Source organism: Citricoccus sp. NPDC079358 (assembly GCF_040702545.1).
In the GTDB taxonomy this organism is placed as follows: Bacteria; Actinomycetota; Actinomycetes; order Actinomycetales; family Micrococcaceae; genus Citricoccus.
Window position 1 is genome coordinate 1 of the sequence record NZ_JBFBLI010000005.1, and the last position, 55758, is coordinate 55758.

Sequence of the window (55758 nt, forward strand, 5' to 3'; positions counted from 1 at the left end):
GCCTGGCTGTCCATCATCGGCTACGCCTGCATCGTCTTCAACTTCACCATCGTCAACACGTACTTCCCCGGCCTGCACTCCTACGCCGGCCTCCCTTCATAGGAGCACAGAAGTACACCGGCAACACTGAGCCACCGGCCCGTCTTCCCACCGAACGACTCGATGAGGTCACACCGATGCTGGGTTCCACCCGGGTCCAGCTGCGGACCCGGCTCGGGCCATGTGGCCATGCGTTGCAGCACGGAACAGTCCACGGTTGAGACGGACCTTGATTGGTGCCGCAGTACCCGACCAATGGTCTCCCGGATGGGGCATCCGGGAGACAATGGAGTCATGTACGCCCCGATCGACCTCCAGACTTCCTACGTCACCCAATGGATCGGCACACTCCTGGCGATCGCGGGACTGGCGGTCCTCGCCCACGGGCTATGGCGCCGCAAACGCTACCAAACCCACTTGGACGAAGAGGATGCCCGCTACGCCGGACCTGGACGGTTGAAAGATGCCGTCCGCGAGGGGTTCGCCGGGGCAGGAATCCTCGTCATCGGCCTGACTGCTCTCGCCTACGCGGTCTACGGAGATATCACCACCCAGACCAACATCCAGGAGAACGTCGTCAAAAAATACGGCGTTGAATCGGTGGAGGATAAGGGTTGGCGCGGCAATGCACTCCGCGCCGACATCACCATGCCGGACGGCACCGTCCACCAGGACGTCCTCGTCACCTTCAAGGACTCCGGCGAACCGCAGATCAGCCGCGACCTGAGCGACGACGCCGACGGTACCGAGTAGGCCGCATCGAACATCCACGTTTTCTACCGCACACAGCGTAGTCAATCCACAGATTTACCCCTCCACGTACTTTTGTGTAATTCACGGCAGACTTCATTCTGGGCGATATCCTGGTCGGCCCTCCCTACCAGGGGGGACCTGGGCTTCGATTGACCTACCTATCTCCGATGATCGGTACGGGAGAGGTGCCCACCCACGGCCGTGTTCCAACTGGCCCGAAGGCCAAATCCTTCTTCGGACACGACCGCCCCGATTCGGCCACCAGGTCTCCAAGGGTGTCGGGCCATCACGTACCGTCCGCACACGCGGACATTCGGCCGGACCTGCGCGGTTCCCGTCAGCACACCGGCATCGTCGGTGGGAGGCGTCCCACGGCGGTCGGTCCTCACGTGCACCATCGGGGCGGCGACGGGAGGGGCTGTTCGTCGCGGGCGACGCCCCACCACACGAAGGACTTGCTCCCGTTCTTCGGCCTCGCGGTGGCACCGATGCGGGCGACACCGGCGGCAAGCACGCGCGTGTCGAGTAAGCGGGGCTTGTATCCGGCGCGGCCATAGCGCTGGAGCATTATGTCGAAGACCGCGAGGGCCGAGTCCGGTGCTTGGGGCGGCCGGGCCGGCCTTCGTCCTGCCCGGAACCGGGCGCCTGAAGGATCCGGGACTGGAGATGACATGCCTAGACTGTGCCTGACCCGGCGAGTCACCCCGGCCTCGGCAAGGGACAGTGCTTCGGCCCTCTCAACCATGGGAACATCATTCAGTTGCGCGCGGCCCCTTGCCTGCGGGCCAGGTGGACCGTGAACTCTGATCCTCGGCCGGGGCCGTGGCTGGTAGCCGTCAGGGTTCCGCCCTGGGCCTGGACCAGGGCCTTGCTGATGGCCAGGCCCAGTCCCGATCCCCCGGGTTTCGCTTCGCGTCCCTCGCCGACCCGGTAGAAGCGCATGAAGATGCGGTTCAGATCCTCGGCTGGTATGCCGTCCCCGGTGTCCGTCACCGTATAGATCACCTGTTTCTCCCTTTCGGCCAAGCCCACGGTGACCTGGCCTCCGGCCGGTGTGTGGTGCAGGGCGTTGTCCACCAGGTTGCTCAGGACCTGGTCCATCCGGGCCCGGTCCATCAGGACCGGCGCCAAGGGGGTCCGCGGCATGGAGGCCGTGATCTCCACCTGCCGCGACTTCGCCAGCTGCTCCGCTCCGGCGACCACGTCCACCACGAGGTCGGCGGGGTCCTGCCTGCTGGGGCGCAGGTGGACCATTCCCTCCTCGGCCTGGGTCAGTGACCTCATGTCCTGGGCCAGATGCTCCAGGCGGCTGATCTGACCGGCCAGAATCCCCGAGGTCCGATCATCCAGGGTGACGATCCCGTCCTCAATTCCCTCCAGGTGGCCTTTCAGGTTGGCGAGTGGCGTCCTCATCTCGTGGGCCAGGTCGGCCAGCATCTGGCGTCTGGTCTGGTCGACCGCGTGGAGCTTTGCCGCCATGTCATTGAAGGACCCGGTCAGGTCGTTGAACTCCGATCCCAGCTCGGTGGGTTCGAGGCGGACGCCGTATTCGCCGGAGGCCACCCGGGTGGCCGCACGCCCCACCTCGGAGATTGAGTGGCGGATCCGGCGCGTGATGAGGAAGCTCACGAAGGAGGCAATGACCATGGCCGTCAACCCGCCGATCGTCACGGACAGCAGGCTCACATTCCGGAAGACGTCATCCAGATGGAGGATGGCCCCCACGGCCCGGCCATGCCCCTGCCGGAAGAGTTCATTGATGTACATCTGCGGCCCGAGGAGCAGGGTCGTCACGGCGACGATCACCAGGGCGACTACCAGGACGATGGCCTGGACCACGAGCAGCCGGACCGTCAGCGATGAGCCCTTCGGTTCCGTCTCGCCGGAATCGCCGTCCTCGGGTTCGAGGTCCCACCTGTCCGCGCCCCGGGGTTCCCTTTCACCCTCGTCGGCACCGGCGGACGTTCCCCTCAAGACCGTCCCCCCATCCGGTACCCGATGCCGCGTACCGTGTGGATGTACCTCGGGTTGGCGGCCCCCTCGCCCAACTTCCGCCGCACCCGGGCCAGGTGGACGTCCACGAGGTGCTCGTCGCTCATCCACCCGCCACCCCACACCATCTCGAGCAGCTGGCGTCGACTGAGGGCCTGGTTCGGGTACGCCGCCAGACTGGCCAGCAGGTCGAACTCGGTCTTCGTGAGCATGACCGGTGCCCCGGCAAGACGGACCTCCCGCGCGGCCTCGTCCACGACGAGCTCGCCCACCTCGTGCACACCGCTGCCGGGTTCATCGACGGGTTGCCCTCCCGCCGTCGGAGAGGACCGTGCGCGTCTCATCATCGACTGCACCCGGGCCACCAGTTCACGCGGGCTGAACGGCTTGGTCACGTAGTCATCCGCGCCCAGGGACAGGCCCACGATCTTGTCAACCTCATCGTCCCGGGCAGTGAGCATGAGAACGTGGCACCCGGAGAAGCTCCGGATCTGCCGCAGCACCTCGAAACCGTCGATGCTCGGCAGGCCAATGTCCAGCACCAGGACATCCGGCGAGTACTCCCGGACAACCCCCACGGCTTCGAGGCCGTCGGAGACGACCTCGACGCCGAAGTTGGCGTTCCGCAGGTAGTCGCTCACCAGGCGTGCGAGATCCGGTTCGTCCTCGACGACGAGAACCTGCCCTGCCGTGGATTCAGCCATGGTCACCCTTCGGTTCGGACCCTCGGAATACAGGATACGGCCGTCGGGCAAGGACCCGTCCGCAGGAGCCACCAATGGCCGTTTAGCGGGTGGTTGTGTCCGGGTCGATGGCAGGTTGGTCCGTGTCCCCGGCATGGTCTTCGCCATCGGTGTACATGATGGTGCCCCTGCTGGTCCTGACCGGGGCGCCGAGGTGAGGGTTAATGGGCGACTTCGTGCTGTTGGGTGCGCCGGTGACGAGGCGCCGGGTGCCCTTGGCCGCCAGGGAGACGATCTTCTCCAACGGGCCCTGGCCGATCCAGCGGTTCCAGGCCCAGGCGAACGCGACCGCTGCTGCCAGGTGCGCCAGGAACCACAGGAAGGGTTCGTAATAGTGGAGCTCGACGCTCAGGGCGACCAGATGCGCGGAGTAGAGGGTGAGGGTCATGGCACCCATGGCCGCCAGAGGGATCAGCCACCGTCCGGCCTGGCCGGCGATGAGCAGGAACAGGCCCGCCGCAAGTAGTGCCATGCCCAGGCTGCCGGCGATGGCCAGGGGCATGTTGGTGTGGGGGGTGGCAATGGCCAGCCACCAGCCGGAGGTGTCTGGAACGAGCTCCGGTCCGTAGACGAGGGCTTCGTCCAGGCTGTCCTCGGTCATCCCCGTGGCCAGTAGCGCCTGGTAGCCTCCGGCGGCGTAGAGCAGGATATAAGAGGCCGTGTTGGCCAGGATGGCCAGGGCCGCACCGATCCCGGCAATGGCAGCCTGCACCCGGGTACTGCGCAGATCCAGCCGGCCCAGACCGAGACCGACGAGGATATAGGTCATGTAGGGCAGGGCCGGGTAGGTGCCGGTCAGCAGTAGCTGGGAGGCCACGGAGGCGGGATCGGCCAGGATGTGCTCAAGGGTCGGGTTGTAGGAGGCCCAGTCGGGCAGCACCGGGGGCAACTGCTGGAGCAGGATGGGTGAGACGATGCCGAAGACCGCGGCGCAGATGAACAGGGCCTTGGGCCCGAGGTGCAGGAACGGGATGGCCAGCAGGAAGAACGCCGCGTAGTACATCAGGATGCTGTACGCGGGAGGCTCGCCATTCTGTGGCATGAGCGAGGCGATGACCAGTGCCACCCCGGCGATCAGCGCGGCCCGGACGACCAGGCTCACCCGGTCCCCGGTCATCTGCCGGCCCCGGTGCGGGGTGCGCCCACCGGAGGACAGGGCCAGGCCGACACCGGCCAGCAGCGCGAACAGGGCCGCCGAATCCCCCGAGAACAGCCGCCAGACTAGGGTGGGCTCCCCAGTCTCCTCGTCGTAATTCGGCAGGATGTGAATGGCCATCAACCCGATCAGCGCCAGGCCCCGCGCAGCGTCAATGCCGATCAGCCGTTTCCGGGACCGTTTCTTGATCGCAGCGGGAGGGTCCACAACGGCCCCTTGCATGACCTCATCCGAACTCATCACTGTTCCCTGACTCTCTGTTGACGTCCCGCCGCGATGCATCGTGCACCACCGCCCCCGCCCGCGGCGCACACCCGGGAACCGGTGTGATTCCAGACTCGGGGCCGAACATTGAGGGATCCGAACGAAAGTCTCAAGATTCGATGAAGATTCCTGCGGGGACGACAGAAGGTGCACGGCGTGCGCCCCGTTACCTTCTTCGTAGAGTATGTGGGTGTGTTGGCCGGAAGTAGTGCCCCATAGAGTGGTGTAACGCACAGGTGGTCAGCACGTCGTAACCGGCATCGGCGACCACCAGGATCGCCGGATCTTCCGGCCGGTGGAGCCCGGCCCGGGCCAGGTTCTCGATGACGTCGCGCAACTGGCCGGCGGTGACAGCGGTGGCATCGTCATCGGGGTGCAGGCGCACCACGTCCAGCAGCGCCGTCCACGAGGTCGCTCCGGATCCCAGGGCGGCCACGACCCAATAGGGCCAGCCCGGGATCATCTGCGCCTGGCCGCGACCGCGGGGATAGGTGTGGCAGAACGCCCTCTCGGCGCTGGTGCCCGCATCGGGTCGCAGCCAGTTCGACACGTCCACGGCCAGCACGATCCGCTCCGCCCCGTCCGGGCCGGCGATCCTGGGCAGCGGGCCGGCAGTGAGCACGTCCCGTTACCGGCCAGCATCAACCGCCCCGGCGTTCAGCGCGTCGTAGAGCGTCATGGCCGCGCCGGTGCTCGACCTGAAGGGACAAATGTGCCAGATCTGTCACCGGGCCCTGAGAACACAGGACCGCGTCGGTGAGTTCGAACAACTCGTCCCCGCGGCCGGTCAGGCACGAGTGCAAGCCGGTCCGGAACCGGTCAAGGCACCTCACCCCATCGCCCGGTAGCGGTGAGGGTGTGACGTCCTCAATAATCATGGAGCGGCCGCCGTTTCTGGTGCTTCCCCTTGCCTGATAACAAGAAGCATCGGAACGGCGGCCGTGTTCACTGCCGCGACACGCCGGACAGGCCCAGACCGATCACGGCCCAGAACTCAAACAGGTTAACCAACAAGTTTAGGCGTCCCGCTCGATCCAACACGAGTTGACGCCGCCGTTCACACCGAGCGAATCGGTGCGCAGGTTGACGTCGTAGTACCGAGAATTGTCCGAGGGAAGGGGGTCGCCTGCGGTGTCCCCGACCTTTGCGGGACCGATGGTGACCGTACGCCAGCCCACGATCGCGTAGTTTTCGGAGAGCACTTGAATGGCACAGGCCACGGTGTCCTCGAAATCCTGGGTGACTTCGAACGTCACCGAGGCCCGCGTTGGGGCGTCAATGGTGTATCCAACGTCCTTCCAGGACAGCGAGTCCTAAGAGGACGGGAACGCCAACCAGGCGGTGGCGGCCACCGCTACCACTAGGGCGGCGGCAGCGATCCAACGGCACCGTCGGGCCAGGAATGACGGCCGATCATGCGGGGGCCGCCATTACGCGGCCCGTGGTCTGCCGGGGCGGGCGTCCGGGAGAGAATGGAACCATGTACGCACCGATCGACCTCCAGACACCCCTCGTCACGCAATGGATCGGCACGCTCCTGGCCATCGCGGGACTGGCGGTCCTCGCCCACGGGATATGGCGACGGAAGCGTTACCTTGCCCACTTGGACGACGAGGACGCCCGCTACGCCGGACCGGACCGGATCAAAGACGCTTTCCGCGAGGTGTTCGCCGGCGCAGGCATCCTCGTGCTCGGTCTGGCGACTCTTGCCTATTCGATCTACGGACACATCGCCTCGCAGACCAACATCCAGGAGAACGTCGCCAACAAGTACGGGGTCGAATCGGTGGAAGACAAGGGTTGGCGGGGCAATGCGCTCATGGCCGACCTGACCATGCCGGATGGCACCGTCCACCAGGATGTCCTCGTCACCTTCGAGGACTCCGGTGAACCGAACATCAGTCGCGACCTGAGCGGCTCGTAGGCTCGGTCAACGCCGGACCCTGGCACAACGATCGGCGAAGCCGGACAACGACGCCTAGCCCTCGGCGATCTCGCCGGCCTCGAGCCAGGCCATCTCGGCCTCGTCCTTGCGCTCGTGCAGGTCCTGCAGCTGGGCGTTGGCCTCGGCCAGGGCACCGAAGTCGCCGGACGCGGACAGGGTGGCCATCCGCTCGTGCAGCGCGGCTTCCTCCTGGGTCATCCGGGCCAGCTGCTTCTCCAGCTTGGCGGCCTCCTTGCGGGCGGCCCGCTTCTCGGCCTCGCTGACGCCGCCCGGCCCGGCGGCTCCCCCACCGGACGTCCCGACGCCGGCCCCGGAGCCGGCGGCCCCCGCACCGTGCGCCCCGGAGCCGGTCCCGCCGAAACCGGTGCCGCCGGCCTCCTGCGCCGCGCGCAGCTGCAGGTACTGCTCCACACCCCCGGGCAGATCCCGGATCTGGCCGTCGCCGAGCAGGGCCAGCTGGTGGTCGGTGACCCGTTCGAGCAGGTAGCGGTCGTGGGACACCACGACCAGGGTGCCGGGCCAGCCGTCCAGCATGTCCTCCACCGCGGCCAGGGTGTCCGTGTCCAGGTCGTTGGTCGGCTCACCCAGCAGCTAGATGGCAGATGCAGTAGGAGCACCTGTCTGTCATGGAGACTCAACTACCCACCCGACCACCGGCTTCCGAGATCAAGGCTCTCATATACACGCGAGCCTCGATGGATCGTCACTACCTCATGCGCTCGACCGACGATCAGGAGACGGACTGCCGCGCCTGGTGCGCGCAGCAGGCGTGGAATGTCGGCAGGGTCATCACCGACGCCAACCGTTCTGCGTCGAAGTGGCGCACCCGCGAGCGTGAGGGATTCGAGGAGGCGCTCCACCTGATCGCCTCGAAGAAGTATGACGCGTTCGTGACGTGGGAGCCCTCCCGCGCCGGACGCGAGCTACTGGCGTACGTGCAACTGCGTGCGGCCTGCCAGGAGGCTGGCGTCCTGTACCTAACGAAGGGCCGGGTCTACGACTTCTCCCGCCACGACGACAGCTTCATGATGGGGCTGGAGTTCCTCACTGCGGAGAAGGACGCCGCAGTGATCCGTGACCGGCAGCTGCGCACCGTGCGGCTCAACGCGCAGAAGGGTCGCCCACACGGCCGGCTCCCCTACGGGTACCGCAGGGTGTACGACGAGCAGACGCGAGCGCTGGTTCGTCAGGAGATCGACCCAGAGAAGGCCTCGATCATCATCACGGCCGTCGACGAGATTCTGGACGGAGTCTCGATCAACAACATCGTGACTCGCCTGAATCGCGCGGGGGTGCCGACCCCGATGAAACCGACGTCAGACCAGTCGCGAGGGTGGATGAGCTCAACCCTGCGCCAACTCGTCAAGAGTCCAACGATCGCGGGCCTGCGCATGTACCAGGGCGAGGTCATCGGTGAAGCGGACTGGCCGGCGATCATCCCGGTCGAAAAGTGGGAGAAGGTCAACCAGATCCTTGCGGACCGGGCTCGCCGCACCCGGTACGTGGAAGAAGGAAACCATAGCCACCCCAGGTGGCTGCTGTCCTTCATTGCCAGATGCGGCTTCTGCTCGCACCCCTTGGTTCGCATACATGGTGCCGTGGATCGCAAGCGGACTGGACTGCCTCGCGACAACTACATCTGCGGCAAAGTGGGGTGCCGGAAGGTCAGTATCGACATTCCCTACACGGATGCTTACGTCACCGGCGCACTACTTGGTTGGCTGTCCAAGCCCGAGAGCCTAGCGGTCATTCTTGGCCCGGACGACAACTGGAACGAGCGGGTCCGCGAAGCCCAGGATCATGTCGCCGCACTGCGCAGGCGCCTCGCCGACGCAGCGGGCGAGTATGCAGAGGGCCGGATCAGCATGACGATGCTGGCCGATGTCGAGGAACGCCTCAAGCCCGAGATCGAACGTGCCGCGAAAGCCGCCGTTCCCCCGGTCGCCGACAGGCAACTCCTCGCACTGATCCAGACGAAGGATCTGGATGCCGCGTGGGAAGCTCTCGACCTGGTCGAGAAGCGCCGCATGCTCAAGATGCTGCTCGACATCCGGATCGAGAAGGCCAAGACCATGGGAGGCCGCTTTGATCCGGCGCGGATCAAGATCACTCCTCGGTTCTCGGTTCCCGAGACATATCAATGGAGGCGACCAGAATCGTCCTGACCGCTGCGCCCTGACAGTCAGTCGGCGGTAGGAACGACGCGCCGAGCTCTCGCCCCAGTTCCTGGAGCCGGGAGAGCTCGGCGCTCGTCTGCTGGGCTGCGGTGCTCATCGCAGTTCCCCGGTGCGCGGGTCGGCGCCGGCGAAGAAGGCGTCCTCGGCGGCGCGGCGTTCGGCGACTAGTGCGGCGACGTATTCGACGAAATCGGCGTCGCGGTCGGCGACGAACACGTCCTCGACGGGGTCGGCGGGGTCCTCGCCGGGCCAGGTCGTCTGCCGGGTGGGTCGGTCGCGGTCCAGGCGGGTGCCGGAGGCGGCGACCCATTCGCGCAGCCTGGCGCGGGCGTCGGCGAAGTCGCGATGCCACCCGAACGGGGCGCTGCCGTTCTGTTCTGGGTGGTAGGCGCACAGCCAGTGCAGATGCAGTGCGGAGAGTTCCCAGACGAGTTCGTCGTGGCGGTGCCAGAACGGTGGGAGGACGCTGGCGGGAAGCCCGTAGGTGCGGCGTGTCGTCTCGACCCACCGGTTCAGTGCGTACCACTCCTTTTCGAGCTCGTCGGCGCGCAGCAGGTACCAGTTCACCGGGTGCGGCGGGCCGGGGTCCTCCTCGTCCTCGTCTCGGAGCATCTCCTCGTCGTCGAGGTCGAGTTCGTTCTCGGGCAGCTCGTCCACGGCAGGTTCACCGGGGGTCTCGTGGTCGCGGTCGTCATCGGTCATGATCGGGGCTCCTCGGTGCTCACAGGCCCATGGCCGGCGACTGCCGGTCGGGCCGGTACTCGGGCGGGGCGAACGCGGCCGGCGTCTGTTGCTCGGCCACCTGCCGTTCCGGCTGCTCGGCTGCCGGCTGCTGCCTGGCGTGCTGTTGCTCGGGGACACCGGAGCCTGCGGACTGGTGCGCGGCGTCGCGTTCGGCGGCGGGTCGCTGGGCCTGTTCGCGGCGCGGGGTGCGGTCGACCTCGTAGGTGGTGCGGGCCATGTCGTGACCGAGCGCGGTCGCGACGAACCGCTGCTTCGTCTCGCCGGTGGTTTTGGACTGGTAGTCCTCCATGCGCCCCTCGGCGATGAAGAAGTCGTTCTTGGCGAGTTGCTTGTAGGCGCGCACGGCGACGCCCTTGTAGGCGACGAGGTCGTGGTAGGTGTTCGGCAGACGGGTGTAGGTGCCGTCGGCCTCGTAATCCCAATGGCGCTGCTCGACCTTCGCGTAGAACGCCGCCTTGCCCTTCTGGGTGGTGCCCAGCGTCGGCTCGGACTTGATGCTTCCCTTGAAGGACTCGCGGACATCCGCGCCCTGTTCGGGCTGGGTCTCGGGGCCGGTTCCTGGGGTCTCGTGCTCGGCCATGATGCTGCTCCTGTCTCCCTGATGCGGCCACTCGTCGTGGTGGCCGTCGTGACAGGCAGGTGCACACGAGCTGTCCCGGAACTACCGGGGCGGGTCGAGGCGGCGCAGCAGCGCCTCGATCTCGGCCCGGTCGGTCTTGAGTTGGTCGGCGTCGGCGCGGGCGGGCCAGGCGCGCAGATCGGTGACGATCGGCGGGGCTGCGCGCAGCAGGGTCACCGCGGTGCCGAACGGGAGGGTGCGCAGCCGGTCGGGTGGGAAGATCGCGACCCTGCGCACGGAGCGCTGGTTCTGGCGAGTGCCGTGATCACCGAGAGTGATCGAGTCGGTGTACTCATCGCGTTCACCGATCAACGTGGACAGGTCTTGGAGGTCTTTGCTGTTCGAAGCCCCGCCGAGGAGGATCTTCACAATGGAGGCATCCCAGATCGCGCCGGCCTGGTTCTCCGACCACTTGTCGCGCGCCTGCGCGAGGGACTGGAGCACGGGCAGACACGTGATTCCGGTGCCGCCGCCCTCGGCCATCAGCGTCGGCAACGACGGCAGCGGGGCGAGGTTGCCGATCTCATCCAATGCCAAGAGCAGTGGCGGGTCGAGGCGGGCTCCGGGTGAGCGGGCCGCGATCCGCCGGGCGGTCTCCACGAGATCCTCGACCAACGCGGCGACCAGTGCTGCGGAGGCGCCGGCTCCGGCACCGGTTGCGAGGAGGAACAGGGTGCCGCGATCGCGGATGAATGCCTCGGGGTCGAACTCCTCGCTGGGGCCGGGGCTGACGGCATCGAGCACCCGCGGGTCGGCGAGAGCACCGAGGGCGAGAGAGACGCCCTGCCAGATCGAATCGCGGGTCCTGGGGTCGGCGTCGATCATGGATTCCAGCGAGTCCGCCCACCCCGTGGCCGCGTCCGGGCTGTTGGTGAGGATCGCGACAGCCTCCGCCGCAGCGGAGGGGTCCAGGGTCCAGCGAAACAGCTCCGCCGGTGACCTGTGATCCAGCGCAGCCGCGTGCAGGAGAGCCTGCAGCGCGGTGCGGGTCTTGCCTTCCCAGAATCCGCCGGACTCCACCCCGCCGGCCGACAGTCCCGTGGCCGAGGCGAGGCCGGTGGCGCGGATCATCGCGGTGAGGGGGTCGGCGCAGCCGCGCACGGGCGACCACCGCATCCCCGCCGGCACGCCCTCGGCGAGGTGCTGGGGGTCGAACACGGCGACCGGGCCGTGTTTCTCCCTCGCGCGCAGGGTCGCGGTGAGGTTGTCCGGGCGGGTGCTGGTGGCGATCACCGCCCCCGGTGCGTCGAGGATCGCGGGGATCACCACGTGCAGGCCCTTGCCTGAGCGGGGTGGGCCGATGAGCAGGATCGAGTCCTCGACGCTGGCCCACACCTCCCGGCCCCGGCACGTCCCGAGCCGGTAGCCGACATCCGCCGGGGTCGGCTTGGCGAGTGAGGGTCGCAGGTTCCCGGCGCGGGTGAGCAGCGCCGCAGGTGAGGCGACCGTGGCCACCTCGTGGCGGGTCGCGACCCCGGCGGTGGTGTGCGGGTCGACTTCGGTCTTGCGGGCGTGCCGGCGCAGCCGCGTCCACACCCAGCAGCCTCCGGCGACCAGCCCGGCCAGCAGCACGACGGTCACGGCCCAGTATGCGACCGCGCTCATCCCTGGCGCGTCGAGCGCGGCGGCGGGATCGCCGGGCTGGAACAGGACCGAGATACCGGAGGCGGGGCCGGCGGCTGGCTGGTCGGTGCCGGTGAGGAACGCGGCCACCGATCCGGCGCCGCGCAGGATCAGGGCGAGGCCGAACAGCCCTACCAGTCCGATCATCGCCGCGTTGGTCAGCTCGTCGCCGAAGCTGCCGCTCTGGCGGCCCTGCGGGACGCTCATCGCAGCCTGCGCGCCACGACCGTGCCGGAGACGCGCCCGACCAGCAGCACCTCGGCGGCATCCCCGACCTGGCGCGGATCGAGCAGCACCCGCGCCGTGCCGTCGCCGGCCGCGTCGGTGTGGGAGACGAGCACGGTGCAGGCAATGTCCTCCCCGGCGACGAACCCCTCCCCGGTGACCTCGATCAGCGCCGGCACCATCTTCTTCGGCCGTCTCGTCTTCGGGGCCGGCTCGGGTGCGGTCTCGCGGTCGCGTGGCCTTGCGGCGACGAGCTCGGTGAAGCTCGTGCCGTCGGCCTCGTGCACCTCCACCCGCACCGGCACCGCACGCTCCTGGCTGGCGTGGTCGATGATCTGCGGGAACGCGGCCCGCGACCACGGCCGCTGGGTATCGTCGGGCAGATACGCGGTGCCGTCGATCATCACGGTCATCGACCCGTCGGCGTGGATATCGAGGATCACGGTGCGCATCGATACCGGCACCGGCTCAGGGAGATTCGCATGTCGTCTCATGCCGGCCAGGTGCACAATCCCGCTCCCGGGAAGGTCGTCCTGGCCGCTGCTGGCGCAGCCGCCGGGCCTCGTCCAGGGAGAAGATGATCACCCCGTGGGGTCTCGATGCGTCCGTGCAGTCCATCACCGATCCCCACCCGGCAAGGTTGGTGATGAACACCCGTTGCTCGATCTGCGCAGCACACGCAGCACATGACGTCCGCCCCAGTGACTGTCGGCGGCCGCGCAGCGGCAGGACGATCGTGCACACCGCCACGCGGTGTTGATGATCCCCGGCGCTCCGGTCCAGAACGCGCCGGTCAAGAAGGCGTAGAGGCCCCAGACCAGCGCGTTGGCGATCACGCAGACCTGACCGGTCACACTGATCCCCCGTAGACGCTCCGGGCGGCGCTGGTTCGTCCAGGCGTGCCGGGCTTGGGGCAGGAACAGCACGAACGCCAGGACGGTGCCGGCCATCCCCACCCAGGAGACCAGTTCCACGACTACGGCGCCCCTGGACCGTCACCGCTCGCGTCAGGATTCGAGAACGTGCGGGGAAGTGTCTCTATTACTTCGAGTTCATCTCCGCATCTCATAGGTGGAAGGTGCGCCCCGGCCGCCGGGCTACTAGGTTCGTCGCGCATCGAAGAACGACTGACGAGTCTTCGGGATTCTCGAAGGAGAGCACCGCGCCCAGACTGCTTGCTCCCGGCCACACGTTCCCCTGGAAGAAAGCCGGCCTGAACCCTCGGTCGCTGCGCAGCGACCGCATCCTGCAAGAGATCTACGCCACCGGCGGCGACGTGCGCCGCATCTGCGATCTCTTCGGCCTCACTATCGGAGGCGCATCCCGCTACGCCGCGACCCTCGGACACCCCTCGTTCCACGAGGAGATAGCAGGCCCGCACTACGACCTCGCCGACTAGGGCTAGGCAGGAACCCAGACAAGAACCACACCGCTCTCGACTCACAAGTGTTATTATCTGCGTATGGATGCAGACAATAAGGTATATGGGATGGACCCGGCATCGGAGTTCGTGGACCTCGCGGCCGAGGTGCTGGGACTGCTGTCCGATCCGACGAGGATCAGGATCGTGCTCGCCCTGCGTCAGACGGAGGAGCTGCCGGTGAATGCGCTGGCGGAGCTGGTCGGGAAGAAGCCCTCGGGGGTGTCGCAGCATCTGGCGCGGTTGCGGATGGCGCGGATGGTCACGACCCGGCAGGAGGGCACGAGCGTGCTCTACCGTCTCACCGACGAGCACGCGGTCGCCCTGGTGGTCGAGGCGATCAAGCAGGCCGAGCACGCCGTCGCGAACGGGCACATCCCGCCCCACCACCACGCGCCCCGCGTATAGCGCTTTCGCGTCCGCAATACCCGTTCTCGACTCGTTAGGCCTCATCTCATGCTCGCCGTGTTACGCAATCCCACCTACGCGAAGCTGTTCAGTGCGCAGATCATCGCGCTGCTGGGCACGGGCCTGCTCACCGTCGCGCTCGGGCTGCTTGCTTTCGACATCGCCGGAGGCGACGCCGGGATCGTGATGGGGGTGGCGATGACGATCAAGATGGTCGCCTACGTCGCCGTCTCACCCGTCACCACCGCGCTCACTGCCCGCCTGCCACGCAAGCCCCTCCTGATCGGGGCCGACCTCATCCGCGCAGGCGTCGCGGTCTCGCTGCCGTTCGTGACCGAGGCGTGGCAGATCTACCTCCTGATCTTCCTCCTGCAATCCGCGTCGGCAACGTTCACCCCTGCGTTCCAGGCCGTCATCCCCTCCGTCCTCCCGGACGAGGGCGAATACACCCGCGCCCTGTCGCTGTCGCGCCTGGCCTATGACCTGGAATCGCTGGTGAGTCCGATGCTCGCCGCCGCGCTGCTGACCGTCATCAGCTTCCACGACCTCTTCGCCGGCACCGTGATCGGGTTCCTCGCCTCCACAGCCCTCGTGATCGCGACTCGGTTCCCGCACATCGAGGCCCCTCCGCCGACACCGTTCTTTGACCGTCTCACCAGAGGCGTGCGCGGTTTCTGGGCCAGCCGGGAGTTGCGCGGTCTGATGGGGCTGAACCTCGTGGTCGCGACGGCTACGGCGATGGTGATCGTGAATACCGTCGTCCTCGTCCAGGGCGACCTCGGCCGCCCGCAGACCGATGTCGCGCTTATGCTCGCCGCCTACGGGGGCGGCTCCATGCTTGTCGCGCTCGGCATGCCCAAACTCCTCGACACCCTGCCCGACCGGAACGTCATGCTCACCGGCGGCATCGCCATCCCCGTCCTGCTGCTCGCCGCGACCGGGGTCATCGCATGGGCGGAGGGCACCGGGCAATGGGGCGCGCTCCTGGTCTTGTGGGCGCTGATCGGGGCGGCGACCTCCACAATCCTCACCCCCTCCGCCCGGCTGCTACGCCGGAACAGCACCGAGCAGAACCGTCCCGCGGTGTTCGCGGCGCAGTTCTCCCTCTCCCACGCCTGCTTCCTCATCACCTACCCCCTCGCCGGTGTCCTCGGCGCGACCATCGGCCTGCCCGCCGTGGCACTCGTCCTCGTCGGCATCGGCGTACTCGGCACGATCGTCGCCACGACTGCCTGGCGGCCCTCGTCCTGCGTGAAGTCATCGGTTCCGTGAACCCGCACCCTCGGCTACGCTGAAAACGGTGGTGAGCACTCAGGTTCCCTGGATTTCCGAACGAATTCCCCGGAACCCGTCACTTTCATCTGACATGCGGCTGGTGGTGTCGAAGAGCTCGTACTCGGCCGGGTGGAGCTGGTGCTGGACGACGAAAGAGCGTTCCTTGATCCGCCACAGCCCCTGTCCGGTGCCCAGCGTCGGCAGCAGCTCGCGCTCGGTGCCGGTCAGTCCGAGGGTCTTCGCGGTCGTGCCCAGCTGGTCGGACTCCTGCCGGTAGATGATGCGGGACTCCGCATTCGCGAGCAGCGAGTTGGCCAGTGAGCGCATGGCAGAGCCCTGGTCGCCGACGTTCTCCAGGTCGGTGAGCTTGTGGAAGATCAGCATGTTGCTGATCCCGTACGCTCTCGCCAGCCGCCAGTGCGCATCCATCCGCTTGAGCAACGCGGGTTCGCTCATGAGGCGCCAGGCTTCGTCGTAGATGCACCAGCGCTGTCCGCCGTTCGGGTCCAGCAGTGCCGATTCCATCCACGCGCTGGAGCACGTCATCAACACCGACACCAGCGTCGAGTTCTCGGTGACTCGCGACAGGTCCAGGGACACCATCGGCAGGGTCGGGTCGAACACCTCAGTCGACGGGCCATCGAACAAGCCGGAGAGATCGCCGGAGACGAGTCGTCGGAGCGCGTGACCGACCATGCGTCCGTCCTCGGCCAGTCGCCCGTCAGGATCGTTGGTGGGGCGCAGGAGGTGGTCGACGATCATCGGCAGGATCGGCACCTCGTTCTCTCGCACCGTCTCGGCGAGGGCGGTATCGATCGCGGTGTGCTCCAGCGGCGACATGGGCCTGGCCAGCACGGTCTCGGTGAGCGCGCCGATCAGGTCGCGGCGGCGGGAGGCGACCGTCGTCTCCCACTCCGCATCGCTGAGCCCGGAGGGGCGGTAGCCCTCGTCGAGGGGGTTGAGGCGGGTGGGCAGGCCGTGGCCGAGCTGGATCGCCCGCCCGCCGACGGCGCGGGCGATCTCGGTGTGCTCGCCTTTCGGGTCACCCGGAACGTAGACCCGTCGCCCGAACGGCAGGCTGCGGGTGTAGAGGCTCTTGGCGAGGGAGGATTTGCCACTGCCGACGATTCCGGCGACGACGACGTTCGGGGCGGTGATGACCCCGGTCTGATACAGCACCCACGGGTCGTAGACGAACGAGCCCCCGGAGTAGAGGTCCTGACCGACGAACACGCCCGCCGGGCCCAGGCCTCCCTCGGCGAGGAACGGGTACTGGGCCGACAGGGTCGCGGAGGTGTCCTGGTGGCGGGGCAGCCGGAACCGGCCGGGCGTCCGCAAGGTTTGCTTGCCGGGCTCCCCGGCGGCGGGTAGGTACCGGGTGGCCTTGCGCTCGGCCCGCTCGGCCTCGGCCTTGGCTTTCGCTTCCGCGACCTCGCGGCGGCGCTGCTCGGCCTGCAACCGGGCGGCGGCCTGTCGGCGCTGCGCCCGGAGCCGGCGTCGCTCGGCGGCCGGGGCGACCAGCACGGAGGTATGCAGGCGTTCCTTCTCGCTCACAGACCCAACCCCCGTCCCTGACCTGTGCTGGACCCGGCGGGGTGCGGGTCGAACCACGACCCTGCCGGCTGCGCGACCCGCGCCTGCCGGTCCGCGCGCAGGGAACGCCGCGTCGCCTGTGTCGGAACGGTGGTGGGGTGTTCGATGGCGGTGACGGCGCCGGTCAGGCGGGTCGTCGTCTCCTCCAGTGCGGTGCCTGCCTGATGGAGCTCGTCACCGATCTGCAGCCCGGTATCCCGTGCGAGGGCCGGGGCGCCGGGGAGGGTGTGGGCGGCTGCGATCCGGTCGATCACTTCCCGCATCGCCGTGGCCGCATCGCGCAGGTCGCCCAGCAGTGCGGTGGTGCCGGGGCCCGTGGTCTGCAGTTCGTCGTCTGCGGCGAGGTGGCGCAGGTTGCGGGCGGCCTCGGTGGCGAACGCGGCGGGATAGTAGACGGTGGACATGACGGCCTCCCAGGCACGAGAACGACGGGGATGTGGTGCAGGTGCGCCCCACCCGCCCGGTCGCGGACATACGGGTGCCGCCGACCCCAAGAGGCGGCGGCACCACGGGAGGTAGTCGGGTCAGATGCCGAGGCCGCGGTCACGCTTGACTGCCGCGACGCCCGGATGCTCGAACCAGGGCCCCTCGCTCACCGGCCCACGCCCGGCGGCACTGCCCGCTTCTCGTCCGGTGGCGCGTGCCCCGCGATCAGAAAGCGCCGCAGCGGCAGCACTCGCCGCGCCCATCGCAGTCCCGGCCGAGGCGGCACCGCCGGCACTGCGGCCCGTGTCGGGGTTCATGGTCGGTGCGGGGGTGTCGGTGTCGAGGCTGTCCTCGGGGGCGATCTGGTGGTGGCGGTAGAGGGCGACGTGGCCGAGGTCCGGGTTGTAGGTCAGCGTGTACTCGCCCTGCTGTGCTTCCTTGTCCAGCGCCCCGGTCGGTGGGGTGTCGTAGACGTAGCCGTTGAGCATGGCCGCGTCCGTGGTTTCCTCGCCGTAGTCGAAGCCGGCCAGGTGCTCGATCGCGGCGTCCGGGCCGTCACGGTCGATCAGCCACAGCACCGCATCGGCTTCACCGCCCTGGAGGAAGACGATGTTCACCCACCGCGACACCGGCCCCTGAACCCCGGCCGTCTCCGTCTCGATGGGTGCGGGCGGGGTGGGGTGCCAGGCGATGCGACCGGCAGCCTGCGAGGCACGGTTCAGCCCCTCCTCGACACGGTCCAGGGCGGCAGCGGCCTCGGAGAGCTCCCCGGCGGCCAGGCGGGCATCACGGATACCGGCGGCGGGGTCTCCGGCATCGTCGAAGGCACGCCCGTCATGGCGGGCGTGGCGGGTAGCGAGCTGCTGGATCGACTGCTGCATCGAGCGCACCCCGGCCAGCAGGTCCCCGATCACCCCGTAGGCGTCCTCGGGGTGGGTGAAGTCGCGGCTGGCGTGCGCCAGGCCGCGCAGCGCCTGCGAGGCCTCCTCGGCATCGGCGACGGTATCGTAGAACGTGGGCATCACAGGCCTCCCAGTGACAGTGGACGATCAGAACAGGGACGTCGACAAGGTGCACCCGGGCCCCACCCATAGACGGAGAGCTCAGACGGTGCGGGTCAGCGGCAAGGCCGCGGCAGTGAACGCGGCGGCCTGCTGGCCGACGAGGCGGCGGGTTTCGCAGGAGGCCTGGATGGCGGCCTGCTCGACCGCGGCGACCGCAGCGTCGAGTTCCTCGATGGTGGGCGCCGAGACGGCGACCAGTCCGGTCACGCGCAGCACGCCGTGCCCGGCGGTGAGATCGGCTTCCTGCTGGAGCACGTCGGTGTATTCGGCGGTCTGGGCGGCGTCCTCGATCTGCCCGATCCGGCGTCGCTGCGCGGCATCGGAGATGTGCTCGACCTTCTTCTTGCGGATGTCACGGGCGGCCTGATCGGTGCGCAGCGGGGTGTAGAGCAGCGACAGGCATCGTCCGATCCCGGAGGAGAGCACCAGCGGGGCGAGGAACCCCGGATACACCATCGAGCGGGGCCACTCGCTGATCCAGAGCACGACGTGGTAGCCGGTATCGGTGCGCAGCCTCGCCCAGGTCTCGGTCACCGCGACCGGGCCCGCGGTGGCCAGCGACTGGCCCATCTCCCCGTGCCGCTCCAAGGTCGCGGCGACGGCCGGGTCGTAGGCGCTGCGCAGGATCACGGCGATCTGCCCCGGAGTCAGCCACCCGACCGGGGTCAGGTCCGCCGAGCGCAGCGCCGCGGTCAGGGTGCTCATCTCCTGGCGCAGCACCGCGGCCGCGCCCCGCAGCCCGCCGCCGGCGGTCCGGATCTGCCGGGCCGCGGCCTTCATATCCAGGCTGAGGCTGATGGTGGTGGCGTGGCGCTCCCCGGCGGGACCGGCACGCTCGATCAGCTCGGCATACGTCCTCGACGCGAAGGAGTCGTCCTGGCTGCCGTGGGCGGCCCACCATTCGGCCAGGCCCGTGCCCGAGTCCGGCAGGGTGCGCTCCAGCACCTGCACGGTCGCGATCCGCCCGGACCGGCAGACGCTGGCCAGCACCCGCCCCCAGGAGGAGACCCGGCGGGCCTGCTCGCCGGGATCGAGGAGCACGAACGCGGGATGGCGGATCTCGCACACCACCGTCAGCGTCGCCTGGTGGGGGTCGTGGATCATGCCCGCCCCGCTCTGCGGGTCGACGTGCTCGCGTAGCCGCGCCATGTCGCCGGGCAGCGCGAGCGTGCCCGCCGGCCTCGGGGCGACGATGCGGCGCCGGTAGGCCAGCTGTCCGCCGGTGGTCCGCCACATCCACCAGGCGGCCACGGGCACCCATTCCACGACCGGGCGCCCGGCGACGGGCATCCAGGTCAGCACGATCGAGGACACCCAGATCGGGGCGGTGTAGGCGATGAGCATCCCGCCGCCGGCGTAGAACGCGCCCACCAGGGACAGCACCCCGACGGCGAGGGTCGCCAGCTGGGTCGCGGACAATCCCAATAGGATGCCGCGGCGAGTCAATCTGCTGAATTTCACCGGAACCAGATCGGTGCCCGTACGCGCTTCTTCGGCGCTGTGCTTGCTGCTCACGAGGATCACTCCTTCCCACCGGTCGGCGGCTTACTGGGCCCGTCGTCGGGCTTCGGGCCGGTCGGCGTGTTCGGCTGCGGGGTGCTGCGCGGCGGGGCCTGCGCGCCCGGCCCACTCCCACCTCCGCCGGTGTTCTGATTGCCGGTGTTCTGGTTGGCGCCGTCGGTGGCGGCCTCGGCCTGGGCGCCGATCTGCTCGCCGGCCTCGGGGCCGGCCGTCGCGGCCTTCTTCGCGACCTCCGCGCCGATGACCACTGCCGCGACCGGTCCCGCGGCAGCTCCCGCACCAGCTGCACCACCGCTGGCACCCGCACCGCCCGCACCTGCTCCAGCGCCGGCATCGGCTCCGCCGCCTGGCGGTGGCGGCGTGCCACCACCTCCACCGCCGCCGCCTCCGCCGGGCGGGTTTCCGCCTCCGGGTGGGGGCGGATCGTCACCCCCGCCGCCTCCTCCACCGCCGCTGCCGTTGGTGTCGAGGATCTTCTTCGGGCCTTCGCCTTGCGGTGTGCCGGGCACCGGGACGGGTCGGTTCATGGCGTTCTTGGCTTCCTGCTCCGAGCCCATGGTGTTGTAGAGGTCGAAGCCGAGGAACGCGATGACCCGGTAGACCATGTAGGGGGCGAAGGCGGCGATCGCGAGCATGACGATGCCGGTGATCGGCTCGGTGATCGCCGTCAGGTCCGCCTCGATGGGGGTTGCCATCTGGGTGATCGCGATGAGGAACACCACCACGAGCACCAGCTTGGAGATGATGAGGGCGAGCACGAACGCCGCCCACTTCCCGATCCACCCGCGGGTGGCATCCCACGCCGCACCGGCGAACGCGAGCGGGGCGAGCACGATCGCGATCAGCAGGAGCGCCTTGCGGATCAGCAGCGAGAACCACACGATCGCGACGGCGGCGACCATGAGCCCGCCGAGGAAGATCGTCACGATCGCCCCGACGCCGGGGGTGGAGATGTTGATGGCGGTCAGGCCGGCGGACAGCAGGATGATCTTGTCGCCCATCGTGGCGGTGGTCTCGCCGGCGGCTTGGATGATCCCGATGGTCAGCTGGTCGGTGATCTCCAGCGCGAGCGCGGCCAGGGTGAGGACCACGAAGGAGCCGAGCACGGCCTTGCCCGCCCCGAGGGCGGCGCGGGACAGCGCGGTGGGGTCGCGGCGGATCAGTCCGAGGATGAGCTGGAAGCAGAAGAAGATCAGCACGATGAACACGCCGATCCCGAACAGCAGGTTGTACACCGACACGTACCCCTCTTGGGTGACGTCGACCAGGGTGGTCGTGTCGAACACCGTCCACATGGCCTCGATCAGCCAGCCCGCCGCCCCGCCGACGGCCTGGGCGAACCAGTCGAACGGGGCGGCGATCAGCGACGCGGCCGCCTCACCGGCGGAGTCGCAGACCGTGGAGATGACGGGAACATCGCACAGCGCCATCACAGACCTCCCTAACACAGATAGGCGGGTTCAGACGGCCTGGCCGACGCCCCAGAAGAAATTGATCAGCGTGACCGCGGCACCGCAGATCACCGCCGCACCGCAGGAGATCAAGACCCCGATCTTGCCGCGGCCGGCCAGGTGGGGGTTGCTGGAGTTGGAGCCGAAGCCCCACACGATCGCCGAGACGATCAGCGCGAGGACGGACAGGATGAGGCCGACGGTCATGACGGCGCCGACGATGGTGCGCAGCTGGTCGATGCCGGGCAGCCCCGAGTCGTTGGGGTCGATGTCGATCTGCATTGGGACGATCGCCAAGCGGGCGAGGGTCCAGGTGGCGAGGGTCGTGATGGTCATGGCAGGGCGCTCCTTCGACAGCTGAGACAGAGGTGTTCTCTCGACCAGGTGCACCCGCACCCGCCAGACACGCAGCTGCGCCCGCCCCCACGAGACCGGGGCGGGCGCAGCAGCTTGAGCGCAGGGATTCAGAGTTGTTGGCCGATGCCGATCAGCCAGTTCATCCACGCGACCCCGGCGCCGGCGAGGATCGCCGCGCCGAGGGCGACAAGCACACCGGTGCGGGCCTTGCCGGCGGCGGCGTAGTTCCCGGACGCGGACGCGATCGCCCAGACGATGCCGGAAATGAGGAGCATCAGGACTGCGATGATGAGCACGAACGTCAACAGGGCGCCGATGACCTCTTCCAGGTCGCCGATGCCGCCCAGGCCCTCGAAATCGGGGAACACGTCCATCAGGCCCCACCACCCGAATCGGCGAGGGTGACGTGGAGGTGGTCTTGGTGCCTCGTGGTGATATCGGTGCCGCGCGTGTAGTCGCGCCAGCCCTCGTCGTCACGGGCGAGGGACCAGATCTTGTCCTGCCAGATGAGGTAGTCGACCCCGAGGATCTCGGCGTGGTCTTTCATCCAGTTTGTGACCTCCCAGCCCGCCTCGATCTGCGCGGGCGTGGGCATCTGCCCGATGGCGTTGCCGAACGCGATATCGCAGGCCCGCCCCAGCGGGTGCTCCGAGACCGTGCCCGGCCGTGGCGAGTAGCACGACCAGGTCGTCTCGGGGAACGCCGCGATCGTCTGCTGATACAGGTGCAGCGTGCGGCGGGTGATCTGCCCATCGCTGGTCGGGTCGTCGACCAGCTCATCCAGGTCACCCGCCGGGGCAGGGTCAGGCTCCCCACCGGACCCATTGCTGCTGTCGAGGTCGCAGTCGCCGGCCGGTGGGCCGGTCTCGGACTCGGGCAGGTCCGCGGCGTCGTGGGCGTTCAGCCAGGCGGCGGGGTCGGTGTGCTCACCGCCGGTGCCCCCGACATAGACCTCGAGGTGTAAGTGCGGGCCGGTGGACTGGCCCGAGGAGCCGACGTCGGCGATGTGCTGCCCGGCCCGCACCCGGTCGCCGGCCTCGACGTGGATGCCGTCGGCCCAGGAATGGATGTACCCGGTGGCGACCTGGTCGCCGCCGACCTGGTGTTCGATGACGACCTTCCCGCCCCAGGCGTCGCTGTACTCGGCGACGGTGACCGTGCCGTCGGCGGCGGCGAGGATGGGCGTGCCGTCCGGGGCGGCGAAGTCGCTGCCGGTGTGGAAGGACTGCTCCCCGGTGATCGGGTGGGTGCGCGGTCCGTACGGGTCGGTCGCCGTCCACATGCCCTCAGGCAGAGGGAACACCACCCGCGAAGACTCCGCCGCCCCGGCCACGGCAGGCACCACACCAGGGTCGGACTCACCGGACGTGCCGGTGGTGCCGAGGAGGGTGTCGAGGATCGTGACGGCGACGGGGCTGTAGTTCTCGTACCGGTCGGGGAACGCCGAGACCTCCACGGCTTGGGCGGCCTCGCCTTTGCCCATGTCTTGCCAGCCGGGGATGTCCAGCAGCCCGCGCGGCGAGGGATGGTTCGGGCCGTCCGGGCCGCCGAAGAACGCTCGCGCCTGATACTCGGGGTCCATCAGCTCTGCGACCGACCCCCACCCGGCCTGCGGGCGCATCTGGAACAACCCCAGGCTGTCGTTGTCGCTGCCATCGCCATCGTTCGGGTAGTCCGCTGACTCCGGGTAGACGCTCGTGTTCGACAGCTGCCGCAGGGTCGACTCGGTCAGTGCGGCCATCAGCGCGATCTGGAGTCCGTCACGGTTCACGCCCTCGACGCCGGAGCCGGTCTCGATGATCGTGGCCGCGTGCGTGAGTTGCTTCTTGTTCAGCGTGAACGACTCCCCATCGCGCGTTTCGACGGCGAGCTCGTCGGGCACCTCGCCGACCTGCAGTCCGCCGTCGGGCACGGTGCAGGCCCAGGTCGCGGCGGGGTTCATCAGCAGCCCGATCCCGACCATCGACAGGAACGGTGCTACCAGCGCCAGTGCGAGCAGTCCGATGGCGAGCTTCTTGAGCACCACGCCCCTCCTTTCTCCCCAGACCTCTCGGGTCAGCGCAGGGGGTTGTCCAGCTCGGACAGCCGCAGCAGATGACAGGTGTCGTAGGTGGGCTCGCAGACCACGAACACGGTGAACGCCACCTCGTGCGCGGAGTCGACGGGTTCGTCGTTCCACACCCCGGCACGGTGGCGGACGCCCTCGATCGTGATCGCCGTCGTCCCCTCCACCAGCTGCCCCGGCTGCGCCTGCTCCTGCGCGGTCGCCCACGCTCCGGGCACGAACGCATCGGTGATCTCCAGGTGCTGGGTGGTGGCGTACTGGCGCAGCTCGACCCATGCCTCCCGCGTGGGCAGATAGGCGGCGATATCGGAGGCGAGGCCGGCCTGCTCGGTGCCGGTCGGGTCGGCGACCTCCATCAGCACGCTCGTGTAGTCCAGCGGCATCAGCCCCGCCCCGGTATCCCAGGCGAACACCGCCGTCGCGACGTTGCGGGCGAACTCCTCCGGGTCCTCGGACCCGACCACCGCAGCGATCCGCCCCGGCCGTGGCGTGCCGGACTCGACCGGACTCGACGACGCGCCCGGCTCGGGGTCACGGTCGTGGGGTGGGCTGGTGTCGGGGCCGAGGATCAGGCCGTAGATCCCGATGCCGGCCAGGAGCACGATCACCAGGCCGGCGGCGAGCAGGACGATCAGGCGGGTGCGCGGGCGGGAGTCAGCGAAAGTCTTCATGCCGCCCAGGTGCACGCACCCGGTCACAGAGCACGCAGATACCGCCGAGAGACGCTCTCGCCTGATTCGGCATCAGCGCCGGGGCCGGTGTCCTCGTCGGTGCGGGGCTCCTCGGTTGTCGTCTCGACGTCGTGGCCGGTGGTGTCGAGGGAGATGCGCAGGCGGGCGGCGAAGGCGTTGGTGCCGTCGGCGACGTCGAGGAAGATGCCGGCCTGCTCCTCGGTGAGGTCGCGGGCGAGCTCGTCCACGTCGTAGTGGGTCCACCATTCCGCCAGGGAGGTCCAGGTCTGCACGAACGCCGTCACCGGCCACCGCCCCGGCACCACCGCCGGCCGGGCCGAGGTGTGCGTGCGGGGCTTGGTGCGTCCAGCGGCGGTGACACGGGCGACGGCCTCCTGGGCCATCGCGTGCAGCGACGCCTGGCGAGAGGCGTCCGCTTGCTCGACCTGGCCGCGCAGGCGCTGATAGGCGGGGTCGACCGGCCCGCCGGCCTCGATCCCCGCCAGCTCCGTCGTCGCCTGCTCGCGCAGCGCCTCGGGATTCTCGGGGTTCTCGGCCATGGCCTGGATCGCCGAGATCTTCTCCAGCGTCGTGTACGAGGCGCGGCCGGTGACCATCCGCGCGGCCTGCGCGCGGCTCCTCCCACCGACACCCCCTGACGGGGGTGCCAATTTGGCACCCCCGTCAGCACCGGGCTGATTCTCCGCCGAGAAGCGGGTTACGACATCGCGGCGCTGGGCGTCCTCGGTCATGAGCTGCTTGAGCTCGCGGTACAGGGCGGCGGCCTCCAGCTGGTTGAGCGGCTTGCGGTGCGCATTCTCGTCCTGCTCGGCCAGCAGATGCCCCAACCGGGTCGAGACACCCGATCGCACCCACACGCTGACCGTGCGCCAGTGCAGCAGCCGGATCGCTTCCAGCCGGCGTCGCCCGCACACCAGCACCCCTTCGGGGGTGACCGTGATCGGTTGCAACAGGCCGTGCTCGCGGATCGAGTCGGCCATAGCCTGGATATCGCCGAGGTCGGCGCGATGACGGGCACCGACCTGAATCGACTCCACGGTGCGTTGCAGTTCGATACTCATCACCACTCACCCCTCTCAGTCCTCTCTTCGTGGTCCCCGGTTACTTTCGGGCCTGTCGTGGGGCGGCCAGGCAGATGGTGAGCACGAGGTCGTCATCGCGCAGCAGCATCGGGATCGTCTCGCCGATCAGCAGCCGCAGCAGCACCCCGCGGCCCGCGCTGGTCGCCGCCAGCGCCGGGTGCGGGTTGCCCAGCAGCGCCTTGAGCAGCCCGGTCCAGGACCGGCCCGGCAGATCCAGCAGCGCGCGGGCGTGCTGGTCACGTCGCAGGGTCTCGAACGCGGTATGCCGCGCCCCGGCCTTCGCCAGCGCCCCGCAGATGTGCTCCACCGACGCCCGCGCGGTCGCGGGCTCCCAGCCGAGCATCGTCACCAGCGCGATCGCGTCCTCAGCCGCCGACGACGCCGACATCGCCACCCCCACCACACCACCACCGCCACCGTCACCGTCTCCGGCGTCTCCGGTGCCGTCGGGATCGGGTTCGGGGTCGGTGACCTGGAACGCGGGGTGATACTCCGGCAGCGGCGTCTCCCTGTCGGACATGCGCTCGGCGTCGTGGAACGCGGAGATGTGCGGGCGGCGGGCCTGATGGGTCGAGCACAGCAGCCCCTGGGCGCGCTCCTCGGCGATGCAGGTGATCCGCACCGCGTGCGTGACCACGCCCCACGGGTCGATCGCCTCCCGGGCGGAGCGGGTGCGCATCACATCGAACGCGGCGCTGGCGGCCTCCCACGGGTCCAACGAGTGCTTGCGCGCCAGCGCGGCGTACTTCTGCGCCGCATACCGCATCAGCTCGCCGGCGACCGGGTCCCGCGCCCATGCCCCGGGCCCGGCCGCGTGGAGCCGGGCCAGCAGGGCACGCAGCCCGGCGCTGGTCGTGTAGTTCTCAGGCCCCCGCTGCGGGGAACCTGTGTGAGTCGTGGTCGTCATGGGTTCGGCACCTCCTGGCAGGCAGGTGCACTCGCCTTCTCCGACACCTGGTGCTCGGCGTTCGGCGCCGGGCATGGTCGTGGTCATGGCCGGTCACCTCAGTTCATTCCGACCGGGCCACGACCGGCCCCGTCACGGCTCGTACTGCGGCCGAACGCCGAGATCGGGGGCAGCTCACGCGCCTTGGCACCCAGGCGCGTGACGCCGCGGGCGAGGCCGTCGTGGGCCTTGTGTGCGAGGTTCGCCTCGAAGTCGATCGCCAGGCGTGAGATCTGCCCGGTGCCTCTCGCCATCAGGTCCGAGGCGCGTACCCAGTCAACCCCGCGCGCCTTGCGCAGTGCCAGATCAACATCCGCAGCCTCAGTCTTGGCACCGGTCGTGCGGGTGACCTCGGTGGCTTGGATCGCCTCCGGAGCACCCGGTGTCTCCGCCCGGTCAGGGCGGGTCGTCTCCGGCGGGGGCGTGTCCTGCCTGCCGGGGTTGTTCTGCTCGTAGGGGCTCATGATTTCTGCTCCTTCTCCTCATCTGATTCGTTGTGGTGCTCGGGCACTGCCGAGGTCTCCTGGTCTGCGGCGGGCGCGGGATCGGTGCGGGGGAACCAGCGGCCGACGGTCGAGGCGTGCACGCCGAGTTCGCGCGCGATCGCCTTGTTCGACCAGCCCCGCCCCCGCAGCACTGCCGCCCGTTCCCGCCGCCCAGCACCTGCCAACGTTGGCGGGTCGAGCTCAGCCGATGGGGTTTCGGCCACCGCCTCCAGCACGGGCACATCCGATCGGTCAGGCTCTGTCTGCTCGCCCAGCACCTTGGCGGCCGGGGCCGGCGGTGTCGCTACCGCGATGCCCGTGGCCGAACGTGGCCGCTCGGGAAGCTCCGGCAGAAGGAGCGGTGCGGCCTGTGCCTGCGCGCCAGCGGTCTCGGAGACCTCCAGCGCCGATCCTGACTCCGGGGTGGGGGTGATCGGCGTGGGGACCGGGGTTCTGGTGGAGCGGGTCAGGACCGTCGTCAGATGCGTGGAGGCCAGCAGCACGAGCGGCGGGACCGCGGCGACGATGGCCGCGAGCAGGCCCGGCACGGAGGCGTCAGCGGCGACGAGGGCGTGCGCGGCGTTCGCGCTCACCGACATCAGCGCCCCGGCGATCAGCAGCACCCACGGGTACCAGGCCGCCCGATGCCCGTCGAGGGCGACGACCGCGACGGTCGCGACCACGATCAGCCCGTCCACCAAGAGCGGCCAGATCCATGCCTGGTTCCTGGTGATGCCCGAGCGCACCGCGAGATCGGCCAGAGCGACGAAGCTCAGCCAGAACGCACCGCCGCCGATCAGCACCGTCCCCGACGCGGCCGCGACCACCGCCCATCGCCGCCCCGACAGCCCGCCCATCACAGCCCCCGGCCCGCCCGCGTCGCAGCCGGCACCGGCCCGAATCTCTCCGGCACGGACTCGGCCCGGGTCGAGGTGCCGACACCGGTGGTGATGGTGCGGTAGGCGGACTCGACGGTGCGAGTGATCTCCCGCTGCCCGAAATCCGGCTGCTCCACGCTCGCAAACGCATCCAGCGCCTCGGAGACCGGCACATTGCCCTCGGCGAGGCGGCAGGCGGCCCAGAACAGCTTGAGATTGCGATCCGTGGACTGCCCGCTCAGCCAGGACGCCATCCGACCCGCATCCACCATCGCCCCTGCATCCGAGATCGGGCCGGTCTTCGGGCGGGGCCGGGGCGGGGTGAGAAACTCCCGCAGGCGCTGCGCATCCAGCGCCCGCCCGTCGGTGGGGGCGAACGAGGTGGGGCGGTAGAGCACGCTCTCGCCGTCGATCTGGCGGCGCGAGGGCGGGACGATGATGTAGCCGCGATCCCCACGGAAATCTACCCCGGCACGGCCGGCCTGCCACGACGGCTGTTCACTGTCGGCTGCCGGGAAGTAGATGTGCAGGCCGCCGGTCGGTGAGCGCACCATCGTCTCCCAGCCATGCACCAGCCCCTCCCGCCGCGCGGCGCGGATCGCGTCGAAGCCGTTGACGCCGTGCACATCGACATCCACCACGGAGACGCCCGAGGCTCGGCCAGTGGGCATGCCGATGTTCGCCGCCGGGAACCTGCGCCACCAGGCCTCCACCTGCGCAGGGTCGGTGGTGGCGTCGTGGAAGCCGCGTCGGGTGATTGGCTGCTTGCCCTCCGGCGCGCACGGGAACACCGGCACCCCGGACTGCGCGAACACCATCGCGGCCCGCCCCAGCGGCCAGGACGCATCCATCTGCCGGACCGCCCGAGTAAACCTGCTCTCGGACATCACAGCCCCCGCCCCGACACGACCGCAGCGGCCCGCTCCGGCACCGGCAACGGCGCCACTTGCCGACCGGGCGTGTCCTGCCGTGGGCTCTTCGGGGCCGGGCCGTCGCGTTCCAGCCCGGGCGGTGTGCCGTCGGGCACCTGGTTCGTGTCGAGGCCGTCGAGGATGCTGAGCGCGGTCTTGCGGATGCGCTCACCGGCGGCCTGCACGATCGCGACCGGGTTCTTCCCGTCGACGTTCGCCGCCCACCCGGCCACGTACGGGATCGTGTAGCCCGTGGTGTCCATGCCGTGGGCGGCGCCGATCATCAGCGCCACCGATTCGGCCTCGACCTCACCGATCCCGCGATGCTGCCGCGCCTCCTCCTGGTCCGGCCCATGCATCAGCACATGCCCGAGCTCGTGGGCGAGGGTCTTCACCTGCGCGGCGTCGTCCATGTTCGTGCGCACGGCGACTTGCCGGGTCGAGTAGTTCGTCAGCCCGTTCGCGCCGCCGATCATGCCCTCGTGCGGCACCCACCGCAGCTCGAACCCCTCCGCCGTGACCTGCTCCGCCAGACCCTCGCGCAGACCTTCGGGGGCTTCGCCAGCGAGCAGCCGTGGCGCTGGCCGTTCGGGGATCGGATCGCCGCTGGTCTGGGAGGCGTCCCAGACGTAGGCCGGGCGCACGCCGACCATGCGGGAGCGCACGACCTCACCGGGCTTCGGCTTCTCACCCCGGTTCAGACGCCGCCAGGAGTCCGGATCGGCCGGGTTCGTCGAGGCGAACCTGCCAGTGACCGGGGCGAGGATCTGATACCCGGCCTGGCCCTTCTCGACCTGTCGGCCCAGCTGCTGCCACTGCTTGTATCCCGCGACCAAGGTGGGGAACGGTTCGGGCACCCTGCCGGCCTCGAATGCGGCCTGGTGCTGCTCCCAGATCAGGCAGACGTTGTTGAAGCTCCGCGACCGGAACCGGGCAGCGAACCGCATCGCATCGGCCCAGTCCTCACCGGTGACCAACCGTTCGACGGCACCGGTGAGCTTCTCGTGGAGCTCGTCGAGCTTCGCTTCCCGCTGTTGGCGGGCTTCCTCCCTCGTCGCCATCGTCGGCCTCCTCTCGGCAGGCCAGCCGCGAGGTCGCGGCTGGCCTTGCACCAGCGAGGTGAGCCAGGAGCTTCCAGCGAGTCAGACGGTCAGCGAACGGAACAGTCGGTAGGTTGGCCGTCAGGACACGGGCGGCACCTGACGTGGACCTACTGGAGTACCAGCCTCAGAGCCTGCGTAGGGCTGGAAGCAGCTGAGTCCGGTCTGACGCCGGACGAAGTGATGATTTCCCGGACGACTCTGCTGCTATCTATCCGCGACAACCGGGCGCATGGAGCGGTAGCGACTCGGGCTGAGCCCGACGTGCTCGATGAATGCCTCCGTCGCCCGTGAACGGCTGGACCAGCCGACGCAACGACCTGCTGCTGCGACAGAAAGATCGGACTCGCGCAGCAGCCTGGCCATCTCCTGCACGCGAAGCATCGTCAGATACGCGATCGGGGTCTTCCCGAAGGCATCGACGAACACACGGGTCAATTGCTGCGGGGAGAGCCGCACCCTCTCGGACAGCTCGTGGAGTGTCCACCTATAGGCGACGTTTTCATGCAGTGCCTCCCGTGCCAGCAACGCCTCCGGACGGAGAGGGGCTAACCTGCGACTGCGCGGCAGCACTGGACGCGCGCGTGCACGCTGCAATGGTGTCAGCCTCGCAGGCGAGACCCGGATGAATGGTCCGAGCACATCCATGACAGCGAACCAGAGTGCCTGGAGTCGGTTGAATCTCTCTCGGAACCGTCTCTCAACGCTGAGCGCGACCATCTCATCAATCCACGGCACAACCATCCCGGCCCGATCTCTGCCGAGTCGCAGGATCTGCGCTGGTTCAGAGTAGATCTTCTCCGCGAAACCGGGGGCGTCAAGCCGATCGTGCAGCACCGCAGAGTGCTGCCAGAAGAACTGATCGAGAGCGAAATCGGTATCGACACGGATCGACGTCACCGACACTTGGCACTCGGGCTCGCAGCTGAACAATACGTTCGGGCCGAGAAGGATCGCATCGCCCACGCTGACCGGCTGACGACCGAACTCGCTGAACATGATTGCCGAGCCCGACCTAATGAACAAGATGTTGAGGCAGTCGTAAACCACCGGGCCGACAGGCCGGTGGACGGCAAGCGTCTGGGCGACCAGCGGGCTACGCCAATGTGCATCACAGGAGTGCCTCGCTGCCTCTGGCGTGGCCGCGCACTCTTGCTGGCTCTTGTCTGATCCGCTCACTAATCTCGAACGCCTGTGGAGCCGGACGAGTTCGCCAGTTCCGAACTAACAGCAATAGCGCATGATCGCTGTTGGGCGGGAGTCGGTTTCGTACCAGTCTTCGCTGCCTTCGTCGATGCGGCAAGGCAGTCCACGGTTCTGACGAGCCGAGGGGTCACTACTCTCCGACGCGCAGCGACAAAACCCAGCCGATCGCCCCGCAGCATCGGTGCACCACAAGGCACACCTCGGACGCTCCAACCATCGTTTGCAGCACTTGCGCGATGCAGCTCACACGATCGCCTCCCCCCTTGCGGAATACCTGACAGGGGTATACCGTTGATCCGTACACGTACCCGGTAGGGGTACTAACGACTACAAGGAGGATACCTGATGGCTTCGAACGATTACCAGGTGACGGGCATGACCTGCGGACACTGCGAGATGTCGATCCGCGAGGAGGTCAGCGAGATCCCCGGCGTCCAGGACATCCAAGTCAGCGCGCAGACCGGCAAGCTCAACGTCACCGCCGAGGGCGAGATCGACGACGCCAAGGTCCTCGCGGCGGTCGAGGAGGCCGGCTACTCGGCGGTGCGCGTCTGATGAAGGCCGGAGGACGGCTCGCGCTCTACGGGGCCGGGTTGGTGGTGGCGTTCGGCGGGGCCTTCGGCCTCGCCGGCGCTGTCATTCCCGATAGCTTCGTAGCAGCATGGGCAGAAGGAAGTGACGTGAACGCACACGGTGAAGGGCACGGCGACGCTGCGCAGGAAACCGCGGAGCCCGCTCTGAACGGGGTCTCCGCAAGCGCGGACGGCTTCGTGCTCTCTCCGGTCCAGGCCCCCACGGCCGCAGGCGAGGATGGAGACCTGAGCTTCCAGATCCTCGACGAGTCCGGCGAACCGGTGACCGAATACACCACCGCGCACGAGAAGGACCTGCATCTGATCGCCGTGCGCACCGATGGCGCCGGTTTCCAGCACGTGCACCCCGAACTCGACACGAGCACAGGCACCTGGTCAGTGCCGTGGACCTGGGACGAGGCGGGCACCTACCGGGTGTACGCCGACTTCACACCCGCGGGCGAGGAAGCCGAAGGCATCACTCTCACCCGCGCGGTCGAGGTGGCTGGCGACTTCACCCCTGTCGAGACCGAGGCGCAGACCACCGACGAGGTCGACGGATACACCGTCTCCCTCAACGGCGATCTCACTGCGGGCACCTCAAGCGAGCTCACCATCTCGGTCGAGCGTGACGGTCAGCCGGTGACCACGCTGGAGCCTTACCTGGGCGCGTTCGGCCACCTGGTGGCGCTGCGCGAGGGTGACCTCGCCTACCTGCACGTCCACGCCGAGGGCGACGAGCCCCAGGCCGGGGACACGGCCGGACCCGAGATCGGATTCGCAGCGGAGGCCCCGACCGCCGACCGTTACCTGCTCTACCTGGACTTCCAGGTCGACGGGCAGGTGCACACCGCCGAGTTCGTGATCGACGCCGAGCATGGTGACGGCTCGAAGACAGACGATTCGCATTCCGACGGCCACTGACCCGCAGGGCCTGGCGTCGCACGAGAGCTGAGAAAGAAGGAAGAGGATGAGCACATCAGCGCCCCCAACGGGTGGGCCGGACATCGAGTTGGAGATCGGCGGGATGACCTGCGCCTCCTGCGCGAACCGGATCGAGAAGAAGCTGAACAAGCTCGATGGCGTCGCGGCCACCGTCAACTACGCCACTGAGAAGGCTAAGGTCACCGTGCCTGCCGGCTACGATCCGTCACTGCTGGTCGCCGAGGTCGAGAAGACCGGGTACACGGCCGCACTGCCCAAGCCCAAGGACACTACGGCGAACACGTCGGAGACCGAGGCCGGGGAGGAGGAAGACAGTGAGCTCACCTCGCTGCGGCATCGGCTGATCGGCGCGATTGTGCTCACTGTTCCCGTGATCGCGATGGCGATGATCCCCGCGCTGCAGTTCACGTATTGGCAGTGGGCCTCACTCGCCCTGGCCGCACCGGTGATCATCTGGGGCGCTTGGCCGTTCCACAAGGCGGCGTGGACGAACCTCAAGCACGGTGCGGCGACGATGGACACGCTCATCTCGATGGGTACCTCCGTCGCGCTGCTCTGGTCGCTCTATGCGCTCTTCCTCGGCACTGCCGGCACTCCCGGCATGACGCACCCCTTCGAGTTCACGATCGCTCCGTCGGATGGCGCGGCGAACATCTACCTCGAAGTCGGCGCGGGCGTGACGATGTTCATCCTCGCCGGCCGCTACTTCGAGAAGCGATCCAAGCGCCAGGCCGGGGCCGCGCTGCGCGCCCTCCTGGAGCTGGGCGCGAAGGAAGTCGCCGTACTCCGCGACAGCGTAGAGGTGAAGATCCCCACCTCTGAGCTGGCGGTCGGCGACGAGTTCATCGTCCGTCCAGGCGAGAAGATCGCCACCGACGGTCTCGTGACCTCCGGCTCCTCCGCGGTGGACGCCTCGATGCTCACCGGCGAGTCCGTGCCGGTCGAGGTCCGCGAGGGCGACTCGGTCACCGGTGCCACCGTCAACGCCGGAGGCCGCCTGGTCGTGCGGGCGACTCGTGTGGGTTCGGACACACAGCTCGCACAGATGGCGAAGCTCGTCGAGGACGCGCAGACCGGCAAGGCCGAGGTGCAGCGTCTGGCCGATCGCATCTCCGGCATCTTCGTGCCGATCGTCATCGTCGTCGCGTTCATCACCCTCGGCGCCTGGCTGGGAGGCGGGTTCCCCGTCGCCGCCGCGTTCACCGCAGCGGTCGCCGTGCTCGTCATCGCCTGCCCCTGCGCGCTGGGTCTCGCGACCCCGACTGCGCTGCTCGTCGGCACTGGCCGCGGTGCGCAGATGGGCGTCCTTATCAAGGGCCCGGAGGTGCTGGAGTCCACGCGCAAGGTCGACACTGTGGTGCTCGATAAGACCGGCACCGTCACCAGCGGCAAGATGACTCTGACCGACGTGATCACCGAGCCCGGTGTGGATCGTGCGGAGCTGCTGCGTTTCGCCGGCGCACTGGAAGACTCTTCGGAGCATCCGATTGCGCAGGCGATCGCCAAGGGCGCGACCCAGGAAGTCGGCCAGCTGCCTACTCCAGAGGACTTTGCCAATGTCGAGGGCAAGGGCGTGCAGGGCATCGTCGAGGGGACCCCGGTCGTCGTCGGCCGCGAGTCTCTGCTGGCGGACTGGTCGCAGAAGCTCTCTCCGGAGATCGCACAGGCGAAGGCCCAGGCCGAGGGCGAGGGCAAGACGGTCGTCGCGATCGGCTGGGACGGTGCTGCGCGCGGCATCCTCGTCGTCGCCGACACCGTCAAGCCCACGAGCGCCGAGGCGATCCGCGGGCTCAAGGAGATTGGCCTGACCCCGGTACTGCTCACCGGTGACAACGAGGCCGTGGCCCGCCAGATCGCGGCCGAGGTCGGAATCGACGAGGTCATCGCCGAGGTGCTGCCTAAGGACAAGGTCGACGTCGTCACCCGCCTCCAGGGAGAGGGCAAGATCGTCGCGATGGTCGGCGACGGCGTCAACGACGCCCCCGCGCTCGCGCAGGCTGATCTGGGCCTGGCGATGGGCACCGGCACGGACGTCGCGATCGAGGCCTCCGACATCACGCTCGTGCGCGGTGACCTGCGGGCCGCCGTCGACGCGATCCGCCTGTCCAGGAAGACCCTGTCGACGATCAAGACCAACCTGTTCTGGGCATTCGCCTACAACACCGCCGCGATCCCGGTCGCTGCGCTCGGCATGCTCAACCCCATGCTCGCAGGTGCGGCGATGGCGTTCTCCAGCGTCTTCGTCGTCGGCAACAGCCTCCGCCTGCGCGGGTTCACGAGTGTCGCCGCGAAGTGACGTACGAGAACCCACCCATCCACACGAATCCAATAACGAAGGAACACCAGAGAATGAGCAGCTGCTGCAGCACGAACGAGACCAACCCCGCCGTGGAGAACGGTGGACGCGAGAACCTTCTTGGCGGGGGCGCCGATGACATGACCACCTGCCCGGTCATGGTCGGCACCCCGGTCAGCAAGAAGACCGCCGAGGCCGCCGGCCTCTACCGCGACTTCGAGGGTGAGCGCTACTACTTCTGCTGCGCTGGCTGTGGGCCCGCGTTCGATTCGGACCCGGCCAAGTACGCCGCCAACATGGCGTAATCCACCAGCGTGCGGGGTGCCGCGGCACCGCTGCGGCACCCCGCCACCTGATCGGAGCGAACCGACATGACCACTACGACCCCCACCACCGAAACCCACCTCGACACCTGCCCCGCAGGAGGCGACGGCGACGCGTCCGTCCACGGATACATCAGCGATAAGACGAAGTACCGCAATCGTCTGCGGCGCCTCGAAGGCCAAATCCGCGGCATCGATCGGATGGTCGACGAGGACCGCTACTGCATCGACATCCTCACTCAGATCTCCGCAGTCACCAGGGCACTCGAAAATGTCGCCCTCGGCCTGCTGGACGATCACCTCAAGCATTGTGTCCTCGACGCCGCACTCGCCGGCGGACCAGTGAGCGAGCAGAGGCTCGGCGAGGCGTCCGAGGCCATCGCCCGCCTCGTGCGCTCCTGACGCCGGCGCATCAGTTCGATCACGACCAGCAGTTCAGGAGTTCTTCTATGACCACACAGCACGTTCTCATCCTCGGCTCGGGAGCAGCCGGGGCCGCAGCCGCCCGCACTCTCGCCTCACGCGACGATGTCCGGGTGACGCTGGTGACCCGCACCGGGGAGACGCCCTATACGCGGATGCTCATCAAGGGAATCGCGTTCGGTCCGACACCGCCGGAGATGATCAAGCTCCCGCTGCCTCAGATCGAGGTCATCGCCGACACCGTGCTCAAAGTCGATACCTCGGCGAAGCAGGTCCAGCTGACCTCCGGCGCACAGGTCTCCTACGACGCGCTCATCGTCGCGACCGGGAGTATGCCTCGCTCCCTGCCCGCTGACGTGTTCGGCGGCGAAGACGCCGGACAAGGGCGGGTCACCGCTCTTCACTCCGTGGAGGATGCCCTGGGCATCCGAAAGCTGCTGACCGGACTGGGGCGACCCGCGCGGGTAGCGATCTACGGCGGTGGAATCATCGCAGCCGAGACAGCCTCGTCTCTGCAAGCCGACGGACACATGGTCACGCTGGTCTCCCGCAGTTCCATTCCCGGTGTCGGAGCGTTTGGGGCGCCCGTGGCTGAGCGCCTCGCCGCCGACCATGCCGCCAAGGTGCAGGCCCGATTCGGTCGCACTCTCCAGCATGTCGACGAAACAGAATCCGGTGTCACCATCACCCTCAACGACGGAAATCCCGTCGTGGCTGACTTCCTTCTCCTCGCGCTCGGCACGACGCCCGCAGCCCCGTTACCGTGGACGAACGGTATCGACGTCGACGATCACCTCCGCGCCGCGGCAGACCACGTCTACGCGGCCGGAGGTGTGGCCACGCACCACGACGAGGCACTGGGCGCCTGGCGCATCGACCATTGGGAAGACGCCGCCGCACAGGGTGCGCATGCCGCGCAGGCCGCATTGCACGACCTCGGCATTAGCGACGATCCGGGCGCCTACCTGCCACGCAGCCCTTACATGGCAATGGTCTACGGTCAGATGATCTCCGGAGTCGGGTACACAGCCGGCGCAGACGCCCACCTGGAAGCCGGTGAGGAGTTCATCGTCCGCCACGAGACCGACGGCATCGTCGTCGGCGTCACTGGCATCGACGCAGTCGGCACCGTCTACCAGTGGGGGCAGCAGCTCCACGGCGTGCGGGCATAGGCGATGGCGGGAGACTGTATTAGGCAGATCCCACGGCGGGGCTTCGTGCTCTCGCTGGCAGCGACCATTCTCATGATGGCCGCTGCCAGCGCGCCGTCCTTGTTCTACCCCCAGATCGCCGATCGGCTCGGACTCATCCCCGTCGCCACCACACTCGTGTTCGCGGTCTACACCTTCACCCTCCTGGCCGCGCTGCTCTACCTCGGACCACTCTCCGACCACGTCGGCCGACGTCCGGTCGTGGCCGCCGGTTCTTTGGCGCTGGCGCTGAGCGTGGCCATGTTCTGGTTCGCCGGTAGCCTCGCGGCGCTCCTGGTCGCCCGAGCCTTGCAAGGGCTCGCAGCGGGTCTGCTGATCCCGGCGCTGTCGGCGATGATGATCGATTTCGAGTTCCCGTCGCATCGGAACATCGCAGCCCTGTGGAACACGATCGGCCCGATGATTGGCCTTGGGGCCGGGGCTCTTGGTGCTGCGCTTCTCCTCGATCTCACCTCCGAACCGACAACTGCCGTCTTCGGGTCGCTCGTGCTTGCCTTCCTCATCGTGGCAACGGTCGTGTGGAGCACACCGGAACTGGTCCCGAAGACCCGGATACGACGTGGCGACCTCCGTCCGCGGTTCACCGTGCCACCGCACCTGCGCCGCATGTTCACCGCCGGCGTGCCCGTGATCATCGCCGGGTGGGCGACCAACGGGCTCTTCCTCGCGCTCGGGGCCGACCTCGTCGGCAGTGAGCTTGGGGGCTCCACGCACACCCAAGCTGGGATCGTCATCTTCGCACTGGCGATCTCCGGAGTCACCGCCTCGTCCGTCCTACAGCGGCGTTCCGCCCGCACCATCAGCCTGTATGCGACCAGTGCCCTGGCGTTCGGCACCGCGGTGAGCATCGGCGCCCTCGCACTCGGTTCCTACTCAGCCTATGTCGCCTCGGTCGCGATCGTCGGTTCCGGGTTCGGCACAGCGTTCCTCGGGGTACTGCGCACACTCATGCCCCACACGGCATCGTCGGAACGCGCCGCCGTGATGGCTGTGATCTACACAGTTGCCTACCTGGCATTCGGCCTGCCCACCATCGTCGCCGGATTGCTCGTGCCGGTGCTCACCCTGTCGGGGACGATGACGATCCTCGGTGCGATCATCATCGCCCTCAGCCTCGTCGCCACCGTCCTGCGCCTGCGCATCCCGCACCCGGCCGCAGGCCCGGCAGAGACTGACGACTTCCCCGAGCCTCCCACCGGCTCTCACCGCCGATCCGCACCCGACCGAGAGGAGCAGCCATGACCTACGTGATCGCGCTTCCCTGCGTGGACGTCAAGGACCGCGCCTGCATCGACGAATGTCCTGTCGACTGCATCTACGAGGGCGAACGCTCGCTCTACATCCACCCCGACGAATGCGTCGACTGCGGAGCCTGCGAACCGGTCTGCCCCGTCGAGGCCATCTACTACGAAGACGACCTGCCGGACGAATGGTCTGACTACTACAAGGCCAACGTCGAGTTCTTCGACGAGTTGGGTTCTCCCGGGGGAGCCGCGAAGATCGGACCGACGGGCTTCGACCATCCCCTCATCGCCGCATTGCCCATCCAACACGAGCAGACCCTCTGAGAAGGGGGGCTTCCGATTGATCCATACCGACACAACACACAAGCCTTGACTAGTACCCCCTAGGGGTATACGGTAGGCATATTGATGAAAGGAAATGACATGCAGAGGAGACTGCGAACAGGACTGGCAGCGGGAGCGCTCGGAGTGGCGCTCGTGCTCGCCGGTTGCGCCAGCGGAGCAGACGACGACCAGCAGACCGACCCTTCGGCTACTGAGGAGCATCAGGGCCACGGCGGCAACAACGCAGAAAGCGGTGATGAGGAGATGGAGCACCCGATGGACGGCGGACCGGCACCCGAGGGTATCGCCGAAGCCAGTGAGCCCACCTACCCTGTCGGTACCGAGGTGCAGCTCACGGCCGACCACATGGAAGGCATGGAAGGGGCTACAGCAACGATTTCCGGTGCATTCGACACGTACACGTACTCCGTGAACTACACGCCCGCAGGTGGCGGCGACCCCGTCACTGATCACAAGTGGGTCGTGCAGGAAGAAATTGAGGATGCCGGCGACGAGCGTCTGGCCGACGGCACAGAGGTGACTCTGCTCGCCGAGCACATGGAAGGCATGGAAGGCGTAGAGGCCACCAACGCTTCGTCCACCGATGAGACGGTCTACATGGTCGACTACGAGACGGACGGCATGAAGATGACGAACCACAAGTGGGTCGTTGAGAGCGAGATCCAACCAGCGTCCTGAGCCGACGTTCGCTTGCCCGGTCACCGGGTGAGCGGCAATCGGCCTGGCTCGATGACGGAGGAGAGGAATTATGACGGACCCGAACTCACACCAGCACCACGGTCACGGAACCGATACACCCGCCCACGGCGAGCATCACCACGGGTCTGTGTCCGCGCACGCCTCGGCGGATGTGCACGGCACGCGCGAGGGTCAGCACACCGGGCATCAGGGCCACGCCATGGACCGCGGGGAGCACTCAGGCCACAGGGGCCTCGACGAGCATGGCGGCCACGATGAGCACGCCCAGCACGGTGGGCACGGAGATCACAGTGGCCATGGCGGGCACGGGGACCACGTTGGTCAGTTCCGCCGGCTGTTTTGGATCAATCTCGTCATCGCCATCCCCGCGGTCGCCCTCTCGCCGATGTTCGCCATGCTGCTGGGCTACGAGGTCCCCGGCTGGGCGGGCTGGGTCGCCGCGGCGCTGGGCACCATCATGTACGTCTGGGGCGGCAGACCCTTCCTCACCGGTGCCGTCAGCGAGTTGAAGTCCCGCAAGCCCGGGATGATGCTGCTCATCGCTCTGGCGATCACGGTGGCCTTCTTCGCCTCCTGGGCCGCCACGCTCGGGCTCGTCCATCACGAGCTCGAATTCTGGTGGGAGCTGGCGCTGCTGATCGTAATCATGCTGCTGGGCCATTGGATCGAGATGCGCTCCCTGGCCCAGACCACCTCGGCGCTCGACACGTTGGCGGCACTGCTGCCAGACGAGGCCGAGCGCGTCGAGGGCGAGAACGTCGTCAAGGTGGCCCCAGCCGACCTCGACGTGGGCGACGTGGTCATCGTGCGCCCCGGCGGCAGCGTCCCGGCCGACGGAACCATCGTCGACGGCCGCGCCGACATGGACGAGTCCATGATCACCGGCGAGTCCCGCCCGGTCTCTCGCGGCGAGGGCCAGACCGTCACCGCCGGCACCGTGGCCACCGACTCCGGCCTGCGGGTGGAGATTACCGCCACCGGTGACGACACCGCCCTGGCCGGCATCAATCGGCTCGTCGCCGAGGCGCAGAACTCATCCTCCCGCGCCCAGCGGATCGCCGACAAGGCCGCGGCCTGGCTGTTTTGGTTCGCTCTTGGCGCGGCGCTGGTCACTGCGGTCGTCTGGACGCTCATCGGCATGCCCGACGAGGCCGTCGTGCGCACCATCACCGTGCTCGTCATCGCCTGCCCCCACGCGCTCGGCCTGGCGATCCCGCTGGTCGTCTCCATCGCCACCGAGCGGGCCGCCCGCGGCGGCGTCCTGGTGAAGGACCGCCTGGCGCTGGAGTCGATGCGGCAGGTCGACGCGGTGCTGTTCGACAAGACCGGCACGCTGACCAAGGGGGAGCCCACCGTCACCGGCGTCGAGCCGACCGGGGAACTCGACGCGGACCAGGTCCTCGCCCTCGCTGCCTCGGCCGAGGCCGACAGCGAGCACCCGCTTGCCAAGGCTATCGTCACCGCCGCCAAGGACAAGGGCCTTGCCCTCCAGCAGGCCAGCGGCTTCTCATCCTCGCCCGCTGTCGGCGTCACCGCGACCGTAGCCGGCCAGGAGGTCCGCGTCGGCGGGCCCCGGCTGCTCGAGGAGACCGGTCAGCACGAGGTCGGCACGGCCGAGGCATGGCGCTCCGAGGGCGCGATCATTCTGCACGTTCTCCGCGGCGGCCAGGTGGTCGGCGGGCTGAGGCTCGCCGATGAGGTCCGGCCAGAATCCCGCGACGCCGTCGACGCCCTCCACGCCCTCGGTGTCGAGGTCGTCATGATCACCGGCGATGCCGAGGCGGTGGCGAACGAGGTCGGAAAGGAGCTCGGCATCGACCGCGTCTTCGCCGGCGTGCGCCCGGAGGACAAGTCCGCGAAGGTCTCCCAGCTGCAGGAAGAGGGCAAGAGGGTCGCGATGGTCGGCGACGGCGTCAACGACGCCCCGGCTCTGGCGCAGGCCGATGTCGGCATCGCGATCGGCGCGGGCACCGATGTCGCCATCGCCTCCGCCGGGGTGATCCTGGCCAGTTCCGACCCGCGCAGCGTGCTCTCGATCATCCAGCTGTCGCGACGCGCATACGGCAAGATGAAGCAGAACCTGTGGTGGGCCGCTGGCTACAACCTTCTTTCGGTGCCGTTGGCGGCCGGTATTCTGGCACCGGTGGGATTCGTCCTGCCAATGTCGATCGGCGCGATCCTGATGTCGGCCTCCACCGTGGTTGTCGCGCTCAACGCCCAGCTGCTGCGGCGCATTGACCTCACACCCCAAGCCAGCACGCGTTCCGTCCTGGAGCGCCAGAAGTAAGGACATGCCCATGTCTGTCGATACCGATTCCCACCAGCACGGCTACATCAGCGACAAGGAGCGCTATCTCGGCCGCATGAAGCGCATCGAAGGACAGGCGCGTGGGATCGCGAAGATGATCGATGAGGAGAAGTACTGCATCGACATCCTCACCCAGGTCTCCGCCCTGACCCGTGCCCTCCAGGGGGTCGCGACTGGTCTGCTCGACGACCATCTCAAGCACTGCGTGCTTGATGCCGCCAAGCTCAGCGACGAGGCGGCCGTCGAGAAGATCCAGGAAGCCACTGACGCCATCAACCGGCTCGTGCGCTCCTGAACCCGGACCCCGACCACCCCGTTCCAGGACACGGCGGGCACAAACCCTCACGATGCCAGCGCGCTTGATCCTCGCCGACGCGCCGTCCGCCCGCGACGCGCTCACCTTCGCTCAGCGGGCCGCGCGGGCCGGCGCCCGCGGCGTGCGCTTGCAGGCCGCGGCCGGGCTGCTGCGCATGAGCGCAGCCGCGCTAACGCCCCGTGGCCCGCTCGACCGCACTCCTACGATCCTCGTCCTTCGCACGCTCCGCTCCGACCCCGAGCTGCAGTGCGACGTCACCGTCGAAACCCTGACCGCGACCGCCGACCCTCTGACCCTGGCGCTGCCGGAAACCGCGCTGGCACCCGCCTGGACCAGCGTCGAACCCCCGCAACACGGGTGGAGACTTATTGCGGATGTGTCCAGCCTGACGCTGATGCGCAGCGCCCGTGCCGGCATCGAGGCCGTCGCCCAAGCACTTCCCGACAAACCCGGCGACGATGTCGTCCGCAAGATCCGGGGCACGGTCTGGGGCACCCCGGACACGGCACTCGCATCGCTGCCACAAGGCGTTGCGTTCGCCGCCTACGTCTTCGGGTTCCTCAGCCGAGGAAACGGGGCCACGATCTCAACCGCCGGCCGTTGGACGCGGTTGACCCTCCCGACTGGACACGTGCTCCTGCGCGGACCCGTCGTCTCTGGCCTCACCCCGATCCGCCGCACCCGGCCACGCGTCTCCGAGTCCGTCACATCGACCGGATAACACTTGATACCCCATAGGGGTAAAGGGTAATATTGATGGCTATGGAAGAGGTTGAGCACGTGCACGCCACGTATGACACACCGCATCTGGATGCGGCGCTCGGAGTCTTCGCGTTGCTGGCGAATCCGGTGAGTGTGAAGATGATCCTCGCCATTCGCGACATCGAGGTCTCTGCCAATCATCTGGCGGACATCGTCGACCTTCCCGTCGACCAGACCTCCCACGAGCTTCACCGCCTGGAGCCGGCCGGGTTCGTGAGTCGGCAGCGACGCGAGTCGGCGACTTCTACCTATTGAACGGTGTGCATGCCGGGGCGCTGGCTGAGGCTGCGATCTTCCATGCCGAACATCAGCAGCAGGGACGCACTCGTGCGGGTTCTCCCACCTCGAACTCGCGACCGAACTGACAGAGGAGGCATCATGCCCCGTTTTTCCCGATTAACCCCTGAGACTGCAGTGGGGGCCTCACGAGACTTGCTCGGCGATCTCGTCGAGCGGCACGGCCAGGTCGGAGACATGGTCTCGACGATGGCGCACTCCCCGGCGGTGCTCGGCGGTTATCTCGACCTGAGCAAAGCCATGCGTCGCGCCAAGCTCGACCGTAAGGTCAGCGAGCTCGTTTCGATCGCCGTGCAGTCGAAGCAGGGATGCGGAATGTGCCTGGCCTCGCACATCAGCGCGGCACGATCGCTCGGGGTCAGCGATGACGAGATCGCACTCGCCCAGCAGGGTACGGCGATGACCGGCCCGGTCGCGGCGATGATCGCGCTCGGCGTCCAGGTCTACCGTGAGCCTGCCTCGATCACCGACGAGCAGATTGACGAGCTTCGGGGATACGGGTACAGCGACCGTGAGATCTCTGATGTCGTCGGGGTCGTGTCGCTGAACATTCTCACCGGCGCCTTCAACTTGGTTGCCGGCCTCACGCCGGGCGACTGACCTCGCCGGCGACTTGGTGCCTTGGCCGAGAGGATAGGCAGCGGTCTGCAAAACCGTTTACACGGGTTCGAATCCCGTAGGCACCTCCACTTCCCGCTGAGCCCAATAGGACACACGTCGCAGGAGGCGAGTGATGGAGAGCCAGCACATCTTCAACGGTGACATGACACGCGCCGCGCGCATCCTCGTGAAAGTGAGCGCCCAGTATGTCGCCCGTGAAGCCAACGTGACCAAGGAAGAGTTGCGCGACTTCGAGAAGGGGTGACACGACTTGTCGGAGAAGAAGCAGGGGCGTGCGCGGGTCGCGCTCGAAGAATTGGGGGCAGAATTTCTGCCTGACGGACCCAATGGCGGCTACGGCATCCGTCTGAAGTTCGGCCGCTCCAGGATCTGCTCACTTGATCGCTGGGAGGGCGAGGGCGGGCCCGCGGCTCACAGCAGAGTCTGATCGTCGGACCCAGGCCCATGTGCCCTTCTCGGAACCGGATTCAAACCTGCCTTTTCACCTGGAAGATCGCACCACGGCCTCACTGCGCATCCTGGTGCCGTTGCGCCTGGGCCGGCTTTGGCCGTCACATCTTGCCTCTGTTCCCGGAATGGAAGCGTGGGCACGCTGAGCTCATCGAATACAGTCGCCCGACGGACCCGATCTGGGCGCTGCGCGACGGGGGCGATCGATGCCGCACTCATCCGCTCTTCTTCACCCACAAACGTGCCATTGGTCCGGGTTTGGAGCGGTTACCGCTGTTCACCGAACGCCTGGTTGTATCGGTAGCGAGCAGCGGCTCCCGTGCCCGGCAGGAGTCGGTGACCCTGGCCGATCTCGCTGACGGGCTGGTGGCGGTCTGCGCGACCGCTCCGACGGCCACCGGGGAGCTGTGGAGTACGACTGCTCACATGCCGCGCACGATCTCGGTGGCGAACACGGGCGAGTGGTTAACCCGCATCGCTGTCGGCGACGCCATCGGCATCACTGCAGAGGCGACAACGCACAATCACCGCGCGCCGGAGGTGGTCTATCTGCCCATCGAGGATGCCCCACCGGTGACCGTGGCGCTGACCTGGCCAGGGCAGAGGAGGAGCCGCCCGCAGGTGGGGGTCTTCGCCACCTGCGCACAGGACTACTTCACCCGACTCATCGACATCGGCTCCCCACCCCGCCTGCTCTCCACCGGGGCCGATGGTCAGCTGGCGTAGCTTCCCACTGCAGCTATGCGACCGACCATCCCCCAGGTAGCCCATCCTCGGGTGCGACGGGACCCCTGAGCTTCATTCCGTGTCGGAGCGACAGATCACACTCGACAATATCGCTCTAGAGCGATATGATCGTTCTATGACGATGATTCAAGAGGAGGGGGCAACCCTCGACGAAGTGGCGACAGTAGCGTACGCCCACCTGTTCCAGGCATTTGCGGAGCCGACGAGGTTAGCGATCGTGCAGCACCTCGCCTCGGGGGAGCACCGGGTCCGGGACCTGGTCGAGCACATGGGCCTGGCCCAGTCCACGGTGAGCAAGCATGTCGGCTTCCTCGTCGAGTGCGGACTGGCGACGATGCGCCCGGAAGGGCGCTCCACCTGGTACTCGCTGGCACAGTCCGAGCTCTTGCGTACCCTCATCGCCGCTGCCGAACGCCTCCTCGATGCCACCGGCACGCAGGCCCTGCTCTGCACGCACCTGCGACTCCCACATACCCACCACGCGACAGATACGGAGAAGAAGTAGACATGGGCGCAGGACACAATCACGGCCCCGCCGCCAGCGAGACCGGTCACCCCGGAGATTTCCGCAAGAAACTCTGGATCGCATTCTCGATCACCGCGACGATCGTCGTCGCCCAGGCCATCGGTTCGGTCATCACCGGCAGCCTCGCACTGCTGACCGACACCGCCCATGCCATTACCGATGCCTCCGGCCTGCTGGTCGCACTGATCGCCGCGACGCTGATGCTCAAGCCCGCCAACTCCAAGCGCACCTGGGGGTTCCGGCGTATCGAAGTGATCGCAGCCCTCGGACAGTCGGCACTGCTGCTGGTGGTGGGCACGTACGCCGCCATCGAAGGCATCCGGCGACTGTTCGAGCCGCCGGAGGTGCCCGCAAGCGAACTGCTGATATTCGGCATCATCGGCCTGGTCGCGAACATCATCGCCATCGCCATCCTCGCCTCCAGCCGCGGTTCGAACTTCAACATGCGTGCCGCGTTCCTCGAAGTTCTCAATGATGCCCTTGGGTCGCTCGGAGTGATCATCGCGGCGATCGTCATCGCCACGACCGGGTTCATGCAGGCCGATGCCATCGCCGGACTGCTTATCGCCACATTGATCGTGCCTCGCGCGTTCAAGCTCATGCGCGAGACCACCGGCGTCCTTATGGAGTTCACTCCCAAGGGCCTCGACCTCGACAAGGTGCGTTCGCACATCCTCGAGCTTGACCATGTCAAAGATGTCCATGACCTGCACGCCTCCACTGTGGCGACCGGCCTGCCGACCCTGACCGCCCACGTCGTCGTCGACGACGAGTGTTTCACCGACGGTCATGCCGCGCAGACGCTCCGCGAGATCAAAGATTGCGTCGCAGGACACTTCGAGGTCTCCATCCATCACTCGACCTTCCAGGTCGAGACCGAGCACATTGCCGAACATGAACCGGAAATCAGCAAGCACGACTGAACGCAGTGCCCCCTCCCGGGCTCGTTCCGGGCGGGGGCGCTTCCGCGTCACGCAGGTAGGCACTACCCCTATGGGGTAGTGTGGCCAATTGGCACCACGGGCAGACACGGTAAGGAATCCCATGAAAAACTTCAGGCCATTCCCGAAGTACGGCGGAACGAAAACCGCTGCAATCACCGTCGTGGTCGGCGCTTTCCTGCTCACCGGATGCACGGCCGCCAACGACTCACCCTCAGCCTCCTCGGCCAGCGGAGCCGAGATCCTTGCCGAGAACGGTCTCGATGGCCTCGACGTGCGTGAGCTGGTCGAAACGCTCGATGCGATCCCGCTGGACGAACGCACGGAGGCCTTGACCACGTCGATCACTGCGGAGGCGGTCACGCTCACCGATCAGCACGAACACACGGCAGAGGTGCGGTTGCCAAGTAACGAGATCTACGTATCCGTCGCCCCGTATCGGTCGCAGACCCATGATTGCTACTACCACAGCCCGACCGGATGCCTGGGTGAGCTGCGCAACGCAGACGTGGCCGTCACGGTGACGGATGCGACGACCGGCGAGACGATCGTCGACGAGGAGATGAAAACCCTCGACAACGGCTTCGTCGGGATCTGGCTGCCCCGAGGCATCGAGACATCGATCTCGATCACCCACGACGGCCAGACCGCCACCTCCAAACTTTCGAGCGTCGACGACGATGCGCAAACCTGCTTGACCACGTTGCGACTGGCCTGAAACCAGCACCACGGGAATACCCCCAGGGGGTAGGGTGTTGTGGTGTGCGTGCGGTCTATCGCACGCAACGTGTAACAGGAAGGAAATCAGTCCCATGAGCGAAGTCACCACCGTCGACACCCAGACCTTCGATGAGGTTGTGCTCCAGAGCGAGGTTCCCGTGCTCGTGGACTTCTGGGCAGCCTGGTGCGGCCCGTGCCGTGCAATCGCGCCCGTCCTGGACCAGATTGCTGCCGAGCAGGATGGAAAGCTCCTCATCGCCAAGCTCAATGTCGATGAGAACCCCGACATCGCCTCGCGCTACAACATCAGTTCGATCCCTGCGATGAAGGTCTTCGACAAGGGTGAGATCGTGCGCGAGATCATCGGGGCGATGCCGAAGCCGCAGATCGAGCAGCGCCTCGAAGGTATTATCTGAGGCTCGGCCGTCGAACTGTTCCCGAACTCCGCCGATCGTTGCGCGGCAGTTGACGATCGCCCAAATCAGCGTGGTTCCATACGTAGTCCAAGACTGCGCAGGGCAAGGAGCGCTTGAAGTGGCAGGACCCCGTTACCCAACGCGGTGTTCTGCTGATTTGCAGTCAGATCACCCATCGGGTCGGTGATCCATCCGACTCGCAGACCTATAAGCCATTCCACGAACTCCGGCGACGAACGTGAGCCTCTGTCCTCGTTCAGAACTGCGGGGGCAGGGGCGCCGCGTCGGGTGATGTGCTCCCATCGTGCGACGGCGTCGGCGTATCGCCCCCAGCGACGAAGATGCTGTCGACTAGCGCGAACAGGGTCTCCGCTGAGTTCGAGTTGATGGTCGAGCCGCCCGGTCCGTTGAGTGCGAGGTCGATTATCTGATGGCTCAGTGCGATAGTGCCGCCGCGGGCTCTGACCGTCTCCATCGTCTCTCCGCCCCGAGAGGAGTCCGTTGCTAGCGGCGTCCGGAACAGCGCCCCTGCGGTAGGCGACGATGAAGATACGGAAGCGATGGTGATCAGCGCCGGAAAGTGAAGGCGGTAGGCCGATCCATCGTGCGTCATACCGCAAGTCGGCCAGGTCTCCGAGTATGGCGCCTACCGTCCGAAGAGGTCGGGCTGATGCGTCCCCAGACCGCACGGGTCGGATGCCAAGTCGCAAACGGTTGCATGGTCAGCGGCTGTAGGATCACGGTCAACGGGTCCACTTGATACCCCATCTCGGGTCGGGTAGCGGGGGCCGAGAGCAACCCCGTACGTTCTCGATCACGACGCACGCGGGTTACAGCTCCTCGATTGCGCGTGCCATGCACGACCAGAGCCCCGAGCGAGTACCTGGCGCGATGCCTGCACCCTTGCCGACGATTGAGACGCCCTGGCAGGGGAAGCCGCTTATCACGATTTCGACCGGCGGTACGGTACTCCAGTCTATGACGGAGATGTCGCCGAGGTTTGGGGCATCCGACCAATCGTGAGAGAAGACTTGCGCGACCGAGATGTTGATCTCGGAGAACCAGACCGTATCCCCCCACCAGTGGCGTGTTCGACGGCAAGGTCGAGCCCTCCGTACCCACTGAAGAGCGAGCCAATTCGCGGCGAGGAAACGGGGGAAGTGCGACGTGCAGACACAAGTTGCTCCGGGTGATTGGCTTTCCCGGTGCTGAGCGGTTTCCTGCCCTACCGGTCTGGTTGCTGCTAGGTAAGCGAGTCCGTCTCCGGCGCCGAACTGCTCCAGTGCTTCCCACTCACCTCCCTGTCACCTGCGCGCCCCTTACCGGGCTTCCCACGGCACAATTTTTGGCTCGGCGTTCTCTCGTCGCCAGCCTGATCACCTACCGCTCAGAGTTGGTCCACACCTCTTGCAGATCAAGGTGTCAACCCAGGTTGACAAGGCTTCGCGGCGGCGGGATCGCGCGGTCGCCTGGAGATCGACAGGCCCCGCGGCGGGCCGAGCGAACGGACAGGAGACAGGTCATGGTGGAACGGGTGGAGCTCGCGATCACGGAGGCTGAGCGAGTCAAGATCGCTGACGATCTACGTCGTTACGACGCCTACCGTGAGCGCACGGGAGTCGATCTCTGGAACGTGTTCACGAAGCAGAAGCCGCACGAGCTGGAGCCTCCGAACCTCACGCATGAGATCAAGGGCAGGACTGCCTCGCACCACGCGGTTGCTGAGAGCTGCATGGCGCTGGCCTCCGTCATCGAGAGCGAGAACCCGGTGCTGCTCACTCCGGAGACGGTCCAGCTCATCCAGGAAGCCTTCGGCGACATCTACGGTGGCGAGTTCCCGCCTTGGGCCGCTCGCACGGCGATGTTCTCCCGCATGGCCTCCCGTCGCATGAGTGAGGCCGCCGGGAACGGATCGTTTGCTCTCGCTGAGTTCGTTGTGGTGAACGCGGAGCTGCAACCCTCTGATGCCGAGCGCTACGAGGCCGCGATCATGCACTACCTGACCGAGGCCAACGCGAAGATCAGCGAGCAGCTCGCCGAGTTGCGCACAAGCATAGACGGTCTGAACGAGCAACTCCAGGCGCAACGGCGCGAGATCGACCAGTTGCGCAACCCCAGTGCAACACGCCGACAGCTCCCGAACCCCTTTCGCTCGACCTTCGAGCCCACCGTGCAGGCTCCCCGGCGGCGCGGCCCGTCCGACGACGGGCCGGCCCTGTAGCCAACCTCCGGCATTGAGGCTCACACCGATGCCGTGGTGAGTCTGTCCACCTGGTCTGCATGACGGTCTCGATGCGGGTGATGAGCGCGGGCGACGGGTACAAGTACCTGCTGCGCACGATCGCTGCCGCCGACGGCGACCGCTCCCTCTCGACCCCGTTGACCAGGTATTACACGGAAGAGGGAACACCACCGGGCACTTGGATCGGGTCGGCCCTTCGCGGCCTCGGCGACGGGCGGATCGCTCTCGGCGATGAGGTCTCGGAGTCGCAGTTGCAGTTGCTGATCGGGATGGGCCGCGATCCCGTCAGCGGCGACCCGCTCGGGCGGGCCTTCCCACGGTACGTCTCGGTCGCCGACCGGATCGAGAAGCGCGCCGCCGACCTCGACCCCGGCCTGGGGATGGGTGAGCGTGCCGAGCAGATCAGCCAGATCGAGGCCGAGGAGATCGAGCGGGGCAACCGCCGTGCGGTCGCGGGGTTCGACTACACGTTCTCGGTGCCGAAGTCCGTCTCCGTGCTGTGGGGCGTGGCCGACGCCGGCACGCAGGCCCTGATCGCCCAGGCGCATCACGAGGCGATCGCCGAGGTCGTGGACTTCATGGAGCGCGAGGTCGCCGCGACCCGCACCGGCTACACCGCCGCCGACGGCGCGGTCGCCCAGGTCGACGTGACCGGACTGATCGCCACGGCCTTCGATCACTACGACAGCCGCTCCGGGGACCCGCAGCTGCACACTCACGTCGTGATCTCCAACAAGGTCCAGACCGCGTTGGACGGACGATGGCGGTCACTGGATGGCCGCCCGATGCACGCGGCGGTCGTCGCGCTCTCGGAGCTTTACAACGCGGTCCTGGCCGACCGCCTCACCGGCACGCTCGGCGTGGAGTGGGAGGCGCGGGATCGGGGCCGGGACCGTAACCCGGCGTGGGAGATCACCGGGGTCAGCGAGGAGCTGATCGAGGAGTTCTCCTCCCGCGCCCGCGATATCGATGCCGAGACCGACCGGCTCATCGCCGCCTACACCGCCGAGCACGGCCGCCGGCCCTCGGCGCGGACGATCGTGCGTCTGCGCGCCCAGGCCACCCTCGCTACACGCCCCGAGAAACAGGTCCATTCCCTGGCCGACCTGACGAGCGGCTGGCGTGAGCGGGCAGGTCGTCTGCTGGGTGAGGACGCGACCGGCTGGGCCGGCGGCCTTCTCGCCGAGGCGCAGCAGGTGCGGCCGTTGCGGGCTGATGATGTGCCGTTGGAGGTGATCTCCGAGCTCGGGCAGGCGGTGGTCGAGGTCGTCGGCGAGAAACGCTCGACCTGGCGGCGATGGAACCTGCACTCCGAGGCGAGCCGGCAGTCGATGGCATGGAGGTTCGCGACAGCGAGCGACCGGGAGGCGATCGTGGAGATGATCGCCGATGCCGCCGAGCAGTCCTCGCTGCGGCTGACGCCGCCCGAGCTCGCCACCAGCCCGGCCGCGTTCCGCCGCCCAGACGGCAGCAGCGTGTTCCGGCCCCGCCACTCGACCGTGTTCTCCTCCACGGTGCTGCTGGAGGCCGAAGACCGTCTCCTGGAACGCTCCCGCACCCTGACCGGCCCGGTGGTCGAGGTCGAGACGGTCGAGAAGATCACCGCGAAGCCCGACCGGGAAGGGCGCCTGCTCGGTGACGACCAGGCCGAAGCGCTCACCCAGATCGCGGTCTCCGGGAGGGTTCTCGACGTGCTGGTCGGCCCGGCAGGAGCCGGGAAGACCACCGCCATGTCGGCGTTGCGTCGGACATGGGAGAAGCAGCACGGGAACGGGTCCGTGGTCGGGCTGGCACCGTCGGCGGTGGCGGCGCAGGTCCTCGGCGAGGATCTCGGGATCGCGACCGAGAACACGGCGAAATGGTGGCAGAACCATCTCCTCCACGGGGAGACGTTCCCGGCCGGGCAGCTCGTCATCATCGACGAGGCTTCCCTGGCCGGCACCCTGTCGCTGGATCGCATCACCGGCCTCGCGGCCGAGGCGGGCGCGAAGGTGCTGCTGGTCGGCGACTACGGGCAGCTCCAATCCGTCGATGCGGGTGGGAGCTTCGGGATGCTCGTGGCCGACCGCGACGACGCCCCCGAGCTCGTGGACGTGCACCGCTTCGTCCATGAATGGGAGAAGACCGCCTCCCTCGATCTGCGCCACGGCCGCACCCGCGTGATCGACACGTACCTCGCTCACGACCGCGTCAGCGACGGTGATGCCGAGGACATGATCGACGCCGCCTACACCGCCTGGCGTGCCGACCGCGACGCCGGACGGGCCTCGGTGCTGATCGCCGAGACCCGCGAGGACGTGACCGCACTGAACGCCAGAGCCCGCGCCGATCTCATCCTCACCGGGAAGATCAAGCCCGGCCGCGAAGTCGCGCTAGCCGAGGGCACGTCCGCCGGGGTCGGGGACACGATCATCACCCGCCGCAACGACCGGCGCCTGCGCACCGGCACCGGCCGTGGCTGGGTGCGCAACGGCGAACGGTGGCAGATCACCGACGTGCGCGATGACGGGTCGATCACGATCCGCAAGCCCGGCCACCGTTTCGGGTCGATCGTGCTGCCCGCCGACTACGTGGCAGAGCACGTCGATCTGGGATACGCAGTCACTGCGCACCGGGCCCAGGGCGTCACGGTCGATACCGCGCATGTGCTGGTCGAGCCGTCCTCGACCCGTGAGAACTTCTATGTCGCGATGACTCGCGGTCGGCTGGCGAATCTGGCCTACGTGATCCTGGACCGCCTCGACCCCAACCATCCTGAACCGCATCCGGCGGACAATCCCGATGTGAGCTCGCGCAGCGTGCTCTACGGGGTGGTGCAGCACTCGGGGGCCGAGGTCTCCGCGCACGAGACGATCACCGCCGAGCAGGACCAGTGGGGCTCGATCGCGCAGCTCGCCGCCGAGTACGAGACCATCGCCGCAGCCGCCCAGCACGACCGCTGGGCCGCCCTCCTACACGGCTCGGGCCTGACCGAGGAGCAGGCCGACGCCGCGATCGGGTCGGTCGCGTTCGGAGCGCTAACTGCCGAGCTGCGACGCGCCGAGGCCAACCACCACGACGTTGACGCGCTGTTCCCGCGCCTGGTGGCCGCTCGCGGGTTCGATGACGCCGAGGACATCGCCAAGGTCATGCACTACCGCCTCGCCCGCGCCACCGCCCAGCCGGCCGGGTCGGGGCGCACGAGGAAGACTCCGCGGCTGATCGCCGGCCTCATCCCACACGTGCAAGGCTCGATCGCCGCAAACATGCGGCAGGCGCTGACCGAGCGACGAGAGCTGATCGAGACCCGCGCCGACGCGATCCTCGACACTGCCCGCCAGACTGGCGAGCCCTGGACCCAGCCGCTCGGCACCCCTCCCGCCGGCAGGCGCGAGCAGGCACGCTGGCGACGCGACGTCCGAACCATCGCCGCCTACCGCGACCGCTACCAGATCAGCGACGACACCCCACTCGGCCCGGCCCCACAAACCGGCCCGCAGAAGATCGACCACGCCCGAGCCAACGCAGCGCTACGCGTGCTCACGGTAGAAGCGAATCAACCCTTGGCTCAGGAAATGCGTGTAGGGCCCCTGGGCTCCAACATCACCTTTGGACGCTGATCCTCGGCAGATGACACTATTTCGCGGTCGACATCTGGACGAAGTCAGGATATGAGCAAAGGGGGCGGCCATCGCCTACAAACAGTGATTGATGACAGCGCGATCCAGGCTAGAAAGACTTAGTGCGAAATAGCCTGCCCTCAGCCCCATCGTCATGCAATGTACATACCACTTCGCTCGTCTCAATAGCATCAGGCGACGAGGAAATCGCCTCCGGAAGATCAGAATCAAGAGTTGTGATAACAGGCTGCAATCCTAAGTCCGCATACTGACGCAAGACCGAGATCAGGCGCCTCTTTGCGCGTGGTTCGAGACTCTCGAACACGCCGTCATGGAAGGAAAACCTAGGAAACTGCTGCCCCAGATAAGTGCGCAAAACCGCCAAATCAAACGCGATGCACAACAACTTCTTAAACGTGAATCCTCTACCAGCACTTGTTTCAGAGCCCGTCGAATCTACGATCTCAGCCGAAAACTCAAGACTACCGGTGGATGCCACGGTTACCGAAAGTAGGGCGTGCTCATCGAGAACGTCATGCACGATCTCATCAAAATACTGTTGGATCTCACGATAGCGATTGCCTGCCGTCTCAGACTGGACTAAGACATCTTGCTCGATAGCAGTTTGAAGGTGATTTCTACGTTCCTGAACCTGTCGCTTTGCCTGCCGCAGGTGCACGATCTGAGTCAGTGCCTCACGCTGCCGGTCCAGTGAAGCAATATCTGCCCGAATGCTGATGACCTGGTTCGAGACTTCCTTGTACTTCTCAATAGTGTCTGAACCATCAAGGAACTCAAAGAGTCTTGCACGCTCACGTTGCAAGGACTCAAGTTCAGGCGTCAGAGCCTGCAATCTCTCTTCAGTTTCGGTGCGCTGCTCAAGGAGGTAGTCACGACGCTCCTGGGAGATGGCTCGATTGAACTCAATAAGTTGTTCAAAATCCTTTTTGAGTTGGTCTGGGAAGGCCACGCCGGCTTCAGCAAAGAGCTTCTCGGTCTGGCTCGGGCTAAAAAGGATCGCGTCTTCGTTGAGAGAATCGTTTAGTCTGTTCAGCAGCTGCGAGAGCCTATACGCTTCCTCGTTTCCCGCGGCGATCTTCTCTTCAATGTCTTCAACCAAGTCCTCAGTGGCCTCGGCATCTGCACGCGAGAAGTCGAAAGTGTCCAATGTTGACTGGAATTGGTCAAGTTCGCGGGTTCTTATAGCGATAATTCCGTCGAGCTTCCCGACATCGGCATTATCTGCAGTTCCAGCTTCGCGCTGATGGTGAGATATCGCTTGGTCGAGCTTCTCTTCTTCATCGACCTGATCGTAGAGCTCCACGGTCAACTCTGCATTGAAGCCGAGCAGGTGCGCGAGAAATGGCTTCCACTCTCTATGCTTACCTCGAAACTTGCGCAGGTGGAAGACGTCGCTATAGTCGTCTTGCTCGCGCAAGACGTACCCCATTATGTCTCGATAATCGTATGGCGAAATCACTGAGAATCCGAACAAGCCGTCCAGCAACCGCTTTGCCGGAGAGATCCCTAGTCCTACGTGCGACCATTGGTCGATCTCTAATTCAGTCGCATCAGGCACGTCGACAGTGGAGGTGATGATCGAAACGGGGCGTTTGGCATCTACCGATCGCGCAACAGTGATGTAGTTTCCGTCTCCCAACTGAAGTTCCAAGAAGAAGGTGAAGTTGGCAAAGATATCCTCGTGCTTGAACAAGAAGAAACTGGAGTGTCTACCCTTCAGTAGACAGAAATCGATCAATCGAGCGACCGTGCTCTTGCCGAGATTATGTACGGTTTTTCTCTTGCCCTGATCTCGGCGGATTTCTGCGAGCACAACCGATAAGCCTTCATTGAAGGCGATCGGGCTGAAAATGTTCGGTTGATTGGAGTAGAGCCTGACTAGCCTCATGCTTTCACCCACTCAAAGGAGTCTGACTTGGGAAGGTATCGCACGAGACCCAGCAGGAACAGAAGGCTGATCGCCGGAGAGAACAGGTAGTCGACCTTTTGATTCTTGCTTTGACAATGTTCAAGCAGTGCGTCGTAGGTTACGACTCGATATCTCGAAAGATACTTCATCATAGTTCCGGAGACGGCTATTACGGTTTGGTCGGGATGGTCATGCTTGGTTGGAAACAGCATCCGCTTCGACCTCCGTATCACCGATATCGCAGTTCCAATACATGTAAAAGACCATTGCTCGCGTCAGGCGGCGATTTCTGCCCAGAAGAGGATCTCTGCTAGTCAATAGATCAACTATTTGACCGAAGACCTTATCGAACGTGTGATGCTCCTCTTTGTGGGCCAAAATCTTGAGATCGAAGTCTTCCGCGCAGCTATCGTAGAGGTCACGAATCGCACTATTGCCGGGATCGGCCAAGAAGTCCTTGAACTGCGTGAGCAGGTGGCCATAGTTACCCATCAAGCGTCTTGAGGTTTTCTCAGTCATGCTGTTGAGTTCGTTCTTCGCCGCTAACGAAGTGCGCTCTTGTGGACGACTTTGCATCCCAGTTGTGTTGTCATCGATAATCTCAGCGATCGCCTCCACGACTTCCGCAAGTTCACGACTGGATACGATAAGTGGCCCGTCGAGAG

58 protein-coding genes, 1 tRNA gene and 1 pseudogene (1 of these 60 only partly in view) are annotated in these 55758 nt (G+C 67.1%); 29 read left to right on the forward strand and 31 right to left on the reverse strand.

Going from position 1 to position 55758, the window contains the following annotated elements; all coding sequences use genetic code 11:
• Positions 1-333: 333 nt before the first annotated feature.
• The gene (locus AB0333_RS07630) at positions 334-792 is read left to right on the forward strand and encodes a hypothetical protein (RefSeq protein WP_366218116.1); all 459 of its coding nucleotides are present in this window, start codon (positions 334-336) and stop codon (positions 790-792) included.
• A 756-nt stretch (positions 793-1548) separates the two neighbouring features.
• On the opposite strand, the gene AB0333_RS07635 is transcribed toward AB0333_RS07630, so the two are convergent.
• The 5 genes from AB0333_RS07635 to AB0333_RS07655 form a co-directional block, all read right to left on the reverse strand.
• Positions 1549-2766: a HAMP domain-containing sensor histidine kinase gene (locus tag AB0333_RS07635; RefSeq protein ID WP_366218117.1), complete on the reverse strand. Its 1218-nt coding sequence runs from the start codon at positions 2764-2766 to the stop codon at positions 1549-1551.
• Positions 2763-3488, reverse strand: coding sequence for a response regulator transcription factor (locus AB0333_RS07640; protein ID WP_366218118.1), 726 nt, complete (start codon positions 3486-3488; stop codon positions 2763-2765). The genes AB0333_RS07635 and AB0333_RS07640 overlap by 4 nt, the downstream gene beginning before the upstream one ends.
• Before the next feature lie 82 nt (positions 3489-3570).
• A complete protein-coding gene (locus AB0333_RS07645; RefSeq protein ID WP_366218119.1) occupies positions 3571-4905 on the reverse strand; it encodes a heparan-alpha-glucosaminide N-acetyltransferase domain-containing protein in 1335 nt (444 codons plus the stop codon).
• Positions 4906-5113: 208 nt separating this feature from the next.
• Positions 5114-5569, reverse strand: coding sequence for a transposase (locus AB0333_RS07650; RefSeq protein WP_366218120.1), 456 nt, complete (start codon positions 5567-5569; stop codon positions 5114-5116).
• A gap of 394 nt (positions 5570-5963) precedes the next feature.
• Positions 5964-6254 (reverse strand): DUF4307 domain-containing protein, encoded by a 291-nt coding sequence (locus AB0333_RS07655; protein ID WP_366218337.1) that lies wholly within the window; start codon positions 6252-6254, stop codon positions 5964-5966.
• A 173-nt stretch (positions 6255-6427) separates the two neighbouring features.
• On the opposite strand from AB0333_RS07655, the gene AB0333_RS07660 reads away from it, so the two are divergent.
• The gene (locus tag AB0333_RS07660; RefSeq protein WP_366218121.1) at positions 6428-6871 is read left to right on the forward strand and encodes a hypothetical protein; all 444 of its coding nucleotides are present in this window, start codon (positions 6428-6430) and stop codon (positions 6869-6871) included.
• A 54-nt stretch (positions 6872-6925) separates the two neighbouring features.
• Here AB0333_RS07660 and AB0333_RS07665 read toward each other — a convergent pair.
• A pseudogene (locus AB0333_RS07665) lies at positions 6926-7483 on the reverse strand (ABC transporter ATP-binding protein); the annotation flags it as partial.
• Between the two features lie 35 nt (positions 7484-7518).
• Between AB0333_RS07665 and AB0333_RS07670 the strand changes: the two are divergent.
• The gene (locus tag AB0333_RS07670; protein ID WP_366218122.1) at positions 7519-9057 is read left to right on the forward strand and encodes a recombinase family protein; all 1539 of its coding nucleotides are present in this window, start codon (positions 7519-7521) and stop codon (positions 9055-9057) included.
• A gap of 105 nt (positions 9058-9162) precedes the next feature.
• Here the strand turns inward: AB0333_RS07670 and AB0333_RS07675 are convergent, their stop codons facing one another.
• The 5 genes from AB0333_RS07675 to AB0333_RS07695 form a co-directional block, all read right to left on the reverse strand.
• Positions 9163-9771, reverse strand: a complete 609-nt coding sequence (locus AB0333_RS07675) for a hypothetical protein (protein ID WP_366218123.1) — start codon at positions 9769-9771, stop codon at positions 9163-9165.
• A gap of 19 nt (positions 9772-9790) precedes the next feature.
• A complete protein-coding gene (locus tag AB0333_RS07680; protein WP_059280867.1) occupies positions 9791-10393 on the reverse strand; it encodes a hypothetical protein in 603 nt (200 codons plus the stop codon).
• Between the two features lie 81 nt (positions 10394-10474).
• Complete coding sequence (locus AB0333_RS07685; RefSeq protein WP_366218124.1) at positions 10475-12262, reverse strand: TraM recognition domain-containing protein; 1788 nt, start codon at positions 12260-12262, stop codon at positions 10475-10477.
• Positions 12259-12732, reverse strand: coding sequence for a hypothetical protein (locus tag AB0333_RS07690; RefSeq protein WP_235586580.1), 474 nt, complete (start codon positions 12730-12732; stop codon positions 12259-12261). The genes AB0333_RS07685 and AB0333_RS07690 overlap by 4 nt, the downstream gene beginning before the upstream one ends.
• A 165-nt stretch (positions 12733-12897) precedes the next feature.
• A complete protein-coding gene (locus AB0333_RS07695; protein WP_153007916.1) occupies positions 12898-13254 on the reverse strand; it encodes a hypothetical protein in 357 nt (118 codons plus the stop codon).
• A 104-nt stretch (positions 13255-13358) separates the two neighbouring features.
• Between AB0333_RS07695 and AB0333_RS07700 the strand changes: the two genes are divergently transcribed.
• The 3 genes from AB0333_RS07700 to AB0333_RS07710 all read left to right on the forward strand — a co-directional run bounded on the left by AB0333_RS07700 (position 13359) and on the right by AB0333_RS07710 (position 15380).
• A complete protein-coding gene (locus AB0333_RS07700) occupies positions 13359-13679 on the forward strand; it encodes a hypothetical protein (protein WP_366218125.1) in 321 nt (106 codons plus the stop codon).
• Between the two features lie 90 nt (positions 13680-13769).
• Positions 13770-14108, forward strand: a complete 339-nt coding sequence (locus tag AB0333_RS07705; protein WP_366218126.1) for a metalloregulator ArsR/SmtB family transcription factor — start codon at positions 13770-13772, stop codon at positions 14106-14108.
• A gap of 48 nt (positions 14109-14156) precedes the next feature.
• The gene (locus AB0333_RS07710; protein ID WP_366218127.1) at positions 14157-15380 is read left to right on the forward strand and encodes an MFS transporter; all 1224 of its coding nucleotides are present in this window, start codon (positions 14157-14159) and stop codon (positions 15378-15380) included.
• Between the two features lie 39 nt (positions 15381-15419).
• On the opposite strand, the gene AB0333_RS07715 is transcribed toward AB0333_RS07710, so the two are convergent.
• The 16 genes from AB0333_RS07715 to AB0333_RS07790 all read right to left on the reverse strand — a co-directional run bounded on the left by AB0333_RS07715 (position 15420) and on the right by AB0333_RS07790 (position 30953).
• Complete coding sequence (locus tag AB0333_RS07715; RefSeq protein ID WP_059280872.1) at positions 15420-16937, reverse strand: ATP-binding protein; 1518 nt, start codon at positions 16935-16937, stop codon at positions 15420-15422.
• Positions 16934-17380, reverse strand: coding sequence for a hypothetical protein (locus AB0333_RS07720; RefSeq protein WP_059280873.1), 447 nt, complete (start codon positions 17378-17380; stop codon positions 16934-16936). The genes AB0333_RS07715 and AB0333_RS07720 overlap by 4 nt, the downstream gene beginning before the upstream one ends.
• Before the next feature lie 120 nt (positions 17381-17500).
• On the reverse strand, positions 17501-18424 hold the full coding sequence (locus AB0333_RS07725; RefSeq protein ID WP_366218128.1) for a hypothetical protein: 924 nt from the start codon (positions 18422-18424) through the stop codon (positions 17501-17503).
• 81 nt (positions 18425-18505) lie between these two features.
• Complete coding sequence (locus tag AB0333_RS07730; protein WP_153007917.1) at positions 18506-19981, reverse strand: SCO6880 family protein; 1476 nt, start codon at positions 19979-19981, stop codon at positions 18506-18508.
• Between the two features lie 5 nt (positions 19982-19986).
• Complete coding sequence (locus AB0333_RS07735) at positions 19987-21417, reverse strand: conjugal transfer protein TrbL (protein WP_366218129.1); 1431 nt, start codon at positions 21415-21417, stop codon at positions 19987-19989.
• A 30-nt stretch (positions 21418-21447) separates the two neighbouring features.
• The gene (locus tag AB0333_RS07740) at positions 21448-21774 is read right to left on the reverse strand and encodes a DUF6112 family protein (RefSeq protein WP_059280876.1); all 327 of its coding nucleotides are present in this window, start codon (positions 21772-21774) and stop codon (positions 21448-21450) included.
• 128 nt (positions 21775-21902) lie between these two features.
• On the reverse strand, positions 21903-22169 hold the full coding sequence (locus AB0333_RS07745; protein WP_059280877.1) for a DUF6112 family protein: 267 nt from the start codon (positions 22167-22169) through the stop codon (positions 21903-21905).
• On the reverse strand, positions 22169-23818 hold the full coding sequence (locus AB0333_RS07750; protein WP_366218130.1) for a M23 family metallopeptidase: 1650 nt from the start codon (positions 23816-23818) through the stop codon (positions 22169-22171). Before AB0333_RS07750 ends, AB0333_RS07745 begins: the two co-directional genes overlap by 1 nt.
• A gap of 32 nt (positions 23819-23850) precedes the next feature.
• Positions 23851-24531 (reverse strand): hypothetical protein, encoded by a 681-nt coding sequence (locus AB0333_RS07755; RefSeq protein WP_366218131.1) that lies wholly within the window; start codon positions 24529-24531, stop codon positions 23851-23853.
• A gap of 23 nt (positions 24532-24554) precedes the next feature.
• On the reverse strand, positions 24555-25613 hold the full coding sequence (locus AB0333_RS07760; protein ID WP_082698302.1) for a ParB N-terminal domain-containing protein: 1059 nt from the start codon (positions 25611-25613) through the stop codon (positions 24555-24557).
• 40 nt (positions 25614-25653) lie between these two features.
• Entirely contained in the window at positions 25654-26541 is an 888-nt protein-coding gene (locus AB0333_RS07765; RefSeq protein WP_059280879.1) for a hypothetical protein, read from the reverse strand.
• A 98-nt stretch (positions 26542-26639) separates the two neighbouring features.
• A complete protein-coding gene (locus AB0333_RS07770; protein WP_366218132.1) occupies positions 26640-27044 on the reverse strand; it encodes a hypothetical protein in 405 nt (134 codons plus the stop codon).
• Positions 27041-27922, reverse strand: a complete 882-nt coding sequence (locus tag AB0333_RS07775) for a DUF2637 domain-containing protein (protein ID WP_366218133.1) — start codon at positions 27920-27922, stop codon at positions 27041-27043. Before AB0333_RS07775 ends, AB0333_RS07770 begins: the two co-directional genes overlap by 4 nt.
• The gene (locus AB0333_RS07780; protein ID WP_100244604.1) at positions 27922-28794 is read right to left on the reverse strand and encodes a bifunctional DNA primase/polymerase; all 873 of its coding nucleotides are present in this window, start codon (positions 28792-28794) and stop codon (positions 27922-27924) included. The genes AB0333_RS07775 and AB0333_RS07780 overlap by 1 nt, the downstream gene beginning before the upstream one ends.
• Before the next feature lie 35 nt (positions 28795-28829).
• Entirely contained in the window at positions 28830-29915 is a 1086-nt protein-coding gene (locus tag AB0333_RS07785; protein WP_366218134.1) for an ArdC-like ssDNA-binding domain-containing protein, read from the reverse strand.
• A 246-nt stretch (positions 29916-30161) separates the two neighbouring features.
• Complete coding sequence (locus tag AB0333_RS07790) at positions 30162-30953, reverse strand: helix-turn-helix transcriptional regulator (RefSeq protein ID WP_366218135.1); 792 nt, start codon at positions 30951-30953, stop codon at positions 30162-30164.
• A gap of 552 nt (positions 30954-31505) precedes the next feature.
• Here AB0333_RS07790 and AB0333_RS07795 point away from each other — a divergent pair.
• The 21 genes from AB0333_RS07795 (at position 31506) to trxA (ending at position 47322) form a co-directional block, all read left to right on the forward strand.
• The gene (locus AB0333_RS07795) at positions 31506-31715 is read left to right on the forward strand and encodes a heavy metal-associated domain-containing protein (protein WP_006213359.1); all 210 of its coding nucleotides are present in this window, start codon (positions 31506-31508) and stop codon (positions 31713-31715) included.
• Positions 31716-31840: 125 nt separating this feature from the next.
• On the forward strand, positions 31841-32656 hold the full coding sequence (locus tag AB0333_RS07800) for a hypothetical protein (protein WP_366218136.1): 816 nt from the start codon (positions 31841-31843) through the stop codon (positions 32654-32656).
• A gap of 46 nt (positions 32657-32702) precedes the next feature.
• Complete coding sequence (locus AB0333_RS07805; RefSeq protein WP_366218137.1) at positions 32703-34973, forward strand: heavy metal translocating P-type ATPase; 2271 nt, start codon at positions 32703-32705, stop codon at positions 34971-34973.
• Between the two features lie 53 nt (positions 34974-35026).
• Positions 35027-35278 carry a YHS domain-containing protein gene (locus tag AB0333_RS07810; RefSeq protein ID WP_059280884.1) on the forward strand — a complete coding sequence of 84 codons (252 nt, stop codon included), beginning with the start codon at positions 35027-35029 and terminating at the stop codon, positions 35276-35278.
• Between the two features lie 66 nt (positions 35279-35344).
• On the forward strand, positions 35345-35698 hold the full coding sequence (locus tag AB0333_RS07815) for a metal-sensitive transcriptional regulator (protein WP_006214162.1): 354 nt from the start codon (positions 35345-35347) through the stop codon (positions 35696-35698).
• A 47-nt stretch (positions 35699-35745) separates the two neighbouring features.
• On the forward strand, positions 35746-36891 hold the full coding sequence (locus AB0333_RS07820; protein WP_248124768.1) for an FAD-dependent oxidoreductase: 1146 nt from the start codon (positions 35746-35748) through the stop codon (positions 36889-36891).
• A 3-nt stretch (positions 36892-36894) separates the two neighbouring features.
• Positions 36895-38172, forward strand: a complete 1278-nt coding sequence (locus tag AB0333_RS07825) for an MFS transporter (RefSeq protein ID WP_366218138.1) — start codon at positions 36895-36897, stop codon at positions 38170-38172.
• Positions 38169-38498, forward strand: a complete 330-nt coding sequence (fdxA, locus tag AB0333_RS07830) for a ferredoxin (RefSeq protein ID WP_006214165.1) — start codon at positions 38169-38171, stop codon at positions 38496-38498. The genes AB0333_RS07825 and fdxA overlap by 4 nt, the downstream gene beginning before the upstream one ends.
• Positions 38499-38597: 99 nt before the next feature.
• On the forward strand, positions 38598-39197 hold the full coding sequence (locus AB0333_RS07835) for a YdhK family protein (RefSeq protein WP_366218140.1): 600 nt from the start codon (positions 38598-38600) through the stop codon (positions 39195-39197).
• 220 nt (positions 39198-39417) lie between these two features.
• Positions 39418-41505, forward strand: coding sequence for a heavy metal translocating P-type ATPase (locus tag AB0333_RS07840; RefSeq protein ID WP_366218338.1), 2088 nt, complete (start codon positions 39418-39420; stop codon positions 41503-41505).
• Between the two features lie 10 nt (positions 41506-41515).
• Positions 41516-41821: a metal-sensitive transcriptional regulator gene (locus AB0333_RS07845; protein WP_006214168.1), complete on the forward strand. Its 306-nt coding sequence runs from the start codon at positions 41516-41518 to the stop codon at positions 41819-41821.
• A gap of 64 nt (positions 41822-41885) precedes the next feature.
• Positions 41886-42563 (forward strand): hypothetical protein, encoded by a 678-nt coding sequence (locus tag AB0333_RS07850; protein ID WP_366218141.1) that lies wholly within the window; start codon positions 41886-41888, stop codon positions 42561-42563.
• 35 nt (positions 42564-42598) lie between these two features.
• Positions 42599-42859 (forward strand): hypothetical protein, encoded by a 261-nt coding sequence (locus tag AB0333_RS07855; RefSeq protein ID WP_366218142.1) that lies wholly within the window; start codon positions 42599-42601, stop codon positions 42857-42859.
• A gap of 123 nt (positions 42860-42982) precedes the next feature.
• Positions 42983-43501 carry a carboxymuconolactone decarboxylase family protein gene (locus AB0333_RS07860; RefSeq protein ID WP_059281013.1) on the forward strand — a complete coding sequence of 173 codons (519 nt, stop codon included), beginning with the start codon at positions 42983-42985 and terminating at the stop codon, positions 43499-43501.
• Between the two features lie 15 nt (positions 43502-43516).
• Positions 43517-43590: transfer RNA gene (locus AB0333_RS07865), tRNA-Cys, on the forward strand.
• A gap of 44 nt (positions 43591-43634) precedes the next feature.
• On the forward strand, positions 43635-43766 hold the full coding sequence (locus AB0333_RS07870) for a hypothetical protein (RefSeq protein ID WP_366218143.1): 132 nt from the start codon (positions 43635-43637) through the stop codon (positions 43764-43766).
• A gap of 314 nt (positions 43767-44080) precedes the next feature.
• Entirely contained in the window at positions 44081-44698 is a 618-nt protein-coding gene (locus AB0333_RS07875; protein WP_366218144.1) for a LysR substrate-binding domain-containing protein, read from the forward strand.
• A 136-nt stretch (positions 44699-44834) separates the two neighbouring features.
• Positions 44835-45224: a metalloregulator ArsR/SmtB family transcription factor gene (locus AB0333_RS07880; RefSeq protein ID WP_059281015.1), complete on the forward strand. Its 390-nt coding sequence runs from the start codon at positions 44835-44837 to the stop codon at positions 45222-45224.
• Positions 45225-45226: 2 nt separating this feature from the next.
• Complete coding sequence (locus AB0333_RS07885) at positions 45227-46168, forward strand: cation diffusion facilitator family transporter (protein ID WP_366218145.1); 942 nt, start codon at positions 45227-45229, stop codon at positions 46166-46168.
• Between the two features lie 121 nt (positions 46169-46289).
• A complete protein-coding gene (locus AB0333_RS07890; protein ID WP_366218146.1) occupies positions 46290-46904 on the forward strand; it encodes a CueP family metal-binding protein in 615 nt (204 codons plus the stop codon).
• A 94-nt stretch (positions 46905-46998) separates the two neighbouring features.
• Positions 46999-47322, forward strand: a complete 324-nt coding sequence (gene trxA / locus AB0333_RS07895) for a thioredoxin (RefSeq protein WP_059281017.1) — start codon at positions 46999-47001, stop codon at positions 47320-47322.
• 830 nt (positions 47323-48152) lie between these two features.
• On the opposite strand, the gene AB0333_RS07900 is transcribed toward trxA, so the two are convergent.
• Positions 48153-48605: a DNA cytosine methyltransferase gene (locus AB0333_RS07900; RefSeq protein ID WP_366218339.1), complete on the reverse strand. Its 453-nt coding sequence runs from the start codon at positions 48603-48605 to the stop codon at positions 48153-48155.
• Positions 48606-48844: 239 nt separating this feature from the next.
• Between AB0333_RS07900 and AB0333_RS07905 the strand changes: the two genes are divergently transcribed.
• Together AB0333_RS07905 and mobF are read left to right on the forward strand one after the other, a co-directional pair.
• Positions 48845-49543: a hypothetical protein gene (locus tag AB0333_RS07905; protein ID WP_059281018.1), complete on the forward strand. Its 699-nt coding sequence runs from the start codon at positions 48845-48847 to the stop codon at positions 49541-49543.
• A 59-nt stretch (positions 49544-49602) separates the two neighbouring features.
• Positions 49603-53163, forward strand: a complete 3561-nt coding sequence (gene mobF, locus AB0333_RS07910; RefSeq protein WP_366218147.1) for a MobF family relaxase — start codon at positions 49603-49605, stop codon at positions 53161-53163.
• Positions 53164-53272: 109 nt separating this feature from the next.
• Here mobF and AB0333_RS07915 read toward each other — a convergent pair whose 3' ends face one another.
• The 3 genes in view from AB0333_RS07915 to AB0333_RS07925 are tightly spaced (each overlapping or abutting the next) and all read right to left on the reverse strand, a layout consistent with a single transcriptional unit that may run on beyond the window.
• The gene (locus AB0333_RS07915; RefSeq protein WP_366218148.1) at positions 53273-55084 is read right to left on the reverse strand and encodes a DUF2326 domain-containing protein; all 1812 of its coding nucleotides are present in this window, start codon (positions 55082-55084) and stop codon (positions 53273-53275) included.
• Positions 55069-55305 (reverse strand): ABC-three component system middle component 8, encoded by a 237-nt coding sequence (locus AB0333_RS07920; RefSeq protein ID WP_310566935.1) that lies wholly within the window; start codon positions 55303-55305, stop codon positions 55069-55071. Before AB0333_RS07920 ends, AB0333_RS07915 begins: the two co-directional genes overlap by 16 nt.
• Positions 55283-55758 carry the 3' portion of an ABC-three component system protein gene (locus tag AB0333_RS07925; protein WP_366218150.1) on the reverse strand. Its footprint extends 493 nt past the window's final position, so only the last 476 of its 969 coding nucleotides appear in the window; its start codon lies off the right edge, out of view; its stop codon occupies positions 55283-55285. Before AB0333_RS07925 ends, AB0333_RS07920 begins: the two co-directional genes overlap by 23 nt.

Excerpts from the sequence above, each read along its gene's own strand:
- AB0333_RS07680 (WP_059280867.1), bottom strand. The coding sequence starts at position 10,393 with ATGGCCGAGCACGAGACCCCAGGAACCGGCCCCGAGACCCAGCCCGAA.
- AB0333_RS07740 (WP_059280876.1), bottom strand. The coding sequence starts at position 21,774 with ATGACCATCACGACCCTCGCCACCTGGACCCTCGCCCGCTTGGCGATC.
- AB0333_RS07670 (WP_366218122.1), top strand. The coding sequence starts at position 7,519 with ATGGAGACTCAACTACCCACCCGACCACCGGCTTCCGAGATCAAGGCT.
- AB0333_RS07890 (WP_366218146.1), top strand. The coding sequence starts at position 46,290 with ATGAAAAACTTCAGGCCATTCCCGAAGTACGGCGGAACGAAAACCGCT.
- AB0333_RS07725 (WP_366218128.1), bottom strand. The coding sequence starts at position 18,424 with ATGCCCACGTTCTACGATACCGTCGCCGATGCCGAGGAGGCCTCGCAG.
- mobF (WP_366218147.1), top strand. The coding sequence starts at position 49,603 with ATGACGGTCTCGATGCGGGTGATGAGCGCGGGCGACGGGTACAAGTAC.
- AB0333_RS07760 (WP_082698302.1), bottom strand. The coding sequence starts at position 25,613 with ATGAGTATCGAACTGCAACGCACCGTGGAGTCGATTCAGGTCGGTGCC.
- fdxA (WP_006214165.1), top strand. The coding sequence starts at position 38,169 with ATGACCTACGTGATCGCGCTTCCCTGCGTGGACGTCAAGGACCGCGCC.
- AB0333_RS07805 (WP_366218137.1), top strand. The coding sequence starts at position 32,703 with ATGAGCACATCAGCGCCCCCAACGGGTGGGCCGGACATCGAGTTGGAG.
- AB0333_RS07820 (WP_248124768.1), top strand. The coding sequence starts at position 35,746 with ATGACCACACAGCACGTTCTCATCCTCGGCTCGGGAGCAGCCGGGGCC.
- AB0333_RS07790 (WP_366218135.1), bottom strand. The coding sequence starts at position 30,953 with ATGTTCAGCGAGTTCGGTCGTCAGCCGGTCAGCGTGGGCGATGCGATC.
- AB0333_RS07840 (WP_366218338.1), top strand. The coding sequence starts at position 39,418 with ATGGACCGCGGGGAGCACTCAGGCCACAGGGGCCTCGACGAGCATGGC.
- AB0333_RS07815 (WP_006214162.1), top strand. The coding sequence starts at position 35,345 with ATGACCACTACGACCCCCACCACCGAAACCCACCTCGACACCTGCCCC.
- AB0333_RS07845 (WP_006214168.1), top strand. The coding sequence starts at position 41,516 with ATGTCTGTCGATACCGATTCCCACCAGCACGGCTACATCAGCGACAAG.
- AB0333_RS07785 (WP_366218134.1), bottom strand. The coding sequence starts at position 29,915 with ATGGCGACGAGGGAGGAAGCCCGCCAACAGCGGGAAGCGAAGCTCGAC.
- AB0333_RS07645 (WP_366218119.1), bottom strand. The coding sequence starts at position 4,905 with ATGCAAGGGGCCGTTGTGGACCCTCCCGCTGCGATCAAGAAACGGTCC.
- AB0333_RS07735 (WP_366218129.1), bottom strand. The coding sequence starts at position 21,417 with ATGGCGCTGTGCGATGTTCCCGTCATCTCCACGGTCTGCGACTCCGCC.
- AB0333_RS07755 (WP_366218131.1), bottom strand. The coding sequence starts at position 24,531 with ATGAAGACTTTCGCTGACTCCCGCCCGCGCACCCGCCTGATCGTCCTG.
- AB0333_RS07720 (WP_059280873.1), bottom strand. The coding sequence starts at position 17,380 with ATGTCCACCGTCTACTATCCCGCCGCGTTCGCCACCGAGGCCGCCCGC.
- AB0333_RS07660 (WP_366218121.1), top strand. The coding sequence starts at position 6,428 with ATGTACGCACCGATCGACCTCCAGACACCCCTCGTCACGCAATGGATC.
- AB0333_RS07685 (WP_366218124.1), bottom strand. The coding sequence starts at position 12,262 with ATGAGCGTCCCGCAGGGCCGCCAGAGCGGCAGCTTCGGCGACGAGCTG.
- AB0333_RS07640 (WP_366218118.1), bottom strand. The coding sequence starts at position 3,488 with ATGGCTGAATCCACGGCAGGGCAGGTTCTCGTCGTCGAGGACGAACCG.
- AB0333_RS07630 (WP_366218116.1), top strand. The coding sequence starts at position 334 with ATGTACGCCCCGATCGACCTCCAGACTTCCTACGTCACCCAATGGATC.
- AB0333_RS07690 (WP_235586580.1), bottom strand. The coding sequence starts at position 12,732 with ATGCGCACCGTGATCCTCGATATCCACGCCGACGGGTCGATGACCGTG.
- AB0333_RS07905 (WP_059281018.1), top strand. The coding sequence starts at position 48,845 with ATGGTGGAACGGGTGGAGCTCGCGATCACGGAGGCTGAGCGAGTCAAG.
- AB0333_RS07765 (WP_059280879.1), bottom strand. The coding sequence starts at position 26,541 with ATGACGACCACGACTCACACAGGTTCCCCGCAGCGGGGGCCTGAGAAC.
- AB0333_RS07880 (WP_059281015.1), top strand. The coding sequence starts at position 44,835 with ATGACGATGATTCAAGAGGAGGGGGCAACCCTCGACGAAGTGGCGACA.
- AB0333_RS07870 (WP_366218143.1), top strand. The coding sequence starts at position 43,635 with ATGGAGAGCCAGCACATCTTCAACGGTGACATGACACGCGCCGCGCGC.
- AB0333_RS07810 (WP_059280884.1), top strand. The coding sequence starts at position 35,027 with ATGAGCAGCTGCTGCAGCACGAACGAGACCAACCCCGCCGTGGAGAAC.
- AB0333_RS07675 (WP_366218123.1), bottom strand. The coding sequence starts at position 9,771 with ATGACCGATGACGACCGCGACCACGAGACCCCCGGTGAACCTGCCGTG.
- AB0333_RS07920 (WP_310566935.1), bottom strand. The coding sequence starts at position 55,305 with ATGCTGTTTCCAACCAAGCATGACCATCCCGACCAAACCGTAATAGCC.
- AB0333_RS07770 (WP_366218132.1), bottom strand. The coding sequence starts at position 27,044 with ATGAGCCCCTACGAGCAGAACAACCCCGGCAGGCAGGACACGCCCCCG.
- AB0333_RS07885 (WP_366218145.1), top strand. The coding sequence starts at position 45,227 with ATGGGCGCAGGACACAATCACGGCCCCGCCGCCAGCGAGACCGGTCAC.
- AB0333_RS07745 (WP_059280877.1), bottom strand. The coding sequence starts at position 22,169 with ATGGACGTGTTCCCCGATTTCGAGGGCCTGGGCGGCATCGGCGACCTG.
- AB0333_RS07860 (WP_059281013.1), top strand. The coding sequence starts at position 42,983 with ATGCCCCGTTTTTCCCGATTAACCCCTGAGACTGCAGTGGGGGCCTCA.
- AB0333_RS07780 (WP_100244604.1), bottom strand. The coding sequence starts at position 28,794 with ATGGATGCGTCCTGGCCGCTGGGGCGGGCCGCGATGGTGTTCGCGCAG.
- AB0333_RS07775 (WP_366218133.1), bottom strand. The coding sequence starts at position 27,922 with ATGGGCGGGCTGTCGGGGCGGCGATGGGCGGTGGTCGCGGCCGCGTCG.
- AB0333_RS07855 (WP_366218142.1), top strand. The coding sequence starts at position 42,599 with ATGGCTATGGAAGAGGTTGAGCACGTGCACGCCACGTATGACACACCG.
- trxA (WP_059281017.1), top strand. The coding sequence starts at position 46,999 with ATGAGCGAAGTCACCACCGTCGACACCCAGACCTTCGATGAGGTTGTG.
- AB0333_RS07825 (WP_366218138.1), top strand. The coding sequence starts at position 36,895 with ATGGCGGGAGACTGTATTAGGCAGATCCCACGGCGGGGCTTCGTGCTC.
- AB0333_RS07795 (WP_006213359.1), top strand. The coding sequence starts at position 31,506 with ATGGCTTCGAACGATTACCAGGTGACGGGCATGACCTGCGGACACTGC.
- AB0333_RS07835 (WP_366218140.1), top strand. The coding sequence starts at position 38,598 with ATGCAGAGGAGACTGCGAACAGGACTGGCAGCGGGAGCGCTCGGAGTG.
- AB0333_RS07710 (WP_366218127.1), top strand. The coding sequence starts at position 14,157 with ATGCTCGCCGTGTTACGCAATCCCACCTACGCGAAGCTGTTCAGTGCG.
- AB0333_RS07705 (WP_366218126.1), top strand. The coding sequence starts at position 13,770 with ATGGACCCGGCATCGGAGTTCGTGGACCTCGCGGCCGAGGTGCTGGGA.